The organism is Nostoc sp. NMS2 (assembly GCF_017115105.1).
Lineage (GTDB): Bacteria > Cyanobacteriota > Cyanobacteriia > Cyanobacteriales > Nostocaceae > Nostoc.
In genome coordinates this window covers 57,672-115,342 of the sequence record NZ_JABXKH010000046.1, presented here as the reverse complement: position 1 = coordinate 115,342, position 57,671 = coordinate 57,672, and the positions used below count along the sequence as shown (strand labels likewise).

Sequence of the window (57,671 nt, the reverse complement as noted above, 5' to 3'; positions counted from 1 at the left end):
GGCAACATTATTGAACCAGAACAATTAGTCATACCTGTAGTACCCAATGCCACAACAATGTTTGGGCCTCGTGGTGCTTGTTTGTTATCAGAAACTGGCCCATTATGGGTATCAGATACCGGACATCATCGATTATTAGGATGGCAGAATTTACCCACAAGAGATAGTCAATCGGCTGATTGGGTAATTGGACAACTTGACTTTTATCATGAAGGACAAAATGCTAAAACTACACCAGGAAAGACAACCTTAAGTGTACCAACAGGGATTTGTGCTTGCGGTGAAGGATTAGCTGTCGCAGATGCTTGGAATCATCGGGTTTTAATTTGGAAAAACTTACCAGAAGATAACAATGTTCCAGCAGATTTGGTATTAGGGCAAGTTAATTTTATCGATAATGAACCAAATCGAGGCAATCAACAGGCATCTGCTAGTACAATGCACTGGCCTTATGGTGTTTTCTATCATCAAGGACGGCTATTTATTGCTGACACTGGTAATCGAAGACTATTAATTTGGCATCAGTTACCAACAGAAAATGGTCAACCTGCTGATTTAGTTTTGGGACAACCGGATATGATATCTCGCAATGAGAACGGAGGTGGTTCTCCAACCGCAGCTAGTATGCGTTGGTGTCACGACATCGCTTTTTGGGGAGAAAATTTGGTTGTCAGCGATGCAGGTAATCACCGAGTAATGATTTGGCAGGGAATGCCAACAGAAAATAATACCCCTTGTGCAGTGGTTTTAGGACAAAAAAGCTTTGATTTCGTGGAAATGAATCAAGGAGTTTATTATCCTAGTGCTAGTAGTTTAAGTATGCCTTACGGTGTGGCGGTGGCTGGTGATTGGTTAGTAGTTGCAGATACAGCTAATTCTCGTTTGTTAGGATGGAGAAAGCCAGAATCAATTTTATCACTGCAAGGTGTAATGGCAGATGGGTTGGCAGGACAAATAAATTTTCAAAGTAAAGGTGAAAATCGGAATTTTGGATTACCTAAACGAGATAGTTTGAATTGGTGTTATGGGATAAAAATTTGTGGTAATACGGCGGTAATAGCTGATTCTGGAAATAACCGAATATTGCTCTGGCAGTTTAGTAATTCGTAATTCGTAATTCGTAATTCGTAATTTTTGAAAGTTAGATTTGTATGGCGACTGAAGAAATTAGAGTTCGCGGTACTGTTCAGGGAGTAGGATTTCGCCCTACTGTATATCGTTTGGCTAAAGCTTGCGGTTTACGTGGAGATGTTTGTAATGATAGGCAAGGTGTATTGATTCGGGTATCTGGTAGTGAGGAAGCATTAATAGAATTTGTTGCCAGATTGCAAACAGAATGTCCACCATTAGCAAAAATTAATCAACTAACTAGAACTCCTTATAAAGGTAAATTTAACTTTAATAATTTTGTGATTTCTAGGAGTGTCAGTAATGCCATTAAAACAGAAATTACACCTGATGCAGCCACTTGTCCGCAATGTAAACAAGAAATATTTGACCCCTTTAGCCGCTTTTATCGCTACCCCTTTACTAACTGCACTCATTGCGGCCCTCGCCTGAGTATTATTCGTGCCATTCCTTACGACAGATGCAATACCAGTATGTCTGCGTTTGTTATATGCCCCGAATGTGCAAAGGAATACCACGATGTTGAAAATCGCCGTTTTCACGCCCAACCTGTAGCTTGCCATGTTTGCGGCCCCACAGCTTGGTTAGAACGCGCTGATGGTAAATCGGTTACTGCTTCCATGTTTTCCATGCTAGATGATGTCGATGCCGTTTGTACCTTGTTGCAAAAGGGTGAGATTGTCGCAATTAAAGGGTTAAGTGGTATTCATTTAGCTTGCGATGCAACTCAGGAAACCGTTGTACAAAAACTGCGTCAGCGAAAAAAGCGCTATCACAAACCATTTGCTTTAATGGCGCGAGATATTGAGATAATTGAACAATATTGCCCTATCAACGTCAAAGAAAAAGAATTATTGACAAGTTCTGCTGCACCAATTGTTTTATTACAGGCTTCAGGTAAAAAACTAGTAGCACCATCGGTAGCAGCAGGGCAAAATACCCTTGGTTTCATGCTACCTTATACGCCCTTACATCATTTAATTCTGCGGCGGATGAATCGCCCAATTGTTTTAACAAGTGGTAATTTTGCCGATGAACCACAATGTATTGATAACGACGAAGCAAGAGAAAAATTAGGGACAATCGCTGATTATTTTCTTTTTCACAATCGAGAGATTATTAATCGAGTCGATGATTCAGTAGTTAGAGTTGTCGGTGATAAAGTCCAAACAATTCGTCGTGCCAGAGGATATGCGCCAGCACCGATTAGCTTACCACCGGGATTTCACAATGTACCGCAAATTTTAGCAATGGGTAGTGAGTTAAAAAATACCTTTTGCTTATTGCGTGAAGGAGAAGCAATTCTCTCTCAACATTTGGGAGATTTAGAAAATGCTGCTGCTTTCAATGCTTATCAAGAGACTTTAAATTTATACTTGAATTTATTTGAACATCAGCTAGAAGTAATCGCCGTTGATAAACACCCTGAATATCTTTCAAGTAAACTTGGTAAACAACTAGCAGATACAAATCAAATCAAAATTTATCAAATCCAACATCATCACGCCCATATTGCTGCTTGTATGGCAGAAAATAGGATTCCTTTAAATTCACCTCCAGTATTAGGTATCGCTTTAGATGGTTTAGGCTACGGTGATGATGGTACACTCTGGGGTGGAGAATTTCTTTTAGCAGATTATCAGAAATTTCAGAGACTAGCAACATTTAAACCAGTCGCAATGATTGGTGGTGAACAAGCAATTTATCAGCCTTGGCGTAATACCTACGCCCAATTAATAGCTGCTAACCTTTGGGATAATTGCCAACAGCAATATGCTGATTTAGAAATATTTAAATTTTTGAAAAGCAAGCCACTCAAACTACTCAATCAAATTATTGAGAAAAGAATTAACTCTCCTCCAGCATCTTCAGTGGGGCGGTTGTTCGATGCAGTGGCGGCGGCTATCGGTATTTATAGAGATGAATGTAGCTATGAAGGACAAGCTGCGATCGCAATGGAAGCTATAGTAGATGTTAGCAGCTTAAATAATGATAAAGAAACGCTAATATATCCTTTTAGTTTTAGCTTTTCAGATAGTATTTATTGTATAGACCCGCGTCCAATGTGGCAAGCTTTGCTCAATGACTTACAGCAGCAGATTTCACAACCAGTTATGGCTGCCAAATTTCACAAAGGTTTAGCTAATGCAATTGTAGAAATGGTGAAGCATCTTTCTCAAGAAAATCTGATTAATCAGGTAGCCCTAACAGGAGGAGTATTCCAAAATTGTATATTGTTAGAGCAAGTTACCAAACAATTACAAACATTGGGAATAAAAGTACTGACTCACAGCTTAGTTCCAACTAATGACGGTGGATTATCTTTAGGACAAGCAGTGATTGCAGCCGCACAATTAATACATGATTATTGAGATTTGAAAAACTTGTTCTCATAAATAAATCTCTCTGCGTTCTCCGCGCCTCTGCTGTTAGTTTATCTTAAAAAAAAATGTGCTTAGGAATTCCCGGACAAATTATAGAAATTACCAACGCTAACCATAAATTAGCCCTAGTTAACATTGGTGGTGTTAAGCGCCAAGTAAATATTGCTTGTATCGTAGATGAACAACATCCCCCCGAAGCTTGTATTGGCGATTGGGTGCTAGTGCATGTTGGCTTTGCCATGAATCGAATTAACGAACAAGAAGCAGCAGAAACATTACAACTCTTTCAAGAATTAGCAGCAGCACAAACAGGGATTAGTACTTAAATAATATTTTTTGTCTCACGCAGAGGAAGAGTCTAAAACTCAATTTCTTTCTTTCTTCCTTCGCGCCCTTAGCGTCTTGGCGGTTCGTTAAAAAAACTTTCTACCACAAAAGCAAAATCAACTGATACATTCCCCATGAAATACGTTGACGAATTCCGCGAACCAGAAAAAGCTGAAGCCATCCGCCGCGAAATCGCCAAATTAAGCCACCAGCTAGAAAAACCTATCAAAATCATGGAAGTATGTGGCGGACATACCCACTCCATATTTAAATATGGTATCGAAGAAATCTTACCCCAAACCATCGAACTAATTCATGGGCCTGGTTGTCCAGTATGCGTGATGCCAAAAGGGAGATTAGATGATGCGATCGCAATCTCTCAAAATCATAACGTCATTTTTGCCACCTTTGGCGACGCAATGCGAGTTCCCGGTTCCAAAACCACTTTACTGCAAGCCAGGGCACAAGGTGCAGACATCCGTATGGTGTACTCTCCCTTAGACAGCCTGCAAATTGCCAAAGATAACCCCCACAAACAAGTAGTATTCTTCGCATTAGGCTTTGAAACCACAGCCCCCAGCACCGCCTTCACCATCTTGCAAGCAGCAGCCGAAGAAATTCATAACTTTAGTATGTTTTCCAATCACGTCCTTGTGATTCCCGCCCTCAAAGCACTATTAGATAATCCCGACTTACAACTAGATGGATTTGTTGGCCCTGGCCATGTCAGCATGGTAATTGGCACTGACCCATACCAGTTTATTTCTCAACAATATAATAAGCCAATAGTCGTATCAGGATTTGAACCCTTAGATATTCTCCAATCAATTTGGATGCTATTGCAACAGCTAATAGAAAATCGTTGTGAAGTTGAAAACCAATATAACCGAATTGTCCAAAAAAGCGGAAACACAGTAGCCCTACAAGCCATAAACAAAGTTTTCGCAGTGCGAGATAGTTTTGATTGGCGCGGCTTAGGTGACATCCCCTATTCAGGATTAAAAATTAAACCTGAATATGCCCAATTTGATGCTGAACTTAAATTTACCATTCCTAACCTCAAAGTAGCCGACCATAAAGCTTGTAAATGTGGAGAAATTCTCAAAGGAGTCTTAAAACCTTGGGAGTGCAAAGTATTCGGTACAGCCTGCACACCAGAAACACCAATTGGTACTTGCATGGTATCTTCCGAAGGTGCTTGTGCAGCCTACTACAAATATGGACGACTCTCCACAATTGCCAAAAGAACAATCGCTAAAAAACCAAAAATAACTCAAGAACCTCTCCCCGCCTGCGGCTTCTCCTCAGACTAATCCTCAGCGTACCTTTGCGCTTCCCTCAGCGTTCCTTTGCGTTTAAAAAAAATTTAATATGAATATCCTCCCCCAAAATCTCCTATTCCAAAAAATAGAACAAGTTCGCCGCCGCCAAACTAAAATACAAGACACTCATATAACTCTTGCACATGGTAGCGGTGGTAAAGCCATGCGCGATTTAATAGACGATATCTTTGTCAGCAATTTTGATAACCCAATTCTCTCCCAATTAGAAGACCAAGCCAGCTTCAACTTAGCCCCTCTCCTCCAACAAGGAGACAGACTCGCATTTACTACAGATTCTTATGTTGTAGACCCCTTATTTTTTCCCGGTAGTGATATAGGAGAATTAGCCATCAACGGTACAGTTAATGATTTAGCTGTCAGTGGTGCTAAACCTTTATATTTAACTTGCAGCGTAATTTTAGAAGAAGGATTACCTGTAGAAACCTTACGCCGTGTCGCAGCCAGTATGAACGCAGCCGCAAAAAATGCTGGTGTTCAAATTGTCACTGGTGACACAAAAGTTGTACATCGTGATGCCGCCGATAAACTCTTTATTAATACTGCTGGTATTGGTATCATCCCGCGAGGAGTTAACATTTCTGCCCACAATATTAAACCTGGAGATGCAATAATAATTAATGGTGAAATAGGCAATCATGGGACAGCAATTTTAATTGCCCGTGGCGAATTAGCCTTAGAGACAAATATTGAAAGCGACTCTCAACCATTGCATAGTTTAGTAGAAACTATTCTCCATGTATGTCCCCAAGTTCATGCTATGCGAGATGCTACACGCGGTGGTTTAGCCACAGTACTAAATGAATTTGCCCTCAGTTCTAATGTGGGAATTCGTCTCTTTGAAGAATCTATCCCTGTGCGTGAAGAAGTCAATGGAGTTTGCGAAATTCTCGGTTTAGACCCATTGTATTTAGCTAATGAAGGTAAGTTAGTTGTAGTCGTAGCGGGGAAATATGCAGAAACTGTTTTATCTGCGATGAAATTACACCCAGCAGGCAAAGATGCTTGTATTATTGGCGAAGTTATTACCTCACCTCCAGGGATTGTATTGTTAAAAACAGTTTTTGGTGCTGAAAGGATTGTTGATATGTTGGTAGGCGACCAATTGCCACGAATTTGTTAATATTTGAGATTTCCAAAAAAATTATCTAATAAACGAACCACAGAGGCGCAGAGGACGCGGAGAGATAATAAATAGAGAAGGTTGTTGCATTGTTTTTCAGTAATTTTAATAGATTTCATAGTATGCACGAACTTGGAATTACCCAAAATATTGTGGCAATTGTGACTGAACACGCCAAAGGTGCAAAAGTGCAGCGAGTTTTATTAGAAATTGGCAAACTTTCAGCCATTATGCCCGAAGCTATCCGATTTTGTTTTGATATTTGCACTCAAGGCACTGTTTTAGAAGGGGCGACATTAGAAATTTTGGAAATCCCAGGTTTAGCAAAATGTCGCCGATGTGGTGCAGAAATTGCTCTAGATAAACCGTTTGGTATTTGTAACTGCGGTAGTGGGCAATTAGATTTAATTTCTGGTGAAGAACTTAAAATTAAAGAAATAGAAATAGAGGAATTATGTGTGTAACCTGCGGTTGTTCTGATGATGGCGAAATAAAAATTACAAATTTAGAAACAGATGAAGCCGAACATAATCATACTCACACTTTACCAGATGGAACCGTCATCACTCACTCCCACAGTCATAACACTCATATAGAAGCACCTCAAATTCATGCCAAAATACACAACACAACGATATCCTTAGAACAAGATATATTAGCAAAAAATAACCTGCTAGCTGCCCAAAACCGGGGATGGTTTAAAGGTCGAAATATTTTCGCCTTAAATTTAATGAGTTCTCCCGGTGCAGGTAAAACAACTCTTTTAACGCGAACCATCAATGATTTAAAACATCAATTATCTATTAGTGTCATTGAAGGCGACCAAGAAACTGCGAATGATGCCAAAAAAATTAAAGAAACTGGTTCTAAAGTCATCCAAATAAACACGGGAACAGGCTGTCATTTAGATGCATCAATGATAGACACAGGTTTACAACAACTAAATCCGCCTCTGAACTCAGTTGTGATGATTGAAAATGTCGGAAATTTAGTTTGTCCAGCCTTATTTGATTTGGGAGAAAATGCAAAAGTTGTGATTCTCTCCGTCACAGAAGGAGAAGATAAGCCGCTAAAATATCCGCATATATTCCGTGCTAGTGACATCATGATTCTCACGAAAATTGATTTGCTGCCTTATGTAGATTTTGATGTGCAAAAGTGCATAGAATATGCTAAAGAAGTAAATCCCCAAATTAAGATTTTTCAGGTTTCTGCAACTACTGGTGTAGGTTTAGATAATTTGTATGCGTGGCTAACTGTATCGTCATAACAAAAACTCTGCGCCCCTCTGTGCTTTCCTTTGCGTACCTCTGCGTTTAAACTAAAACCTATCATCACAAAATTAAGCCACTAACTTATAAAATACCTCTGTGGGTGAATGAAAACTGGAAGTATTTTTGCAATATAAAAGATGCATACTGCCATTTTCCTATCTGTGCGTAAATCCTCATGGCTAAAGTTGAAGAATTGACACCCCAGCAACTCTCCGAAACAGACCTGAAACCACGAGGGAGAGTTTATCCGAGTCCTATCAGTTGGCGCGACCAATTTTTGTACCAATTGATATTAGATAGATTCAGTGACGATAATGAAAATCAAAGGGAGCTTTTTAACCACATCAATCCTGCAAAATTCCAGGTTAAGGATAAAGCCGACTGGATGGCGGCAGGGACAAAATTTGTTGGTGGTACTCTTAAAGGAATTAAGAGTAAATTAGACTACTTGCAACGATTGGGAATAACAACGCTGTGGATTAATCCACCTTGGCGACAACGTTCTGAGTTAGAAGCTTACCATAGCGATCGCACTCAAGAATTTTTAGATGTTGACCCCCACTTTGGCACCCGTCAAGATTTAAGAGATTTAATTGATGCTGCCCACGATCGCCGGATGTATGTCATCCTAGATGTAACATACAACCAGAGCGATGATAACTGGTTCAACAGAAATGATGTAATTGCAGCTTTAGCCAGAGTTTATCAATATTGGATTGCTCTTTCTGACTGCGATGGCTTACGGATAGATAGCCTCAAGCACGTTTCTCCAGAAGATTCTCGCAAATTCTGCACAGCTATTCGTGAATACGCCGAATCTATCGGTAAAGAAAACTTTTTACTGACTGGGGAAATAACCTCCGGTAGTATGGCTGGTGCTTACATAGACATTATTGCTCGTAACCTTAGTGCTGTATTAGATAACGCACAGACTCCTAATGAATTGGCTGCATTGGCAAAAGGGTTAGTACACCCCAAGCAATTTTTCGATTTGTATAGCGAAAATAATCTTGCTGGAGAATACCGCCAAACTGGGATATATCATGTCTCCATCTTGGATGACTATGAGATGTCATCCCGGACTAATAAGCAAAGATTTGCCGCAAACAGCAATGTGCCTCATCTCTATGAGCAAGTTGCTCATGCTGTCGGTGTGCAATTAACCATGCCAGGAATCCCTGCTATTTATTATGGAACAGAACAGGCTTTTGATGGAAATGAAGGTTATCACGATTACAGCATAGAAGGCGGAAGATTTGCAGAAGATAGATATATCAAAGAAGCAATGTTTGGCGGTGCTTTTGGCGCGTTTCAAACAGCAGACTGTCATTTCTTCGATATCGACCATCCTACCTATTTGCGGATAGCTGCGATCGCGCGAATCCGCAACAGTCACGATAAAATTGGTAAAGCATTGCGCCGTGGACATCACTACCTACGCGAAACATCCTTTTTTAACTCCCCCTTCTCAATTCCTGGACAAGGCGAATTAGTTGCTTGGTCACAAGTGCTATTTGACACAGAAGTGTTGATGGTGCTGAATACCAACGGCTTAGAAAATCGAGGTGCAGAAGTGACAGTAGATACTTACATGCATCCTCCAGAATCAACCATGACTTTTTTATACAAAAGCGATTGGAACGATGCCGATTTACGCAATCTACGGCAGATACAAACCGTAGCTGTGCAACATCATAACGACCGTCGCGCCACTGTGCGAATTGATTTGCCTCCTTCTGGAATGGCGATTTTGGCGTAAGTAAACACCAGTATTTGGGCAAAGCTTTGAGATAAATTTTTAGCAAAATGCTTTGCCCCTACAATTACTAGTTATCTACGTTCTAATTATTATTAACTGCTTTTAATCCAATACATTTTAGTTAGAGCCAAAACCTTAAACTGCTTATATTACAATAAAGTTAAGTTAAGGCTTAACTCTTTGTCAAAGCTAATTTTTTTAACGAACCGCCAAGGACGCAAAGAATGCGAAGCAAGAGAAGGAACAAATGCTTAACTGAACTGTATTGGCTTAGATTAGGGAAGTCGTAAAACTGTTTTGCAGTAAAAATTCACTATTCGGACTAGATGATACACAAAGTAAAAGTGAAAAATTTAGCAAGGAAGTTTCGGAGTATGTAACCTCAAAAGAGGTCATATAGGAATCCGATTTGATTAATGAACATACTTGTGTAGGGAGGGAATAGGGAATAGGGAACAGGGAACAGAAAAGAAGGGAGTTAGAGGTGTACTGAGTTTTTTCAGAAATCAAATATGAGTCCTATATCTTCTTTAATAAGTATCATATTGTAACTCTTTTAAAATTGCAACACCCTGCACTTTAGAAGTACAGGGTGAAAGACAGCAATAAAAGTAAATAAGCTATATTGTGATTCCCAGTGTCTATTTACCTCAAAGCCAATCTCGGTAAGCTGATATTTCATTTACGCTGATTTCAAACGGCGTTCCTTTGCCAAATGGCGGATAAACGCGAATTTTGCCATTGGCAGCAAACCGCTCTAACCTATTACCCAACTGGGGAATATTGCTGACGATATGCCAGTAAGATACTAAGTCAGGGCAATCAATAATTAATGTTAGGATGCTAGCATTTGTTGTGAGATACCACTGACAATTAGACAACAAGACTCGCGTAATGCGATCGCAAGCTAGATAAAAGCATCTACCAGTAGACTGTTCTAGCTCCATCTGCAACATTCCATCCTGTTTCGTTACCTCAGCAGGAGGTAAATCGTCAGGAGGAAGCAGGTATAGTTTAGAAGACATAATTTCGCACCTCTTGGTTGTAGCGCGTCAAACTCTCCAGGTTTTTTTGCATATCCGAAGACGAGGGTTTGAGTGCTAGCGTACCTAAATTTAATTCGTCTTGAAATTTCTTGATTTTGTCTCGACAAGTCTCCACATCACCGATAATTGAGTTCTCAATCAAATAATCTTCGTCGAAACAAATGTTTGTGCGATCGAATGGTTTTTCGTTGGAATTTGCACTATTCTGTAATAATTGAGCCGTATTAGCTTTCATTTTCTGGCTAAATTGGCGGATGAAAGGCAATGCCTCACTCACTGCTTCATCAAATGTTTTGCCAACATAAAAAAAGCGTGCCAGCACGAAGTTTTCTGCACCACTAGAATTTAAGGCTCGATATTTAGCAACAGTATCTTTCAATCTGTGTAGGGAGAATGGCGGCCCACCCATCAAGCTGAAGGAATGTTGAGCGGCAAGTTCGATACCATCATCGCCGCCAGTGGCAACATACACTGGTACTTGACTCTGCAATGGTTTTGGGTAAATTGTCAGACGATCGCACTGATAATACTTGCCATTAAATGATACATCAGTTTCATACAAAAGCTTTTGAACTAATGCGATCGCTTCTAGCATCTTGGGACGAGCTTCACTGGGGAGTGTCGCAAAATGCTTATTTTGTTGGGGAAAGGGGCCGCCTTTGGCAACTCCAAATAATAATCGTCCATTGCACAGGTTATCCAGAGTGGCGATATCCTCCGCTACCCGAATCGGGTTATGGAATGGCAGTAACACCGCCGCAGTGCCCAATTGGATAGTTGAAGTCAATCCCGCCAAGTGTGCCATTAACAGCAACATGGAAGGGCTGAGATTGGATTCACTAAAATGATGTTCACTCACCCAGGCTGACTCAAAACCTAAACTTTCCGCCTGTTTTATCAGCGCGACTTGCTCAGAAATGGCCCGACGAGCATCTTGGTGATGATTATCGTAATTGCAGAAAATTCCAGTTTTCATTACTTGCTTTGATACTTTGTGCTGGCTATTCTAGTAGTCAATAGGTTTGTAGTAAGCACTTTAATGCTTCAATATTTAAGGACTAAAGTCCTCACTACAAACACATTTACTCCCAATACTTCGTAGGTTTTGGTGCATAGTCATTGGAGATCCCCCTTAGTCCACGCCACTTGCTTCACTACAGCGCTTCTCTGCGAGACGCTTTGCGAACGCGCATCCTGCGGCGGGGGAGACCCCAAGACCGCAGTGGCTCCCCTTAAAAAGGGGGAAAATAAGGCATTCTTAGCCCCCCTTAAAAAGGGGGGTTGGGGGGATCAAATCAAAACCTACGCACTATTGCATTTTCCCCTCTCCATTAATGCGATAAATGACTAATTTGCAACCCACTGCAACTCCAACCATAGGCGTGGATTGTTGTGTTTGACCTTCGACATCGGATCGCGCAATAATCGTTTGGCATTCATGCAGACTACCTGTACTAGACCCATATTGTCTGCTACTTCTCTGAGAATTTCTTTGTGGGCTTGCACATAGGAAATCATTTCGTCAGAGCAATAAATTCCTATATATTGCAACCGTCTAGCAGGTCGTCCCCAAAAACAGGTGATGACTTTCACATAACACCCATCTAGTAATTCCCCAACTTTTGGGTAGTAGTGGTTGAGGACTCTTGTGAATTCTTTGGCTAAGATATCTTCAGCAATCATTGGAACTGATATTTCTGTAGCGTCCATCACGCTATTTAATATAACATAATTTTATCAATTAAAGATGACAAAATGCCTGACTAGGCTTAAATAAAATATTAAATATTACATAAAAAAAGAGGTGTACCTTATTTGGTATCACCTCCGATTTGCGTAAAGCATCTTTATATTAAAAATTCGTAATTCGTAATTCGTAATTCGTAATTATTAATGACGCTCTCTACGAGACGCTGCATGTAGCTTGCTTCCTCTTAGAGGTACGCAAACGTCATTACGAATTATTGTTGAATTCTAAATTTTGAATTTTAATTATTATTATCGAGCATTGCGTTCACAAACTAAGACTTCTGCGATAATATCTGGTACATTTACAAAATCTGTAAATCCTTCAGAACCACGGATTGGTGATATAAATGTATAGTTTGGATCGCACACTCCATTGTCATATACTTGAATAAACCATCTATCGGGAAATCCTTCTACACCTAATTCCACAGTGTACCAACTCTCGCCAATCAGACGAGAGTTAAAGATTGTGAACCACTCCCGATTCTCTTCTGAAATATTCCAATCTGCCATGAGCAGTTCTAAAGCGATTTGTCCCGCATCCGTTGAAGTCAACAGCATTTTTACTCCTTATTTGCAACTTCAGGATTTTCAACTTCGGTATTGGGAACTTCTGGGTATAAACCCAATTCTTTAGCTAGCTCACGTGCCACAAAAAATAAAAATTTGGCACCATCTTGATTGCCTTCGTGGGCAAACATCGTTGCTACTTGTAACATTGTTTCTACGAAACCAGAGTCAATTAATTCTGGTCTAGATTCTAAAATTTCTGGTTCTTGACCATTAGGACATTTGAGCAATTCATCAATCAGATTAAAATACAGTTGCTGGCGTTGTTCTGACATGGTATTTTGGTTGATTTTAGTGAGTAAATTGGGAATTGGTCACTGTTCTATACTTTGCTGCCACAGTCTTTCCAACATTTCAACTTGTTCTTTTAAAACAGCTGCACGATGCACAAGATATCTGTCGTAAAAGAGAATTCCTAACCCAACACAAATAGGGGTTAACAAGAAGAACCATTGCAAGATAGTGGCAAATTTATATTGTTCAGCAACAGTCAGCATTTGATGAATCACATTACGGTCAGAGGATTGGATGCTAGTCTGAGGGGAATGTGTAACCTCTGTCTGGGGAGCCAAGTCGGGAGCATTTTTAGTAGTCTTGTTAACTTCGTCAGCTAAATTCTGGGATTTTACTAAATCCAGATGTCGCTCCCAAACTATGCCAAATACTACTAGTTCTGGAGAAAGCACTGCTAAAATAACTACGCAAACTGTAAGAACATTTAAAAGTTTGGCTTTCATCTTGGCTCTCACTTGCTAGGTAGTATGCACCCAGTAAGAAAATATCTTTTGCTGTTTGTCTGAAACAGTTTTGATATTAAAATATGTGTAAACGGTAATTTTCACAATCATTTAGTTGTCAGTTATTTTTATAATTACCACTGACTACTGACCACTGAAAAGTTACCAACATTTTCGCAAAACGTAGGATTATTCAATCAGAAAGAACGCACTTAGATTCTGGAATGTGGTTTCATCTTACTCTCAAAAGGGAGATTAAGAAGTCCCCCCTAGTTCACTCAGCTTTCGCTCAGGAATGTTGGGGGGTAGAGGGGAATCTCTGCGTAAATCCTATATGATTTATATCAGTCGCTCTCCACAAAACAGTTTACCCCAGCCCTGTTAAGATTATTAAATTCATTAGAATAGTACTCAACGGCTGTAATCGCCACCTGATAAGTCTTACAAAAATTTATTGGGGTATGGGTGCTAGTGTTTTTGAGACGGGGTGCTAGTGTTTTTGAAGTGGGGTTCTGGTATTTTTGTACTCAACCTAAAAGCAATGTAGGCAATGCTTTAGAACTGTTTTTGATGCAAGTTTTAGTAGATAGAATCTGTACTCAAAAGTAAATAGCAATGTCTCTTGACTAAGATAAACTAATAAATTCAGAAAATCCATTAAATGTTTTGAAAGTAAATTATATTTCCATCACAAATAGAAAATGATGATGAAAATTATTCATATATACAGAATTATAGAAATTGATCTTAGCCTAAGAGACAATAGTCAGCAATTCCAAATGGTAAAATAAAAGGATGGCAAGCTAGACATCTGCTGAAGTAAGAATCAATGAGAGCCTCTGATAAAAGTTCTTCCTAAACTTTCATATTTTGTGGTTTAGTTAAAATACATAGTATATGCACTCATTGAGACTCAACTGCAAATTAAATACACAAAAGCTTATTGTTATAAGTAAATATTCTGTACTAAGATTTAGGATTTTAGGAGTTAAATAAATGCGGATTGCTCAAGATATAACAGAACTGATCGGGCGAACTCCTTTAGTTCAACTGAACAAGATTCCTCAAGCTGAGGGAGTAGTAGCAAGGATAGTTGTCAAATTAGAAGGGATGAACCCAGCAGCTTCGGTAAAAGACCGCATTGGGTTAAGTATGGTACTCTCAGCAGAAGCGGCTGGCTCAATTTCCCCCGGAAAGACTATTTTAGTTGAGCCTACTTCAGGTAATACAGGAATTGCTCTAGCGATGGTAGCAGCAGCACGTGGCTACCGTTTAATTTTGACAATGCCAGAGACGATGAGCCAAGAACGACGCGCTATGCTGAGAGCTTATGGTGCAGCTTTAGAGTTAACACCAGGCGCGGAAGGGATGCGGGGAGCAATTCGCAAAGCTGAAGAAATTGTGGCTAATACTCCCAATGCTTTTATGCTGCAACAGTTCCGCAACCCTGCTAATCCTAAAGTTCACCAGGAAACCACCGCCGAAGAAATTTGGACAGATACAGACGGGGAAGTGGATATCGTCATTGCTGGGGTAGGTACTGGTGGGACGATTACTGGGATTGCAGAAGTACTTAAACAGCGCAAAGCGACTTTTAAGGCGATCGCAGTTGAACCCAGCAACAGCCCAGTTCTCTCCGGTGGTGAAGCCGGGCCACACAAAATTCAAGGTATTGGTGCGGGATTTATCCCAGACGTTCTGCGGCTGGAATTGGTTGATGAAGTAATTAGAGTCAGCGATGAACAAGCGATCGCTTACGGGCGACGTTTGGCAAAAGAAGAAGGCTTATTATCTGGGATATCCTCTGGTGCAGCTTTGTGTGCTGCTATTCAAGTAGGTAAACGCCCAGAAAATGCTGGACGTTTAATCGTGATGATTCAGCCTTCCTTCGGTGAACGTTACCTCAGCACCCCCATGTTTCAAGATTTGTCTTTAGAAACTGCTGGCGTGCGTTAAGGATAGAGACGTAGCAGTGCTACGTCTCTACATTCTTTTTCGGAGATGTCTAATGCTTACAGCCACCTTCCTTGTGCTGTTTATGACCATGATCGTGGCCGTGGGAACAGTTTTGCAAATCTTGCTTCAAAAGCTTGTCGCTGATTTCTTGCAAGGATTCATCCACAGCTTGTAAGCCAATCCAAGTATCAATTTTTTGGACATCAAATCCTACCTCACGGCGATCGCCTACTTCTAACAAAGGACGGCGAATTAACAGTGGTTCTTTTAGCATCAGCGCCAAAGCGGTTTGTTCATCTACTTTTTCAGGAACCACCTCACCAGATTTTATCTTGGGGGCGGAAGTATTAAACCATTCGGCTACGGGGCGATCGCCAAAAAATGAACGCAACCGTTCAACTGTCCAAGGTTCTGTTAGCAGATTCTGTGGTATCACTTCATGACCGGCAGCTGTTAGCAAAACTTTTTGCTTAGTACCACCTTTACAGCCTGGTTTGCTATAGAAAATTACTTTTGCCATTCAACTATCTCCTAATTACTCTTTAGCGCTAAAGCGCCAACTACGAACCGATGAAATTAAAAATTCCTCGCTTTATGGCTAACTGAGTCAAACTCAAACCTCTCATTTGGATCAGTTTCGCCATAAATATTAAAAGTCACAGTTGGTTCATCACCCACTGCTTCTACACTGTGAATTGCATCGGGAGTAAAGCTAATAATGTCTCCTGGGAAGAGAGTTAACTCTCCCGTTGCTGCAATTTTGTCCTGAGATTCTGGGCTATTGGTGCGTTGCCAAAAAGTATTTTTTTCCTGCCCTTTTAGCACCGCCACGATTCCCCACGTTCCATGATTATGAATGTTTGATCGGGTTCCTGGTGCAAATATTACTGTTTGCACAGTCAACGGAAAACCCAATTCATCATATAGGAGTAAAACAGAGCTTCCCGTTTTGGGTGAAGGCTCTAAATGTTGACTTTGCACCCAGTAAGAATTTACGATCAAGCACCTTACAAGCATCCGAATTTCTGGTAGACAATTGGTTTCATTGTCACTGCCATTGAGAACATCTTCCACCTCAGTTAAAAACCGATAAAGGCGGTAATTTTCTCTCAATAAATCCCAGGATCTTACAGATTTACAGACTTGATGCTGACCGTCCCCTGTTAGCAGCCAATCGCTACCTTTCATAACTTTTAAATTGATAGCGGAGAAGATTGGATCACAATGATCGGTGAGACATTAGGAACATTACCTACAGGAGCTTTAGTAGGTATGTTAATAACAGGGAAGATAGAGTTACTATCAGTAGCTGCTCCTAATAGAGAATAGGATTTAGTAGATAACCAATTGTTCATCATTTTCACCTTGACTTTTCATTGCTGACTAATTAATCGTCTTCTTCTGCTGGACGTGTCAAAATATCCAGCAGAATCCCAGAACCAAAATCATTCTTGTCGTCTATCTGTTTGACTCTGGTGCTGATTTCTTTTGCTTGCTCAATTTCTCCTAACTTTGCTAGTACTAATCCAGAAGCAGCATAAGCATTTAAGTACAATCGAATTTGTGGGTCTTCTTTGCGATTGACTAATATGGGCTGAAGTTGCTCCCATTCATCAGGGAATTTTTCTAGTTCTTTAATTTTATCTAATAATTTGATTGTTGTTTGTAGTGCAAGAGAATAATTATTTTTATAATAGAAAAATCTATATGCTGCTACTAAGACATCTGTATTTTCACCAGTCTGTGCTAAAGCTTGTTGAATATATTTTTCGGATTCTGATGTATTTTCCCAGTTTTGTGCAGCGAGAATTAATAAATGTTTGATGTCCTCTGGAACCTCAAACCAGGAGAATTTGTTTGGATCGACTTGCATAATTAACTCCTGAATGGAGATAAGGAGGATCAGGGATATGAGGCAATACGGTTCGGTTAAGGCAAGAGACGCAATAAATCGCCATATTGATTATTGTAGAGACGGCGATTTATCGCGTCTTTGCTTTGCCCAATACCCAATTTAAAACAAAGTCAGAACGTACACCAAGGTGAAGAGAACAATCCAAATAATGTCCACGAAGTGCCAGTAAATCTCTGCCATTTCGATGAAAGTATGATTGGTTGCAGAATATTCACCGGGAAGACGCGATCGCCACAATACACGTAAGATCAATAACAGTCCCACAAAAACGTGCAAACCGTGGAACCCAGTCATGATATAAAAGCAGTTGGCGAAGACGTTGGTAGTCAGTCCGTATCCTAATGTTGAGTACTCATAAACTTGACCACCTAAGAAAATTGCCCCCATGAGTGCAGTAATTGCGTACCACAGTTGCATTCCCTTGACGTTATTCTTTTTAATCGCCGTATCACCGAAGTGAATGACGAAACTACTAGACACCAGAATAATGGTGTTAATCGTTGGTACAAGTAGTTCTACCTCACTCCCTTCTGGAGGCCAAACTGCTGTAGTACCCCGAAAAAATAGATAAGTGGCAAAAAATCCTCCAAACATCAGGGATTCAGAAGCGAGGAATGTCAACAGTCCCCAAACTCTTAAATCTGGATGTTCTTCGTGTCCTGCACTGTGATCTTCGCTTGTCGTTGTAGCTATAGTCATAGATTTTTCGACAATATTATTCGCTGCGTCTGTTGTGGAGAATGAATGAAGTCTTTTTTAAACGCAAAGGAACGCAAAGTAAACGCTAAGGTACGCAGAGTTTTACCTCTGTTCGTAGCGAATGGACTCAAACAAACTTTGCGTACCTCTGCGCTAAACTTTGTGCCCCTTTGCGTTTAAATCCTCAATTGGCTACGAATTTACGAGACTATCTAAGCACTAGCTTCCGGCGTTGCAGATGGCTGTACTTCATTACTATGACCATGACCGTAGTCATAAGGGCCATGAGTCACAACCGGCAACACTTCCCAGTTTTCAATTGCAGGTGGTGAGCTAGTTGTCCATTCTAAAGTCAAAGCTTGCCAAGGATTATCACCAGCCAAGGGCCCTTTCAGCCAACTGTAAATCATGTTAATGGCGAAAGGAATTACCGATATCCCCAAAATAATTGAACCAAAGGTACAAATTTGATTGAGGTCGATAAATTGCGGGTCATACATTGCCACCCGTCTAGGCATTCCTTTCAAACCCAATTCGTGCATGGGTAAAAATGTAAGATTTGTGCCGATGAAGGTGAGGGCGAAATGAATCCGTCCCAAGCTTTCATTCAACATTCGTCCGGTCATTTTGGGGAACCAGTGATAAATACCGGCGTAAATGCCAAACACGGAACCGCCAAACAGAACGTAGTGGAAATGTCCGACAACATAATATGTGTCATGGACGTGAACATCAAAAGGCGCTGTTCCCATCGTCACACCACTTAAGCCGCCCATGACAAACATAGACAACAAACCAATGGCGAAAAGCATCGCACCGGTGAAGCGGATTTTACCACCCCACAGGGTAGCAACCCAGGCAAAAATCTTCACGCCAGTGGGAACTGCAACTATGAGAGTGGAGATGGTGAAGAACATCCGCATCCAACCGGGTGTGCCACTGGTAAACATGTGGTGTACCCAGACGAACAAACCCACAACGCAGATGGCTACGCTAGAATAAGCGATCGCTTTATAACCAAAAATCGGCTTGCGGGAGTGAACTGGAATTACCTCCGACATGATGCCGAAGATGGGCAGAATCATTAAATATACTGCCGGGTGAGAATAAAACCAGAATAAGTGTTGATAAATTACAACGTTACCGCCTGCATCTGGTTTAAAGAAGGAGGTGCCAAAGTTGAGGTCAAATAACAGCAGAATTAAACCGGCTGCTAATACAGGTGTGGAAAGCAGCGCCAGCAGTGAAGTTGCCAAGATTGCCCAGCAAAACAAGGGTACTTGATCCCATTTCATGCTAGGAACCTTCATCATCAAAATGGTGATCACAAAGTTTAGCGAACCCAAAATTGAAGAAGTTCCCACTAGGACAATCGCTAATATCCACATAGTTTGAGCGATTGGCGCTGTCACCAAACTCAAGGGTGGGTAAGCTGTCCAACCCGATTGCGAACCGCCAAAAAAGAAACTACCTAATATGAGCGCACCGGCTGGTGGGTTTAACCAAAATGCGATCGCATTCAGCTTCGGGAAAGCCATATCCCTAGCACCGACCATCAACGGCACTAAATAGTTACCAAATCCCCCAATGGCGCTAGGAACAATCCACAGGAAGATCATAATCGTCCCGTGATTGGTCATGAAAGCGTTATACAGATTAGGGTCGAGTACGTCTGCTTCTGGTGTTGCTAATTCCACCCGCAGAGCGATCGCCATCAGTCCGCCGATGAGATAGAAAACAAACGCCGTCACCAGGTATTGAATACCAATAACCTTGTGGTCAACATTAAATGTAAAATAGTCTTGCCATTTCCACGCCTTCGGATGGGAAGCGTGGCCAGCCACCATTTCCGGTTTTTTTCCTTCTGGTGGAGTATTCCGTGGAAATTCTACCTGCGTCATATTTATTTACCACTATGCAAAGTCCAGGGTCAAATGTCCAAAGTAATTAAATGTGACTCTTGACCAGCAATTTTAGATTTTGGATTTTGGATTTTGGATTTTGGATTAAAAGAATTTTTTGGTTTATGCCCCGTCCCTTGTGGTAACAGAGCCTGTAAAAGTGCGGGCGGAACCAATCTAAAATCGCAAATCTAAAATCCAAAATCGTTTGACTAATGACTAATGAGCAATGACTCTAGAGTTGCTGCACTGATTCCCATATCATGGGTGTGAGGCGCGAGAAACTCTGATGTTGATAAGTCGGCTGGATTAACCCTTTGGGTTCGCGAGTTCCCCATCGCCGGAAACCGCCAAGACGGGGACTCGCTTACTGCAACGACTTGATTGAGGTTTTGCTGTTGAGCAATCTGATTTTCTGTCCGCCAGCTATCATACTCTTCCGGTGTGTGGACAATTACCTGTGTCCGCATTGAACCGTGATAACCACCGCACAATTCAGCACAAACTACCGGATATGTACCTGGCTTAGTGGCAACAAATCGTAGTTCGGTAGGGATACCGGGAAGTGCATCTTGCTTCAAACGGAAGTTTGGAACCCAAAATGAGTGAATTACATCTTGTGCTGAAAGGTTGAGTTGGACATCAGCACCTACGGGTATGTGCAATTCCCCAGAAGTAATGCCACTATCAGGGTAATTAAATAACCAGGCGTACTGTATGCCTTTGACATCAACAACTAAGTCAGCTGGTTTGTTTAAAGTTTGAGGAGACGCGCCAATACCGATTGTCGGGGCAATTGTTGGGGCAGTTGTTGCTTCGGAAGAATCGCTTAATGTAGCTGCCAAAGCACTCCCCGGCATACTAGCAACATGGGCTGCTGAATGAGGATGACCCGCAGGCTCAAAACCGCCCATCTGGTTAAAAACATCTACACTGTAGATGCCCAAACCAAGGACAATCACTGTTGGAATTGCTGTCCAAAAGATTTCTAAGGGAACGTTACCTTCTATTGGTAAACCATCGGTATCATCACCGCGACGGCGACGAAACTTCACCAAAAAAATCAGAATAGTTCCTTCTACCACCAAGAAGAATGCGATCGCAATGGTAAACATGACGTTGAAAAAACCGTCTACCAAAGGCGCTTGTAGCGATGCCTGCATCGGCATGAGACTGTGATTTTGACCGATCCAAATGCTGATTGCTGTAACTACTATCCCAGCAACCAGAGTCCATAGTGAAACAGGAACTTGTTGCATACATGCTACCTGCTTTGTAAACAGTCTTTAAAGGTGTGATTTTCCGAGAATTGGGCATTGAGAACTGGGCAATTCAATTTTAGATTTTAGATTGACGATAGCGCAGCGGATCGTAAAGAGCCTTTTTTGGATTAAATTTCAATCTAAAATCCAAAATCTAAAATCTAAAATTCTTACTCCCCATTTCCTTTTCACATATTAACTTTCTAACGTGCAGCCATAAAAAAAGGGGGAAACTTCCAGATTTTTTCCATATCTTTCCCCCAAAAAAATACAAATTATATTTCAACTCCTACGAAAAAGTTAGCCCCCTGCTTTCAAAAAAGCTCGTTGTTCCAAGAGGGCACTGTTAGACCTAATATTGATTAGGCTATATTAGCAGCAAGTTTAAATTTGTTAATAGCTGACATTTTGCGATTTACAGATTTGTTTACTGTGAACTATTTATTAGTTGCAGTAAATACTTAGTATTCCCCTCAAGTTACCTTGCCTAGCGCATTTGTGCTTTTTACAAACAGTGCCTCCTTGAATTAAGAGTAAGTCGGCGGAAATAAATTCACCTATATTACGAAACGTAAATAGGTTTTAAACTTTTACCAATGACTAATGACGAATGACCAATGACTAATGACAAAGGACAGCCTCCACTAGTTAGCTTTAATTGCACCGACCTACTTAACAACAATTTGGACTAACTCTAAAAACTCTAATTATTTACTGAAACATGGGTGTAGCAATTTTTCGGACAAATCCGTGAACACGCTTCACAACCAATACAGTTTTCTGGAGAAGTAACTGCCATTACTTTGCGTTCAATTTCTTCATCGTCTTCGTCTTCTACAAATTCGCCTTCTTCATTGAGTGCCTTCAAACCTAGCACATTGTACCCGCATACTTTAACGCATCTGCCACAGCCGATACATTTATCCTTGTCAATTTCCTGAGCAAATTTTGGTGTCCAAGCCTTACCGCCAAATGTCAAACCTGTTAGTTGTGCCATGAATAAATCCTCGGCAATTTTGCCTATCAATCTGTTTGTGCATTAATCATCATATTATCCTAATCTTTTATTCTTTTATATTCAAAAGTTACTTTTAGCTCATTAAAATTCGATGACTCTGAACACAATTACAAATTGCTTTTTATTTCAAATAATAGATGCAAATTATTGCCAATAATAATTATGAATGCTTAAGTTGCCCTCGTTCTTATGCGGAGCATCTGAACGCATTGATTGAGTCAAATACTCAATATCTGGCTAGAGACAGCAGCCCCTAGCCCTTCCCATGCAGAAGAAATTGAGGAATTTAAACCTACACCTGTGGGTAAAGCCTCGCGTAGATATAGTTTTTTTTATTATTTCCAGCAAATGCAAATATATCGATAAAAGTGATGATATTATTTTTCAAATACTTTTAGCTTTAGACAAATAAATCTAGATAAAAAGTATACAGGTATACAAAATAAAATGTTCGTTAATTACATTTTGATATATGCAATGTGTATTTTACAAAGCAACAATTTGCAATTTGATTTGATTCAAAGATTTATATAAATGATGACAAAATAAATACTGTTTTTCCGTTTAAATCAATATAATGAATTTATGAAGGAAACATAATCAATTTATAAAGCAACTGTGATTTTTATGGCAGAATCCGATCGTGCCTTAAATATTAAAATTATTAATAAATCAGACTAAATCCAATAACATCAGGCTTAAATATGTTCTCAAAACACTTTATGGTTAAAGCTAAAATGTTCATTCAATACCTAATTAAATGAACATTAAGATATCTTTCTAAGCTCGGTACGAACAAATTAATCATTTTTTTCATGAAATGTATAGTTAATAAATAAGTTTTGTCCATCTCGGTTTAAAAGCCTTAAATAGCTTCCGATTGGATGCAAAGTCAAAATATGGATGTGGGGAGTGAATATGGTGAGAATAATTTTTCTCGCCAGAAAGATTATGTGGTAGCGAGTCATGAATAGACAGGACTCATCCAGGGGAGACCTGAGACAGACATCTCAACGATTAGAGTGGGAAAAGAGCCAAATGCCTTATACAATTCCTAACAACAGTTGCGTTGGATGTGACAACTGCCGCCCCCAATGTCCTACGGGTGCAATCAAAATAGAGGACAATGAATATTGGGTTGATCCTGGTCTTTGTAATAATTGTGAGGGCTATTATTCAGAACCGCAATGTGTGATAGCTTGTCCAACTAATTCTCCTATTCCTTGGCAGGCGAAAAAGGGGAGATGCAAAGTTGAACCGAGAGACTCTACCAGTTTAGACTTGTTTTCTAACGGCAAGAATAATCCATTTGCTTCTGCGATCGCAATTTGGGAAGCGTGTAATGTATTGGCACAGCGCACATCCCTACATTGGGAAACCGATGAAGACGGGTATCTATGTTATGGCCGACAAGTCAATCAAGGCCGAGGTGCGATCGCTTTTCACATCCAAGATCCATTCCAAGTTAATGACAAAGCCACAGATATAGCAGCAATTGAAGGACTTGACATCAGAGCCGCTTGCATACATCTGATTTTTGCAGGTTATGCCACAGCCTTAGAGCAACCTTGGGAGCAAGAATTTGTCATTGATGAGCGACAAATTGAGAAATATTTGGGGATGGAGAAACGCAAAGACTTGAGCAAAGCTGCCAAGCTAGCTTTAATGAAAAATCTTGTCCAGCAAGCTTGCTCCCTGATTATCTCCATTGACTGGCCGCAACAAGGTCGAATTAACGGATTCTCTGTTACAAACAGCCGCTTGTGGCACTTAATAGATATTCAGCACCACTTTCAAGAAGACAATCTGGGATGCAAATATCTGATTGGGCTAACTTTTAAAGTCAAAGCAGGCTTATGGGCACAATATTTCTTAAATAAACAAGCATGTAAAGAACGAACCGCATTCTATCAATACGGTAGTCTCCCCAAAACGCTGCTAACCACAGTCATGAGCATTTGGCAGCAACATGAAGGCGCAGTCCGATTAATGCTGTGGTTGCTGTTTAAAACCAAAATGGGCAAAGAACAACGCATCACCATTCCTACCTTGCTGCGGATTGCTTACGGTGAAGAAAAAGTCGCCCTTGCATCCAGACAACGGGAAGAACGCAAACGTCTATTGCGAACCTTTGAAAGCGATTTAGAAATTCTCAATCACTATGGAATGAAACCACTTTTCGATCCAGTTACTTACCCACCAGAAATTCAACCTTTGTGGGCAAAATTAATCGATCTTCCCGAAGACCCAGATGAAGCATTAGAATTTTGGACTAATGACGGTGGTTCTGAAACTCGCCTCACAGACACAGGCCCCCGTGGTAAGTGGAATCTGCTAATGAATGCGCGGATTTTAGCTTTTGAACTCCCACCAGAATGGGAACAGCAAATATCAGAATCAGAAAAAAAGAAAACAAGAACTGCAAAAGCCAAAAGGAAGCCCAAAGCTACAAACGATTTACTGGGTGAACAGATTTTGCAGGCGCGAAAAAATTTGAATCTTTCCCAAAGAGAATTGGCAAAACTCACAGGTAAAAGCCAAAGCTGGATTCGAGATATCGAGAATGGTCGTTTAAAAGCCAAATTAGAAGACCAAGTTCTGTTAAGGAAAGTGCTAAATATGGGTCAATCTTGATTTAGAATTGAAACGCAGAGGAGCGCAAAGGAACGCAGAGTTTTGCTAAATTTAGTTCGCTACGAATTAATTAAATATTGTATTTAGTATAACGCTGCACAAATTCGTAATAAAATCTCCGCGTCTCTCTGCGCTTACCTTTGCGTGCCTTTGCGTTTAAAAACTCTCTACTTCTATGTACTATAGCTGATTACCTTATTAGAGGTAATCCAAAGACTACCGACAGCATATTTAGTAACTACCATCTCTCGTGTAGCATTGCATGAACTCTTCAATTGTTGAGTCTTGGTTTCATCTTTTACAAGTTTAGCTTGGTAAGTGGAGAGAGAACCAGAAGGTTGTTCAAAACTTAGCTCACCCAGAATAGTATTGTTGTCTAAACTTTGCTCCAAAATTTTGCCTGCAACTTTGTAGTTAAACCAATCCCATCCGTTACAAAGGATTAGTTCTCTTTCCAAAACCTGAAGTGGAGCAGGCAGAATTCCCCAGCCTCGATAGACTTGATGTAAGCATTGAATATCACCAGTCCGAGTCAAAATTGATCTAAATGAATCTTGATCGAGACGACCATAGTATCTTCCTTCTGGCAAATCTATGACTGTTGGTGCAAACCGATGTCCACCAAAGTGCGATGATTTCCAAATTCGCACATTATCCAAGCACAAATCAGCATTACTCGCTGTAACGTGGAAGTAAAAAGGAGCGCCATATCTAGCACAGCACTTATCATGGCTACCGTGGGTACAAATTAAAATATCTCTAGTTGTACTAGTTTCTACCTCAGAATTAGAACTGATACCCCATATCCATTTTTGGACAACTGCTGCTACTTGCTCAATATTTCCTAGCTTAAACTCTTGCTTGTGGTATCCATTACTTAGCCCGTCTTCTTTTTGATAAATTAAAAGCGTAGTGTGATTTACTTTATGAGAGACATCATTAGCAATTAAAAGAAATCTAATCGGTAGTTTAGCACGCTTCACTTCCTCTACCAAAATCCTTAAATTCTGAGGTACCCATTTAGAATTAAGGGCTTCTGATGTCCAAGGTAAAGGACACTCAACTAAAATATAAGTTTGATAATTGGTGGCGCTACCAATAACATCTTCTCCTACTTGCCGTGAATCATCAGAACAAAAAAAAGTATTCATCTCGCTGTACTCATTAGCGTATTTTATGGACGAAAGGTATTACAAAATACATTTGTGTTCTTCACTACAATATCCTTGGCTAAAGGAGATAAAAAAGAACAATATTCATTTCCCTATTAAAACTAGGTAGCCACTTTATAACATCATTATTGATCGAGGTCTTTCCGGTTAATAAATTCTCCACAATAAAGATAAACAGTGTCAAGATAGATTTTTCCGTATGAGCGACGTTAATTTTGTATCTAGTTTTATTGTTATTTGGTATTTTATAAATTTTCACTTGCTGAAACTCGGTTTTTTTGAACTTGCTTTCTTTCGTAAAATCAAATAAATTCAATCTTGTACATAGACGCAAACCTACTTTGAGAGTTACCAAGGATTAACTTGCTGACAATATCAATGTAGCTGATACTACAATCAAAAACATTGCTGACAATAAGATACTTATTTAAAGTTTTGCTGAAGTTATTTATATAGCTAGTTACAAATCCTGTTTTTACATATAGAAATATAGTTTTTTGTTTTTCTTTTGAAGAATATATTTCTAAAGAGCGATGCGGAATCAGCCAATACGAGTTTAAAAACCTTTCTCCCCTATCTGCTTTTAATATATCTATAAGTCTATACATATTGCGAATAATTCTCAATTAAATTGGAAAAATAAAAACTACCAAATTAGGGGTAAATGCTTTAGTGCCCCGTACTTCATGCGCGATAAGTTAATGTTGAAAACTAGTGACCAATTATTAACAGCGTCACTGACATCAACATTAACAGACTTGTTATTTACCTTCTTACCTAATCTAACTTCCTGAAGCTCATGTCAGGGTTTGATGATAGGCATCTGACTTGACTGTAACTGAACTCAATAATAAATGCAAGTATTTGAGAATCTTTATAATTTCGATTAAGGTAAATTGGCATTTTATAGTACAAATACCTCACTTTAACAAGTATTCATTTTTTCAATACAATAGATAAAGTTTTGCAATTGTGACAAATTGTTGCCAGTAGGGTAATCCAAATATCTGTGTCTATGGCGATCGCATATTTCTACTTCCATGCGGAATTGAATCATTTTTTACTACGGCATCATCAGCAGGTGAAAATCTCTCATTTTTTTGAGGAGAAAGCCTCAATTAAGGACATGATTGAGTCGTTAGGTGTACCTCATCCCGAAGTTGATTTTATAAATGTCAATGGTGAATATGTAAATTTTTCTTACATAGTTGCGGATGGAGAGACTATTAATGTTTATCCAATTTCAGCTAGGAGTGTCATTATACCAAGCATTTCTGTTTTGCCAAAACCGCTCAGTATTATCCGCTTTGTTTTAGATATTCATTTGGGGAAGCTGGCAGCATCGTTACGACTTTTAGGTTTTGATACTTTATACCGCAATGACTACGAGGATGAGAAATTAGCCCAAATATCCTCCAGCCAAGGGCGAATTATCTTGACTCGTGATAAGGGTCTATTGATGCGTAGTTTGGTAACGTATGGGTATTACGTGAGAAACACTAACCCACAAGAACAAATTATAGAAGTACTACAACGCTTCGACTTATTTAAATTAATTGCACCATTTAAACGGTGTTTGCGTTGCAATGGATTATTAGAATGTGTAGATAAGGAATCCATTATTGACCAAGTGCCAGAAAATGTGCGCTCGCAGATCGATCAATTCCAGCGTTGTCAAGAGTGCGATCGCATTTATTGGAAAGGTTCACATTATGAACGATTGCAACAGTTTATTGACAAAGTGCTGGACTCACAAAAAGGTGAGTGAATGACATTAATTTTAGCTCTCGATTTTGGCGGAACTAAGCTAGCAGCAGCATTGGTAAATATCGGTTCTAGAAAGTGGTTGCGTTATGAACGTCGTCTCTCGCCAGCAAATGCAAATGCTAGCACTGATTTGGAAATTATGCGATCGCTAATTTACTCGCTGCTGCAAGACGCAAAACCTGCTGCGATCGGTGTCAGCTTTGGCGGCCCGGTTGATGCTTCCACGGGGACGGTGCGACTATCTCATCATGTGGCTGGATGGGAAAATATTCCTCTCAAAGGGTTGTTGGAGGAGGAGTTTGGCGTGAGTGTTGGTGTAGATAATGATGCTAATGTTGCTGCTTTGGGTGAACACCGTTTTGGTGCGGGACAGGGATACGATAGCCTGTTTTATATTACTGTCAGCACTGGCGTGGGTGGTGGTTGGATACTGAATGGACAGCCTTGGCGAGGTGCTGGTGGGATGGCTGGCGAAATTGGACATATCGTTGTCGATCCTGCGGGGCCAGTTTGTTTGTGTGGGAAGCGGGGATGTGTGGAACGTTTGGCTTCGGGGCCTTATATGGCGCAAAATGTTAGGGAAATTTTGGAAAACGAACCGCCAAGTCGCCAAGTACGCCAAGGAGGAGAGGTGTTGAGGGGTTTGGTGGGGGGTGATTTAACATTGCTGACGGGGCAGTTGGTAAGTGAAGCGGCGGCGGCTGGGGATGATTTGGCGAAGGAAGTTTTGCACAAGGCTGCTTGGGCGCTGGGTGTGGGTATTGGTAATGTGGCGAATTTGATGAATCCGCAGCGCTTTGTGTTGGGAGGTGGGGTGACGAAGGCGGGTGAGGATTTTTGGCGGGTGGTGCGTCAAGTGGCGCGGGAGACGGCTTTACCGGAGGTTGATTTTGAAATTGTGCCGGCGGTGCTGGGTGATGATGCGCCTTTGTGGGGCGGGGTGGCGATCGCTTTGACACAAATCTTGAATTTGTAAATGAGTGACGGGTGGAGTGTACAAAAGTCTTGTGGTTTTTACATTCTGTCACATTATATAGGTTTATTTGTACCGACTTACTTAATATTATTTTTGAATACCCTGACGAAATTCTCTAACTGCTTCCAAGGGAGAAGATAACAAAAGACAACGATTGAGCAGGGATAAATCTAATTCTGGAAATAACTCACTGTGAACAACTTTCTCATATTCTTGTTCTCGTAAGCAGTAAACTTCAATTGTGCCATCTTCCCAAAACCAAACTTCTGGGACTCCCATTAATTTGTACTTCTGTAACTTTATGGGACTACCGCTAGTAATCACTACTTCAATACATAGGTCTGATACAGGTTTGTCGGTTCCAAAGCAATAAGATAAATCTGCTTGATATTCTAGTATATTGGGAATAATTTGGCTAAAACTCCCACTGGGGAAAAATTCAATGCCCTGTTCAACGAAATATTGCCCCAGGAGCAAACCAATTAAACACTTAATCACCTCGTGAGGCTTACCAATAGTCACAATTTCTAAAATTCCCTCACAATAAAACAACCGCACCCCTGGTACATTTTCAAAGCTAGCTTGAATCGCTTTAAACTGTTCCCAACTTAACCCATGTCGAAAGAAGCGTTGTTCTTCTGGTAAGTTAACAGCATTTTCTAACGTTTGAGTCATAATATTTTTTACTCTCTCAGTTAGTAGTCACAAAATTTATCTAATTTCCATTTTAAGTCAAAACCAAATTATCTCGATGAATCACGGTTTCTGCACCGGCATATCCTAAAATTGTGGAAATTTCCCGCGAATGACAACCACGAATTTTTTGCAGTTCATTGCTGTTGTAATTTACAAGTCCTCTGGCAATTTCGTTACCGTTGCTGTCACACAATTGCACGGCATCCTGGGTGTCAAACTCTCCTTCTACTAGCTTAATTCCAGCAGCTAATAACGATTTTCCCCCTAGAGAAATTGCCGCGATCGCACCTTCATCTAAATACAATTTACCCGCAGGTACAAGTCCGTAAGCTATCCAACGTTTACGCGCCGAAGTTGGTTCGGGTTGCGGTTCAAAATGCGTCCCAATAAGTTCACCTTGGATAATTTTTTCGATATTCCGGGGAAATCGCCCTTGGGTAATTACGGTACGTACTCCGGCAGCGATCGCAATCCTCGCAGCCGAAATTTTTGTCAGCATACCGCCAGTCCCCCACTTAGAACCTTGGGAACTTGTTTGTATTTGTAATTCTGTTAATTCTTTAATACTACTAACTAGAGCGATCGGTCGCGCATCTGGCACTGAACGGGGATCGGCTGAGTAGAGGCGATCGACATCGGTAAGCAAAAATAACCAATCTGCTTCTACTAAGCTAGCAACCAATGCCGAAAGAGTATCATTATCACCAAATTTTAGTTCGTCTATTGCTACGGTATCATTTTCATTGACTATGGGGATCACTCCCAGTCCCAGTAATTCCTGGAAGGTGTTGTAGGCGTTGAGATAGCGGCTGCGCTGCACCAAGTCACTGCGAGTCAATAATACTTGAGCGATCGCCTGTTGCAGCGTAGTAAACAAATCATCATATATCCGAATTAACCTACCTTGCCCAACTGCTGCTACAGCTTGTTTAAGTGCGATCGCTTTCGGACGTTCAGTTAAACCCAACCGCGCACAACCTACACCCACAGCACCAGAGGAAACTAAAATTACCCGGTGTCCCTGGCTTCTCAAATTACAAAGTGTTTCCGCTAAGGTAGCGATGGTAGAAAGTGCTAATTGTCCCGTTTCTGGTTGAGTTAGGCTAGAAGTGCCGATTTTGACAACAATTGTTAGTGACATCTTTACAATTTTAGATTTTAGATACTTCGACTTCGCTCAGTACAAGTTTTAGATTTTAGATTAGACATGACATCTTGCATAAGTTTTTTTAGTCACTGCTTAAAGTCACACGCTACGCGAACAAAGTAAAGGCTATGGCGAAAGCCTTTTAATCTTTAAATCCACGCATTGAAAAATCTATCTATTTTAAATTCAATCCAAAATCCAAAATCTAAAATCCAAAACTTGTACTGAGCGAAGTCGAAGTATCTAAAATCCAAAATCTAAAATCCAAAATCTAAAATCCAAAATTGTAAAGCGCCAATCCCTCTATAGTGAAGGCTGACGCTTTACGGGTGTATATTTACTTAGTATGAGTTAGGGTCTTTTTTGGCTGACCCCATGTTATTAATACTTATGATCCCCGATTTTTGGCTTCCAGTAAGATTCCTTAACCATTTCTTTAGATTTACTTTCCTGACGATTTTTCAAGTTTTGTGAATCTTGCTTTTCTTGGGGGTAATAGAGGCTCCTAAGATTTCAGATACCCATACTTCAAAGTTGCGAATGGGATGAGAACGAAGGGCTGCGTCTGCATGGACAATCGGTTCAACTAGAATAGTAAACATCCCTAGACGATTACCTGCTATGACATCGGTAAATAAGCGATCGCCTACCATCCCCACTTGATGTACTGGTAGATCCATTGTCCTGACTGCTGCCCTAATTTTGCGTCGAGAGGGCTTGGCTGCACCTAAATAGTAAGGTAGGTTGAGCGATCGCGCAATTCCCCCAATTCGCGCTTCACTCAGGTTGTTACTCACCAAACACAATGCAGTACAGGTGCGAATTTGTTCCACCCACTCTCGTAGTTCTGGGGAAGCCATTCCTACTGTAAAGGGTACTAAGGTTTCGTCTACATCCAACACCAGCCCCTTAAGACCGTATTTTTGGATAATATCTGGTGTTAGATTCAACACTGAACCTTCTAAAATCAAGTCAGGTTGTAAAAGATTGTTCCACGCCATAGTCAACAGTCAAATTTCAAGAGCTTCAGACAAATGAGCATAACCCAATATAGTTTAGTTAGTCGAACTCCATCCTGGAATATCTCCCTGAACATTTTGAGATAAAATTCCTAATATCTTATCTATCTCTTTGATGTAATAATTACTCAAATCAATAAATATATCGTTTTCTTCTAACTTTAAAAACTTCCAAATATCCCCCGTTGTTACTGCGCCATAAATTTTTTTAATTTCATTTCCCTCCTGTTGATTAAATAATTGTGCTGCCAACATTGCTGCCGCACATTGACCTAATCCACCTTTAATATTTTCATTTTTGGCTTCAATAATAACCACCACAGGCACATTAATTGTTAGTTGCTCTTTAGAACGACTGATGATAAAGTCACAATAGCCATTCAAGCCCTTTTCTGCATCTACATTAAAATCTGTGCCCGAAAATAAACTAATTGGATAATTAGCCCTACGTCTTACCTCCAATAAGATCGGAGTGATAATCATTTCTGAACGAGCTTTTTCAGTATTAATTGCTAAAGCCAGTTCTGTAGTTTCTTCTAAAGAATTTAAGAGTTTCTCGCTAGGCTTTAAAGGTTCTATATCGGCACATAAATCAGTTTCTTCATCAATGCGGATGCTGAATGACTTTTTAAATTTACTTAATGTAAAGTCGCTGTAAGCCATTTTCAGCACCTCATGGTAATTTTGGATTTTAGATTCAAAATCCTAGCCAAAATGCTTTTTTCAGAATCTTAAATAACACAAACTCTCCCAATCTTGTGTCAATGTTTCATTGCTTCCACAGTTAATGGGATATGGTAAAAGGTTTAAGGAGATTTTGATTAAAATGAAAATTCAAAATGTTAAATTTTCATTTTGAATTTTTATTTTTATTCTACTTCGTTAAAAAGATGTTCCTCTAACAGAGGTTGTACTTGGCGAAACTCCTCTGGAGAGAGTAATTCCGGTTCACCTGTTTTTGCAATCCGTGCAAAAAACAACAGGGGATCGAGGGGTGTATAAATTGCATACTCCTGATCTTCATCATAGAAGCTAGCGAGTAACTGTAATTGCTCTGGATCTAAATCTGCCTCTTCGTCTTCAATTTCTAAGGTGAACAGTTCTGATTCTTCGACTGGCGGTAAATCACCTGCAACCGTCAAAGCATAAGCTGTGTTCTTCAGTATCAGATTCTGCTCAGATAGTACAGCTTGGGCAGTGGCAAAAATTTGCTCAATGATGTTGTCGTCTTCTACCAGAACCGCTTCTTCTTCCTCATCGTCGCCTTCCCAAGAAAAAATTTCTACAGGTGAGTCTACAGGAAGAAGTAAAACGTATTCTTGTCCATCTACCTCAAGGGAATGCTCTACATAACATTCGAGCGATCGCCCTTTGTCATCGGTTAAAGTGATGGAACTGGTATGAGCGTTATCATTTTCTTCAGGAAATGGAGGGGAAAACATAGCCGAAATGTAAAAATTTAATAAATACCAGCAAGTTGAGAAATCGCTTAACTATTTAATGACATACTATGTCAATAAAATAGCTTTACACGTAGATACAACTGCTAGCTAATCGTTTTCAGAATATCATGTTAAAAGGTATCAATATTCAATAGCCGCCACCGAACTGCGGGAATTAGCACGCTTAACATCCAGCCATTGTTGCAAAATCAAAGCGGCTGCCTTGCGGTCAATCAAACCTTTATGGCGTGACGGGGAGCGGTTCTCAGCTATCAGCAGTTGCTCTGCTTGAAATGAAGTTAATCGCTCATCCACATATTCCACAGGCAGTTTCAAGGCTTTAGTAAGTCTTGTAGTAAATTTTTGAACTTGACGCGCCTGAAATCCTATTGAGCCATCCATTGAATAAGGTAAGCCCATAACTAAGATTTGCACCTCGCGTTCATTAACTATTTGGCGAATTTGCTCGACATCCCGCTCAAAAGATGTCCGCTCAATCGTGGTGATCCCAGTGGCAATTAAACCGGTGCGATCGCACCCAGCTACACCAATCCGCTTGCGACCAAAATCTAGTCCCAAGGCTGAAATAAACGGTTTTGGCTGCTCCTGGGATATCACTAATTCTCCTGCTCTGCATCTGCTGATTCAGGAATCGGCGATGCTTCTATAATAGGGTTTTTTACCGGAAAGTTAATCGGTTCTGACTTAATTGGCAATGGTTTATCTGACGATGGCAGTTTTGGTGGTTGTATCCATGACATTCCACCTGGTATAGGTTTACGTGCTGGTTGTAAACCTTGCAGCATATCAGTCCACTGAATTCCTTCTAAGGAGACGAATTTAGACTCCCGTAGCTTGTGCCACACAGAACGGGACATAACTAATGTGTGTTCTATGCGTTTTGCCCCAATTCGCTCCAGATACTCTTCCCGCTCTGCCTGATAGTCAGAGGAGGCTAGTTGTAACCCTTGCTGAGGAAAATCTTGGGCAATTCGAGCCAGTTGAGATAACAATTCTGGATACAGCCAGGTGTAAGCAGGATGAACCGTCAACGTTGCTACGTGGGGAACTTCCCCCTTCCGGTCAAGTTGCACCTGAAAATACCCGATCGCAGCTTTGCGTTGAGGTTCAAATACGTAACCACTAACTACTTCTGTTTTAGTCAGCCATTGCTTCACTGCATCAGTCAGAGCGCCAAACAAACTGGTTTTAAAGTCGCGGGTATTGCGGTCAAAAACCTGACGTACCAAAGGTGGCATAGATGCCGTATCTAGTTGATATAGCAACTGGGCATCAGCATTACTCACTGGCAACAGGTTAGGCAAATCTGGTTCCGCTTGTGCCAATTCAGCCAGTAATTCTGGCCCAATTTCCCAATACGTCATTTCTGCCAGACGCTGGAATCCATTTTGGCGATATAGTGCCAGCGCCTCTATGTCATTGATGTTAACTTCCAGTAGCCAAGTGCGAGCTTCCAAAATCGATTCAAAGCAATGACGCAAAAGTTGCGAACCAATTCCTTGTTTATCGACACCACGCTCTAACAGCACTTGATCGATGCGCCAAGTGCTGCGTGTCCGGTTAAAGGGTGACACTTGAATCATTCCTAGAAGCATCCGCCCTTGCTCTGCCACATAAGCACAGAGGCGATACTGGAGTGGGTTAGGAAACCAACTCAAAAACTTGAGTAATCCATACCAGCGACGCAGCATGAGCATCTGGCTGATGGCAAAACCTGCTCCTTGCGGAGTAAGGGCTGCGAATGACTCTTGAGTTATGCGCTCAATCCCGTCCAGATCCCGGTATTGGACTGGTCGGATAACAACGCTGAGGTTTCTGGGAAGTAATGAAGTCATTTTTATTCGAGCCGCTATTTAGCCTTAACTAACTGCTCTTCAAAGGAACTGCTGCAATAATATTAACTGCTTTCTGCCCTTTACTAGCGCGTCAAAAGTGTGATTTGAGTAATTTAATACTTAAAAAAGCAGAAAAAGCAGACCTTGTGAGAACACCATTGGCGTTAACCTAACAACATCTGCCTTTATTTTATTTGAATTTTGATTAAAATTTGTATATATTTACAGCCCTTGTCGAGAAACTAGCTTTTCAAAGTGGGCTTGGGTTTGATGGAGTAATTGTTGGCGACTATCTACCAGTGTTTGTTTCAGGGATGGAACAAGATTGCGAGCTTGCAGAGTCATGTGAAGTTGTAAGTTGGCGACATATTCACTGAAATCTTGATTCACTTCATCTGCGCCCGCATCTGTTAATAAATTTGATTCCATTGCCACTGTGTTCTCCTGTGTTAATCCTGTGCTATTTCTCTTCATGACAAAAAATTATCATGTTGTTTGGACTAACTTCTTAATTTGCAATGAAGTTTAACGCTTCTTAGGGATAGCCTCTACCCATTAAAATCTCAAACCAACACCACCTTGTACAGAAATAGCTGTACCACCGCTATCACGGTAGGCATCAAAAGCAATGATGGCGTTACCAAAAAGGACAGTATTGCTATTTGGGATCATATAATCAATGCCCGGTTGTAAAGCAAAACTGATTTTGTCACCCACTGGAGAAGATCCACCACCACCAGCCAAGACTAACCCAGCACCCAGGTAAGCATCAGCTTGCCAGTTAAGGGGAAAATCGTAAGAAACCGTTGGCACAACTGCCGTATTATTACCAATTAACACTTGGGCACGGAGTGAAAGCGGTGCTTCCAAAAGCTTGTAGCGCCCAGCTATAACTCCCCCAAATTGGATACCATCAGTAAAACCAACAGTGGGGCCTATACCTATATAACTGCCATAAGCTACTTGAGCTTGCGCTGGTTTAGTAGTCGCCAGACTCAAGACCAAGCTAGCCCCCAAAACTGAAACCAAATATGGAATATACTTCATAATCGACTCCTCACACCAATTTGTCATTAGTCATTAGTCATTAGTCATTAGTCATTGGGCATTGGGCATTGGGCATTGATTATTCGCCTCATCTCCCTCATCTCCCCTGCTCCCTCTGCCCCCTGCTCCCCTGCCCCCTGCCCCCTCCATTCTACGGGCAACGAGGATGAATGCCCCCTTGAGTACAAATGTATGCTAATTGCTTGGGATCTAAATTTTTGGCTTGAGAAAAATCAACCCCTTGAACTACGGCAGATACTGAGCCTAAATCTGGGGTTTTGACAAATTGATCTGCTGGATCTTCTTTGCTAGGGGCGAGAATTGCTCCCTTAAAATCTGCTCCTGCCACATTTGCCCCCCGTAAATCTGCAAGACTCAGGTCAGCATTTTGTAAGTTAACGTTTTCCATCTGGGCAGAACGCAAAACAGCACCAGCTAAACGAGTGGCGCTCAGGTTAGCATTGCTGAGATTAGCACGATCCAAATAGGCTCCTGATAAATCTGCTCCTTGCCAATCAGTATTAGTTAAGTTGGCAAAGGATAATTGCGTTCCTATCGCAGTGACACGACCTAAACGGGCAGCGTAAAGATTGGCTTCGTTCAATTTAGCGTCACCTAAATCAGCCCCAGTTAAGCTGGCTCTTTCCAAAACTGCGTTTCGCAGATCGGCTCCTACTAGTTGGGTGCTGTTGAGTTTAGCGTCATATAAACGCGCGTTGGATAAGTTGGCTCTGTTGAGAGTGGCGCGGCTCAAATCGATCCGGTTCATCAAGACGCGACTGAGGTTAGCATCGGTAAGATTGGCTTGCTGCAACTGAGCTTGGCTTAAATCAGCCATTACATCGTCGTAGGTATCCCAGCGCCCATCTTCACCCGCACCCCGAAAGCGACTACCCTTAAAGCTAGCTTGGTTAAGATTTGCAGATTTAAACTTAATTCCAGATAAATCAAGGTTGTCTAGTACCAAGTTAAAGAAGGAACTTTTTGGAGTACCGCTTTGACCTAATTGAGTGCTACTAAGGTCAACACTCTCCATTTTCCCACTGTAAACAGAGAGAATTTTGTTGATTGTTTTCTGGTTTCTTTGTAGCCGCCCTTGTCGCAATTCCCGCTCTTTTGTTGCGGTGCTGCCCACAGACTCCAGTTCGCTAACTAAAAACTGATTCTTATTTTTTAATTCGGGGATAGCTTGGGGCCCAACAGTTGTCAAAGATTGTTGAATCGTATCCAGGAGGCTGGGGTTAGTTTCGCTAACCAATAAATCCGCCAGAAATTTAATAGACTGTGGATCATTAAGACCACCCATAGCCAGAATTGCACTTTGGCGTTGCTCATTAGTCGCCCCAGAGTTGGGAGTTAATTGTTTGACAAGTTCGAGGAACTGTTGGCTATTAATTTGCTTAGTTGCTCGCTGGGATTGTTGAATTTGGATATAAACTTGAGTGCCGATTAAAGTTGCCAACACAGCCGTCATACTCGTTAGCCCTACTCCAAATAAAGTCAGGTTAGGATTTTGCTGTATCCGCCGCCACAGGTTGGGCGACTGGGTGGTTTCGGCTGCCGCTAATTCTTCTTGCCCTTCTGCTTCATCATTACCGTCAGCAGATTGAGCTTGTCTATTGTTAGCTAAGAGTGAGGATGGTAAGGGGCGGGTCGCATCTATTGTATAAGTGCCTGCAAGTTGATCGTGCAGGGCGCGACGACTCCGGCGCGACGGTAAGCCAATCCCTTCACCCACAATCATTAATAAAGACAAAAATGTGAATAATCCTAAATTCGGAAAAGCAAAGCTGTAGCGCCACAGCAGATAGGCGATGGAAATAGGTACAGTCCAACGTCCAACTCCTTCTCTAATGACAACTGCCCCCAATCCGGGCGGCTTCCCTTGCTCGTTGACAACCCGCACTTTGAACCAGCGTTTAGGAATTGTGCTACCAGTTTTAGCCAGTAAATACAATTCCCACCACGAGAGAGTTACAGGCGCTAACAGGGCGATTGTCCATAAAATATTAGTTGGCCATGCGACGTTACGGATGCCATAGCTTACAGGTAAAGCTAGGGGTCTAGCGATCGCTCTTTCCGTAACTACCAGCACGGGGTTAAGGGGCACTCGGTTCAGATCGCTTCTAGAATTGGCATAAACACCAATACCGAAGGGAATCAACCCACTAGCAACCACTAGTGTGATTTCAGCCGCCCAAGCAGCAAAACGCCTACTTGCTAGCAACAGCGAGCTGGCTCTTTCCGGTTCTTTTGACTGACCAGATTGATTACTACTTCTCCTAACAATTGGTGATGTCATCGGATAATTCCCTTTGATATTATTTCTACGCCGCGATCGCACAATTAAATATAGACTAAGCAAATCGGCAAAAAGAAAAGCATATTGAAATAGAATTGAGGAGTTATGAGAGTCAGGAGCCTTTTGTATTATGGCTCCCGACTCTCATAACTCCGGGCAAATTGCCAAGTAATTGCATATCAACTTATTGCTTACGTTGAAAGCTACTAGACACAAAAAATTTGTATCCAACATACACTAACCCTGCCAAAAGTGCCAGAGTTATTACAGATGCAACTAGTTTAAACACTGTTTGCAGCATCGCCAAGCCTACTAGCACTGTCACACCCGAAACTATCAGCTTTTTTGTCCCAGATAAGCCGTTGAACCAAATCTTAAATCGCTCCAGTTGCAAGCTCAAGTTGGCAAAAACAGACTGAGGTATCTGTTTTTGTCTTTGTGGTTGAGGAACCACCCCAGGTGGGGAATTAATCTCTGCCTCTAGCTGATCGAGGCGACGCTGTAAGTCTTCTTCTGGTTGAGGATTCATAAATCTTTATCTACTTCAGTTAGCACACTTTTTGGACAACAGGCCAACTAAATTTTGGTGGTTGTCTTAGTGATTTTAGCTAATGTCTGTGTGTGCAATACCTTTCTGACAGGTAAAAATTATGTTTTTTTGTTATTGTCTGGTATTTTATCTAATTTTTCAGTAATTTTACGGTTTTAAAATGTAAGAAATAATGCTTTTTGAGTGAGTACTTATTCTACTGATAGTTAAATATTTTAGTAGAGATGCGATCGCCACGAATCATCATAGATGAGTTAATTTGCATGAAAAATATGGGGATATTGCTTTGCAACGTCTCTACATCTCATCTTCAAAAACAATTTTTAACTCAATGGTATTAGGTTATACGGTAGCTTTTGGAACCAAGATGGATTGATATCGTCAATTAAATTAGACTGTATAACAATATTGCTCTAAAAAAAATCTGGAGCATTAATTAAAATGAAAACGCTTCGGCTACTTGCAATTGTTTCCACAGCTTTAGCGATGAGTTTGGTTTTCACTGAGGCTAATTTGGCACAAACACCAAAAGTCCAAATTAATCGCAATTTCCAACCAGATCCACTAGTTTTGAACGGAAAGTCTGGGGGAACTGTCAAAAGTAATTGTGGCAATATCACCACTGAACCTAGTCAAGTTATCCAGGTTACAGAGTCACTACCTTATTTGCGGTTAACAGCAGAGAGTCAAGGGAAGCCAACGCTGTTGATCGACGGGCCAGGGGGACGCTTTTGTGTAATGGCAGATAGCTACTCTGGAGGCAAGACAGAACTTTCTGGTTACTGGCAAGCAGGAAGATACTCGCTGTATGTAGGCGAACTATCCCAGCAGCAGCATAACTACACCCTCTCAATCTCGCAACAAAATAAATAGTCATTAGTCATTAGTCATTTGTCCGTTGTCATTGGTCAGTTACTAATGACTAATCTTCCAGCGATTTAGCTGGAACTTCAACAGCAGTGACATCAATTGTGCCTTCTGGTGTGAAGCGCTGAAAATGACTATTTTGTACTAACAGCGACTCCCCACAGTTAGGACACTGTAACTGACTGTTATTTAAACCTGTAAATTCATATCTACAGACGGGACACTGGTCAGCAACCAAGTTGCGTTGCAACCACCAACGAAAGCCAAAAAAAGCCACAATGGGTGCTAAAAACAGCAACCCGACAATAATTAGCAACGAATTAACCAACCAACCCAAGCCCAGTGATGCCAGCAACCAAACAACTGCCAGCAGGGTGAGCCAAGGCCGGAGATTTAAAAGATTCAATTGAAATGACTTAAAGCTCATTTTTTAAACGTCGTCCTGCTCTCCTTCTAGGATAGCGATTTTAGTCATTTGTTATTGGTCATTTGTCATTTTGACTTGATGACTGAGGATAGAAGCATTTTTTGCAAGTGCTGCTGGAAGGCATCTATACCAAACAAAGCGATCGCTTGTTCTCGCAGCCACTTTCCATCACATCGTTGGTCATCCCCTTGAAGCATTTCTATACAAGCTGCTGCTACAGCATCAGGATTGCGGTGTGGTACTCGCCATCCCAGTTTACCATCCTGCAAGGGGTCAGCCGAGCCGTCGTCATCACCGGATAAGACAGGTACTCCACAAGCCATTGCTTCTAGATAAACAATGCCAAAGCCTTCTTGCGAAGGCATGATATAGGCATCAGCAAGGCGGTAATGTTCCATTAATTCTTCTGTGGCCACAAAACCAGCAAATATGACGCGATCGCTCACACCTAAATATGCAGCAAGCTGCGCCAATCGCGGTTGGTCATCACCGCGACCGATTACCACATATTTCACTTCTGGGAAAACCTGAGTGATTTTTGGTAGTGCCCGAATTGTCACATCTACACCTTTGTAAATATCTCCTGACCATAACCGTGCTACTGTCATTAACACCTTAGAACCAGTTAAGCCATATTTCTGAACTAATTCTGGCTGCTTGAAACCTGGAGTAAATTTATCCCCATCAATTGCACAAGGCATCATCTCTACCATTTTGGGGTTTAGACCATTCGCAAGACAAGCGCGATCGCGGCTGTAGCGGCTAATTGTCCAAATTCTATCTGCTGATGTCAGGGCGCGACGTTCTTGATTTTTCAGAGGTTCCCAGACTTCTTTGCCGTAAGTTAGCACGGTGTAAGGAATCCCCAAGGGCTGGCAAAGAGTTTGGATTAATACTGCTAAGTTAATGTGACCACAGAAAACTTGCTGCGGACGGTTTTGCAACAGACACTTAAGTAAAGCTGCTGCCATTTGCAGTCTCCCGAAATGAGGGGACTGATTTTTAAAGTAATGAAATTTTAAGTTCTCGTCTTCAAACAGATTTAACCTATCAGGGCTATCTCGCAGCAAAAATACTTCCGCCTTGTAAGCTTGGCTCAATCCCAGATAGGTGCGGAAAATATCTTTTATATATGATTGAATACCACCTTCGTGGGCAAAAATTTCTAAAAACACGAAGACATGGTTAGTTTTTTGGTTAACTTTATCACCTACCTTTAGGTTTTCTGTCACTTTAGTGATATACATATTAGGTTATTTACACTTGGGTTAAGGGCGCGATCGCACCGCTTTGTAACCGCTCTAAATCTGTTTTTACCATTTTTTCTAAAAGTTCTTCAAAGCTCACTTGGGTTTCCCATCCAAGGTTTATTTTAGCTTTACTGGGGTTAGCTACTAGTTGAAAATGCTCATCTTGTCTCAATAAACTGGTATTTAAAACTATATGGCGCGTCCAATCCAATCCGACAGACTCAAAAGCTGTGGCAACTAAATCTCTAACACTGTGCAGTTTACCAGTGCCAATCACATATTCTTCTGGTTCATCGACTTGCAACATGAGCCACATCGCTTCTACGTAATCTCCTGCAAATCCCCAATCGCGTTTGGCATCTAAATTACCCATTTCTAAGGTGTCAGTTAAACCCAATTTAATCGAAGCGGCTGCCAAAGAAACTTTTCGGGTGACAAACTGAGGTGCGCGTAGAGGAGACTCGTGATTATATAAAATTCCACTACAGGCAAATAGTCCATAGCGCTGTCTGTGATGCACCATCGTCCAGTGGGCGTGCATTTTCGCCGCAGCATAAGGATTTTTGGGACGAAAAGGCGTTTCTTCATCTTGAGGCGAACTAAATACATCGCCAAACATTTCCGAACTGCTGGCTTGATAAAATCTGGTAGACAAACCAACCTGTCGTACTGCTTCCAAAAGTCTGGTAGCTGTACCAGTGATTAAATCTAGGGTTCCTAATGGGTCGTTCCAAGAGTCGGGTACAAAACTAGGAGCCGCCAAATTGTAAATTTCTTGAGGACGTAGTTGCTCAACTGCGGTCAACAGCGCCCCACTATCCCTCAAGTCAACCGTAAAAATTTCTACCTGATTCGCCAGTGTTCCCAGTTTTGTCAAATTAGGTTGTCGATGGGGAGGTACTAATCCTACAACTCGATAACCACGGTTGAGCAGCAAATGGCTGAGATAGTAGCCATCTTGACCAGTTATTCCTGTAATTAGGGCTGTTTTAGTCATAATCTGTCCCCTATTATCTCTATCTCTTTAAGTAGGTTGGCGCAATTAAAGTTAACTGGCAAGGGCTGTCCTTTGTCACTTGTCATTAGTAAGGAATTTAAGCCTGGTTAAGTTTCGTAACATAATTTGGTTTATTTATGCCAACTTACTTAAGGACTAAATGCCACTTATTGGTGAACAAACATTCAGGCTCTCAACACTGCTGACAAATATTAACAAGGGAGCTAGTATAACTCGAATGTTATCTTTACTGTATTCACTAATTCTTTTTATACAAAAATATTCTTTGAGATTTTACAAAAAAATCATAATAACTAAGCAATTTTACGCAAAAAATACATTACTCCAATTCAAATAATATTGAAAAAGGACTATACTTTTATCAATCAAATAACTACATCTTGTAATAGGCATTTCCGCTCATACTTCTGTTTTGAAGTGAGTGGTTTAACTCCACTTTTATTTTTGTGCTTCTACAGAGTATTTGACGATGAGAAGGCAATTTCTACCATCTGCACCACGTTCGTATACAACCCGGTCTGCCAACCGCCGGAGGAGAAACCATCCATACCCGCCTACTTGTAGAGTACCTGGGGCTGGCTCTGCGATCGCATCAGGATTGAAAGGTTTTCCATAATCCCAAATTCTAATTTCTAGTCGATCGATCCACAAATCAACGTTAATTTCAATGGTTGTTTCTGGGGGTAAAGCATGATGAGCGTGACGAACAGCGTTGGTAAAGCCTTCTGCTAATGCTAAATTGAGGCGGTCAAGTTGGGTTTTTGACCAGCCAAGTTGAGACAAATGTTGCAGACAAAATTGCTCGAACCATTCTTGCACATGGTTTAGGAGGCTGAGTTCGCTCTTAACCTTCAGATGGTCTTGCTGCACTATAGTAAACATTAACTGTAATTTAGAATATAAATAAACCCACGTTGCTAGTACCGCTTCGCGTAATTCGTAATTCGTAATTCGTAATTCGTAATTCGTAATTCGTAATTCGTAATTACCGTTGCGTAAGGGTTTTAGACATTTGAAATGGTCTGTTTATTTCCGCCGAACTGTACTAGTTATTAAATTTTGCATTATTCGCCAAATTGCTCTGATGTAGAAAAATCTAAATTGAGATATTTTGTGTACCAAAATACAAAAAATGAACGATTTTGGCATTTCGAGGTTTATAACTAGTACAACACGGCGGAAATAAACATATCATTTCAAATGTCTAAAACCCTTACGCAACGGTAATTACGAATTACGCGAAGCGGTACTAGCAGCTTACGTTAATTAAGTGAAAAATGTTTATATTTGATGACTTTTGGCGATTTTAGATTTTGGGATAGCTTTTAAATCCAAAACTCCAGATATCGAATACAATCTGAACTATTAAAATTGACGCCTGTATATTTCTTCCAAAAACATATCTGTAATATGCTCTTGAAACTCACAGGCGTCAAAGCACTTTCTGGTGACTAATTTAGAATAGTCCCAAGGTCAAAGATTTATCCAATGGCAGAGCAGCACCAATACCCAGCCACACGGTGACAAGAGTACCAAAAAGGAAGACTGTGGTTGCAACTGGACGACGGAAGGGGTTTTGGAACTTGTTGACGTTCTCAATAAAAGGAATGAGAATTAGCCCAACTGGTACAGAACCCATTGCTAACACTCCTAAAAGTTTGTTAGGAAGCGATCGCAAAATTTGAAAGACTGGATATAAATACCACTCTGGCAAAATTTCCAATGGTGTGGCGAAAGGATTTGCTGGTTCACCGGTCATTGCAGGATCTAGTACAGCTAGAGCCACAATAGCAGCAAAGGAACCCATGATCACGATTGGAAAGACATAAAGTAAGTCATTAGGCCAAGCGGGTTCACCATAGTAATTGTGACCCATGCCTTTAGCGAGTTTGGCTCTTAACTGAGGATCGCTCAGGTCAGGTTTTTTTTGTGTTGACATTTTGAAATTTGCTCTCCTGCTTAAGTTAAATTAAAGCATTTGTGAAGACTATCAGCTACTAGGCAAACCGAGCAGGCGGGAAGCAGCGTTTTGTTTATCTACAGTCAGCCGCCTGGAGGGAATTTACAGCTTTAGGCTTCAGATACAAGTGTTTGTTGGAACTTATGGGCAATTAAATTTATTGTGTTTCATAAGTTTAAAACAAACAACTTCATCTGAAAACTGACAAATCTTGCCTTTCGCTAATAACTGAGATTACAAAGGCCCGGAAATGCCTTGCTTGCGGATCATCAAGAAGTGAAACAGCATGAAGACTGCAATCAACCAAGGCAGTACAAAGGTGTGTGCGCTGTAGTAACGAGTTAGTGTTGCTTGACCAACACTTGAACCGCCGCGCAGCAGGTCGGAGATCAGAACGCCAACTACGGGAATTGCTTCTGGTACGCCGCTAACGATTTTTACAGCCCAGTAGCCAACTTGATCCCAAGGTAGGGAATAACCGGTGACTCCAAAGGAAACTGTAATTACAGCCAGGATGACACCACTTATCCAGGTTAGTTCGCGGGGCTTTTTGAAACCACCAGTCAGATAAACCCGGAAGGTGTGCAAAATCATCATCAGTACCATCATGCTGGCAGACCAGCGATGGATGGAGCGAATTAGCCAACCGAAGTTGACTTCATTCATGATGTACTCCACTGAAGAGAAAGCTTCAGTGACTGTTGGCCTGTAGTAGAACGTCATGGCAAATCCAGTGGCAAACTGGATGAGAAAGCAAACCAGGGTAATTCCACCCAGACAGTAGAAGATATTGACGTGGGGAGGGACGTACTTACTAGTAACGTCTTCAGCAAGTGCCTGAATCTCCAGGCGTTCCTCAAACCAGTCGGAAACATTGGCCATACAATCTCAAGTTCCTAAGAATCGGTTGCGGTTGATAAATCCCAAAGTTATAAATCGGCGACTAAAATTCTGATGGTTCCAAGCCTCGGCATCCTGCGGGTTCGCCCAAGGGGTTGCAGCAGGCTAGGGTAACAACAGAATTGTCTATGGACTTCTCATAAGCCGCCTCTTATGACTTCTCTCCCAATTAGCAATTTTGGGATTTTAGTAAAGACGAGTTTATTTCGTTTGCTTGTCAGCTTTCAGCGTGCTAAGAGCCTTCAGAAACTTTACACTCTGTAAAGAAGGAATATATTGCGATCTCTTTACGCCCCTGCACAGAAAATGGTGGACACAAAGTAGATTTTATCCTTTCGTGAGTGGATACAAACCATCAGTTGACTGAACAACTTGATGAGAGAAATGCACCACTTCTATAAAAAAAGTAACATAATCGAGAGATAGATTTCATCAACAACAGGTTAACTGGGCATTTATAGGCAATTTGGGTTGACGTGGAATTGATAATGGGGTTCATGAACAAACAAGTTTTTCGGGTTGGATTTTCATTGTTAATGGCGTTTTGGTTGGCGTTTGGTACGCTTACTCAGCCTGCGTTGGCTTTGACGGGGGAACAAAAGCTGGTTTCTGAAGTTTGGCGAATTGTTAATCGCGCTTATCTAGATGAGACTTTTAATCATCAGAACTGGGCGGCTGTGCGGCAAAAGGTTCTAGAGAAGCCTTTGGCAGACTCAAATGCCAGTTATGCGGCAATTGGGAAGATGCTCAAGAGCCTTGATGACCCTTTTACCCGCTTTTTAGACCCGGAACAGTACCGCAGCTTAAAGGTAAATACCTCTGGGGAACTGACTGGGGTAGGATTGCAAATTGTCCTGAATCCTGAGACTGGGAAGTTGGAAGTAGTGGCTCCTATAGCAGGTTCACCAGCAGATAAAGCGGGGATTAGACCACGCGATCGCATTCTTAAAATTGAAGGCGTGCCCACAAAAAATCTTACTCTAGATGAAGCTGCGACTAAAATGCGCGGGCCAAGTGGTAGTCTTGTTACTCTCCTCATCGAACGGGATGGAGAGCCAGAAACGGAAATTAGACTAACGCGCGATCGCATTGCTCTTAACCCTGTGGTTTCAGAATTGCGTGTTTCCCCTGAGGGTACGTCCATTGGCTACTTACGTCTCACTCAATTCAATGCCAACGCCTCAATGGAATTGGCACACGCTATTTCTAGTCTAGAAAAAAAAGGCGCTGCTGCCTACATTCTAGATTTACGAAATAATCCTGGGGGATTACTGCAATCAGGAATTGAAATTGCCCGTCAGTGGTTAGATTCTGGTACTATCGTCTACACTGTGAATCGACAAGGCATTCAGGGGAGTTTTGAAGCCTTTGGTCCAGCCCTGACGACCGATCCTCTGGTGATTTTGGTGAATCAAGGAACTGCCAGTGCTAGCGAAATTCTCGCTGGCGCACTCCAAGATAATGGTCGTGCCCAGTTGGTAGGCGAAACTACTTTTGGTAAGGGTCTAATTCAATCTTTATTTGAATTATCAGATGGTTCGGGGTTGGCAGTCACAATTGCTAAGTATGAAACTCCTCAACACCGGGATATTAACAAACTAGGTATTAAGCCAGATCAAGTGATTTCCCAAGACCCAATTAACCGCGAACAGATTGGTAGTGAAGCGGATCTACAATATCAAGCAGCAGTGGAACTTTTGAAGAAAGACTTGGTTGTGGCAGGAAAAGTGTAAAAGGTTAGGAGTTAGAGGAGGTTTCTTGATTACAGCCATTTTTAGGTAATTAGACCACGCGGTAGGGGCAATTCATGAATTACCCCTACGACAGATGTAATTCAAATACATGAAAATAGTCAAACTCGCAAATGTTAAGCAATATTCGGTTAATCAATAGCCTTTTAAGCAGGGTTAGTGAGGATCTTAAAGTGCCTAAAGTCAGAGAAAACACTTTTCTAACAACCTCTTCTGACTCCTGAATTCAGAATATCTGAATTCTTCTTCAATTGACAGCCCCTAACTGAATAAGCGCATCTTCTGTGACACGACAAATTCGCCAATCATCTAATATAGATGCTCCCATACTACGGTAGAATGCTTTAGCTGGTTCATTCCAATCCAACACACTCCACTCTAAGCGTCTACAGTTACGTTCTATAGCTATTTGGGCTACTTTAGAAATGAGAGCCTTACCAATACCTCGCCTACGATACTCTGGTAAAACAAATAAGTCTTCTAGATAAATTCCGGGCTTGGTCAAAAATGTTGAATAATTATGAAAAAATAGGGCAAAACCAACAGCTTGACCAGAGGTTTCTGCTAACATCACTTCTATATATCTGTGCGAACCAAATAAATGCTCCTTAAGTGCCAGAGCATCGCCAGTGACAGCATGAGATAATTTTTCATACTCAGCAAGTCCCTGAATTAATTGAAAAAGTACGCTGTAATCAGTTGGTTCAGCAAAACGCAAAATCAAATTGCTACACGAAGTCATTAGTCTATAGTCTATAGTTCATAGTCCATAGTCTATAGGCAACTGTGCAATTTTTTGAATAATGACTAAACAAAAGCCGAAAAAAGTACAGAATGCCCGTTTTTTGAAAGTTACGGTAGTCGAAGCTCAAGAAATGTAAATATACCAGCCCCTAAATTAATTATTGCAGCTAATTAAGTCAAACCATCCGGGTAATTCAAAATTCAATATCTATTTTTGAATTTTGAATGGTAACGAAGTGACGATCAGGTATTGCGTCTCTATCTTCGTAAATGTAACTAAATCAACCAACCTTTTAAGCGTTTGGCTATGTGGGGACGGCGCAATTTCCGCATCGCTTTGCTTTGAATTTGGCGCACTCGCTCACGGGAAAGATTGAACATATTGCCAACTTCCTCTAAGGTACAGGGTTCGCTGGTTGTCAAACCATAACGCAGAGAAATCACATCTTTTTCCCGTGGAGTCAACACGTCACCCAATACTTCCCAAATCTCCTGACGCATCATGTTTTCATTCATTTTTGCTTCTGGAGACAGGTTATCTTCATCTTCTAGCAAATCCATCAATTCCGTGTCTTCTTCTTTACCGACACGGTGGTTGAGAGAAAGTGCTTGACGGCGTAACTGTTGTAGTTGGCGTAGTTGTTGTACACTAATTTCCAAAGCTTCTGCCATTTCACCTTCGGTAGGATTCCGACAAAGTTTTTGCTTTAGTTCCCGTTGAGCTTTTTTCAGTTTGTTAAGCTTTTCAACAATATGAATAGGTAGCCGGATTGTCCGCGCATCGTTAGCTATAGCCCTGGTAATCGCTTGTCTAATCCACCAATAGGCATAAGTAGAAAACTTATATCCCTTATCTGGATCAAACTTTTCTGTAGCGCGATTTAAACCCATTGCTCCTTCCTGAATTAAATCCAGAAAAGGCACTCCCCGATTTAGATATCGTTTGGCAATAGAAACTACTAACCTCAAGTTGGAGCGAATCATTTTGCGTTTCGCTACTCTACCTTGATACAAGCGACTTTCTAGTTGCTTTTCGGTCATTTCTAGCTCGGAAGCTACCTCTAGTTTGGTAGGTTCCTGTCCTAGTTTTAAGTTTAAAGCAGCTTGTAATTCCCTAATTTCCTCTAGAAATCTAACTCGCCGCGCTAACTCTACTTCTTCATCAGCTTTTAGAAGCGGATAACGCGCCATCTCTTTAAAAAACGCGCCGACGGCATCATCATGTTCGGTTTTATTGTATCCCGAAGGGCGGGCCGCCGCCATGCCATCTCCATCGCGTTCATCTGATTCCAGATTCTCTACTACAATTGGAGGCTCTTCATCTGCCACTGCATTTAAACTATCGAGTGATGGTTCTTCAATATCAGCAGCATTCTCCAGTATTTCCATTTTTCCCAATTCAACAATATTCATAGTTTCCTTTAGGGATTGTTGTTTTGTTTGGTACATAATTTAGTTACAGCTACTCGTTTGAGGCTTGGTAGTTTTCCCTAATGGACGAATGCACCCCTTTATCTGGTGAAATAAAGCTTCTGCTAATTTCTATTCAAGAATAAAAATCTATATCTACCTACAACCTACGGGTTACAGTTAGATACAACCCATAACGTAACTGACCTTAGCACCCAACAAAACTTTCTTTTCAGGCTTCTAACAGATTATATTCTTCATTTTTTTCTTAATTACCAAATATGTCAAACCCCCCTCAAACTTTCTCAACCTGAACAAACATAAAAATCTCAGCTAACCATCCAAATTTCTTAAACTTTCATATATTTTTCTAAATATATATTTTTCTGTTTAGGTATTGGAAGTCACTAGATAAATTTAAAACCTGGTGATGGGGTTATGCATTCCCAATTTCAAGTTACCCAAATAATACAAATTACAATAATGGCAGCTTAATTTTGGGATGATCTTATTTGTATAAAAGCATCTCATATACAGAAAGAGTTGAATATCTATCGATAGGCGGAAAAAGGCTACTCCCTATTTAGTAGATAGAGCAACTGTTGCAGCAAGTGCCGACATGCTTTTATTGATATAGTGGGTACCAAATATTTATTGCACGTATAGTTGATACGAATTTGTCTAGTAGATTACATAAGAGGAAACTTATCAAGTATTATGAAGGATAACAGTATTGAGAAATACTATTTAAATTTAAGAAAGCAAAAAATTAGAGTTTAGTTAGCTAGGTTAATTTTGACCAGCTATGTGAGGAAAACATCTAACTTTAAAGTCAGGAACTATGTATATTAATGACATAAGTTTATCTCCTTTAGTGGTGGCTGAACCGAGTGAATCGTACCATTCAGGTACAACTCTTAATAGGTGGGTTGAAGTACTGGTAGACTGTCCAGGAAGTACAGGATTATTTACTTATCGATTGCCAGCCCAGTTAGAAATAAAACCAGGGGATATTTTAAGCGTGCCATTTGGGGCACAACAATTAGGAGCGATCGCAATTCGGTTACTGGCACAACCAAATGTCGATTTAGCACCAGAAAAAATCCGGGAAGTAGAAGATATAGTCAGCGTAGGATTTTTCCCAAGTGCTTATTGGGAATTACTCAATCGAGTTGCTGCATATTACTATACGCCTCTAATTCAAGTAATCCGGGTTGCTCTGCCACCAGGGTTGCTGGGGCGATCGCAGCGTCGTATCCGCCTTGTGAGAGGAGGGGGGGCAGGGGGCGGGGGGCAGGGGGCAGGGGGCAGTAGTTATTTACTGGCATCTCCTAATCCTTCAGCTTTTTTGACTCCAACGGCGCGGCAAGTTTGGGAACTTTTGCAAGGGCAGCCGGCAGGGGATTATAGTTTCGTCTACCTTCAACAAAAAGTCAAATCTGCCTATCGGGGAATTCGGGAGTTGTTGCGATTCGGGTTAGTAGAAAGCTATTTAGAACCGCCACGGTTGACTCGACCAAAGCTGCAAAAAGCAGTCACGCTCACAGGTACAATCGATAGCGATTTAACTACCCGCCAGCGAGAGATTTTGGAAGTGCTGCGGCGGCGTGGTGGGGAGTTGTGGTTAAATGAATTCCTACAGATTTGTAAAACAACTACCCCTACCCTGAAAGGGCTGGAGGAAAAAGGTTACATCGTTATTGAAGAACGGGAAGTATTGCGAACCGAACAGGGGCCAGCATTAGCAGGCGATGGGGCTAAATCTTTAACTGCTGCCCAAGCTAGCGCCTTAGCGACAATCCAAACACTAGATGGATTTGCTGAAGTTTTATTGCATGGGGTGACAGGTTCAGGAAAAACCGAAGTATATTTGCAAGCGATCGCACCTCTCCTCAACCAAGGCAAATCCGCCCTCGTCTTAGTCCCAGAAATTGGACTTACACCCCAGCTAACCGATCGTTTTCGCGCCCGTTTTGGTAATAAAGTCAGCGTGTATCACAGCGCCCTCTCCGACGGAGAACGTTATGACACTTGGCGGCAAATGCTCACAGGAGAACCCCAAGTTGTGATTGGTACGCGCAGCGCCGTTTTCGCCCCTTTGCCCAACTTGGGTTTAATTATTTTAGATGAAGAACACGACAGCAGCTTTAAGCAAGACTCACCCATACCCACCTACCACGCCCGTACTGTCGCCCAGTGGCGATCCGAATTAGAAAATTGCCCCTTATTGTTAGGTTCCGCTACCCCTTCCTTGGAGAGTTGGATAAGCGTCAGGAGGCAGGAGGCAGGAGGCAGGAGGCAGGAGGCAGGAGATAGGGGTTATTACTTAAGTTTGCCCGAACGCATCAACTCCCGCCCTTTACCGCCCGTGGAAATAGTCGATATGCGGCAAGAGTTGCAGCAGGGAAATCGTTCTATATTTAGTAGATCGTTGCAAGAAGCTTTGCAACAGTTGCAAGAGAGAAAACAACAGGGAATTTTATTTATCCATCGCCGGGGACACAGTACTTTTGTCTCTTGTCGCAGTTGTGGATATGTGTTGGACTGTCCGCACTGTGACGTATCGCTGGCGTATCACCACACCGAAGAAAAAGCGCCAGAATTATTGCGGTGTCATTATTGTAATTATGCGCGATCGCACCCCAAATTTTGCCCCGATTGTAGTTCCCCTTACCTGAAATTTTTCGGTAGCGGTACTCAGCGAGTCACGCAAGAATTAGCGCGACAATTCCCAGAGTTACGCTTGATTCGTTTTGATAGCGATACCACCCGTAACAAAGGCTCACATCGTACCCTACTCACCCAGTTTGCCAACGGCGAAGCGGATTTATTAGTGGGTACGCAAATGCTTACCAAAGGTTTAGATTTACCACAGGTGACACTTGTGGGCGTTGTCGCCGCCGATGGATTGCTAAATTTATCAGATTATCGCGCCAGTGAACGGGCATTTCAAACCTTGACTCAAGTCGCTGGACGTGCTGGTAGAGGAGACGATCCGGGGAGGGTGATTGTACAAACTTACACTACAGAACATCAGGTAATTGCAGCAGTGCGATCGCACGATTATCACTCTTTCTCCCAAGCTGAACTAGAACAACGCCAAGCCCTCAATTATCCCCCTTATGGGCGGTTAATTTTGTTGCGTTTAAGTAGTCTCGATCCCATTCAAGTGCAAAATACAGCGCAAATTATTGCCACAACCTTGAGTACAGAAGAAGAATTCGAGATATTAGGGCCAGCACCAGCAAGTATTTTACGGGTAGCTAATCGTTATCGCTGGCAGATATTGATTAAATTTGCTCCCGATGCCTTGCCACAATTGCCAGATTGGGAAGATGTGCGATCGCTTTGTCCTTTGTCTGTTAGCCTAACTATTGATGTAGACCCATTAAATATTATGTGAATTACCCGACATTCCGGTCATCATTGATGATAGTACCGATTGCCTGGTTATTACCGAACCTAGCATTTGCTGCTCCATAGAGATTGACAAAAAATGTTTCGTTGCTTTCGACTTTATTATCACCTGTAACACCGATACTAATAGTTTTGCTGATTTCGCCAGGATTGAAAACGATCGTTCCTAAAGCAGAATTGTAATCAGAGTCGGAAGTTTTAGCAGTGCCATCACTCGTACTGTAACTTACGGCTATCGGTTGATAGAATTCATTGGAGAGAGTAACGATAAATTTAGCAAAAGTTATCATTCCTATAGTGCCTTCATTGAGTGATACATCTGCAATGCTAATGGCAGGGGGTTCGTCATCATTTATGATAGTAGCCACTCCCAAACTATCAGTAATTGTGGCATTTGTAGCACCCAAGAGATTGACAGAAAATGTCTCATTGGCTTCAACTTTATTATCACCAATGACACCAACACCAAGAGTTTTGGTGGTTTCGCCAGGATTGAAAATAATCGTCCCGGAAGTAGAGTTGTAATCAGAATCAGCAACTTGAGCAGTGCCATCACTCGTGTTGTAATTTACAGTAACTTGCTGCAAACTAGGTGCGGAGAGAGTGACGGTAAAGTTAGCATTAGTTGTTGTGCCTGCGTTACCTTCAAAAAGAGCGGCATTCGAGATGCTGATAGTTGATTGGTTGTCATCGTTGATGATAGTACCAACTCCTAAACTATCTGCGATCGTGGCATTTATAGCACCTGAAAGATTGACAGCAAATGTCTCGTCACTTTCAGTTTGATTATCGCCGATGACACCAATACTAAGGGTTTTGCTAGTTTCCCCAGGATTGAAAATAATCGTTCCTAAAGCAGAGTTGTAATCAGAGCCAGAAGTTTGAGCAGTGCCATCACTCGTGTTGTAATTTACAGTAACCTGCTGATAACTAGGATTGGAGAGGCTAATAGTAAAGTTAGCATTAGTTGTTGTCCCTGTATTGCCTTCGGTAACAGAGACATCCGAAATTATGATAGTTGGTTGGTTGTCATCGTTGATGATTGTACCAACTCCTAAATTATCTGCGATCGTGGCATTTGTAGCAGCCGAGAGGTTGACAGAAAATGCCTCATTAGTTTCAAATTTGTTATCGCCGATGACACCAATACTAAGAGTTTTGCTAGTTTCGCCAGGATTGAAAGTAATCGTTCCTGAAGCAGAGTTGTAATCAGAATCGGCAACTTGAGCAGTACCATCACTCGTGTTGTAATTTACAGTAATCTGCTGATAACTGGGATTGGAGAGACTAATAGTAAAGTTAGCATTATTTGTTGTCCCTGTATTTCCTTCAGTAACAGAGACATCCGAAATGCTGATACTTGGTTGGTTGTCATCGTTAATGATTGTACCAACTCCTAAATTATCTGCGATCGTTGCATTTGTAGCACCTGAAAGATTGACAGCAAATGTCTCATCAGTTTCAGTTGTATTATCGCCGATGACACCAATACTAATAGTTTTACTGGTTTCCCCAGGAGCGAAAATAATCGTCCCTAAAGCAGAGTTGTAATCAGAGTCAGCAACTTGAGCAGTACCATTGCTCGTATTGTAATTTACAGTAATCTGCTGATAACTGGGATTAGAGAGGCTAATCGTAAAGTTAGCATTAGTTGTTGTCCCTGTATTACCTTCAGAAACTGAGACATCCGAGATGCTGATAGTTGGTTGGTTGTCATCATCAATGATGGTAGCAACTCCTAAACTATCGGTAATTGTGGCATTTGTAGCACCCAAAAGATTGACAGCAAATGCCTCGTTGATTTCAGCCTTGTTATCGCCGATAACACCAATACTAAGAGTTTTACTGGTTTCCCCAGGATTGAAAATAATGGTTCCTAAAGCAGAGTTGTAATCAGAGTCAGCAACTTGAGCAGTACCATCACTCGTGTTGTAATTTACAGTAATCTGCTGATAACTGGCATTAGAGAGACTAATAGTAAAGTTCGCATTATTTGTGCCTGTATTGCCTTCAATAACTGAAACATCTGAGATGCTGATAGTTGGTTGGTTATCATCGTTGATGATTGTACCAACTCCTAAATTATCTGCGATCGTGGCATTTGTCGCAGCCGAAAGGTTGACAGAAAATGCCTCGTTAGTTTCAAATTTGTTATCGCCAATGACACCAATACTAAGAGTTTTACTAGTTTCTCCAGGATTGAAAGTAATCGTTCCTAAAGCAGAGTTGTAATCAGAATCAGCAGCTTGAGCAGTGCCATCACTCGTGTTGTAATTTACAGTAATCTGCTGATAACTGGCATTAGAGAGACTGATAGTAAAGTTCGCATTAGTTGTTGTCCCTGTACCTTCAGTAACTGAGACATCCGAGATGCTGATAGTTGGTTGGTTGTCATCGTTAATAATGTTGACTGTAGCTGAACTGTTGGTAATTGTAGAATTTGCCGGTGCAGCTGTGAGGTTGGGGTTACTCAGGTTAACAGTAATGTCTTCATTGAGTTCAAATGTGTTCTCACCTAAGACATCGGCTGTAATTGTTTTTGTGGTTTCCCCAACAGCGAAGCTTAAAGTCCCAGATGCAGCATTTCCTCCACCCGTAACTTGAATATTGTTATAGTCACTGCCAAAAATTGCCGCACCGCTAAAAGCGTAATCTACGGTACTAGCCACGCCAATACCACCACTACGAGTAACCGTAAAGCTAACAGCTTGAGTACCACTATTACCTTCAGTCAAATTTGAGGTGGCGCTGGAAACTGCATATTGAATCGAATCATTAGCAGCAATATTCAGAGTAGTTTCAGTTATTGTTCCTAAATCAGCCCCTATTAGCGTGCCAAAGTTGAGTACAACCGTTTCTGTATTCTCAGGTAAATCGTCTGGGTTAATAGTAAAAGTAAGTAGCTTTGTTAAATCTGAGCCTGTAGCCCCAGCAGCAAAGGAGATAGTACTTGGAGAAAAAGTGTAATCGTTGCCACTAATCGCCGTACTATTATTTTTGACGACAATAGGAACTGTGACAGCCGTTTCTGGAGAGGCATTTAAGGAAACAGAAATAGTTACTACAGTAGCGGTACTATCTTCTGTTGTATTGTAAGTAGCAGCACCAAAGCTGACTTTTGGAAGCACATATTCAAATGCTCCAATGTCAATTCTGCCACTTTCAATCCGGTTAAAATCCGTGCCGCGCTGATCGGTAGTTAAGCCACCACTATAAGCCGGATCGCCAGCATTCTTGGCAGGACTGGAAAAGCTTAGGGCGTGAGTTTGTGTAGAACCACCGTAATCTCCCAGAGGTTTTAGTCCAGGATTGGGGTTAATAATATCTGTACCCGTGCCCAGAGTCCCGGATAATTTACCAGCAATTTTGCCAATCAGGTTGTAACCATTACTATTGAAGTTATTACCATAGACATCGACTCCTTGATTACCTGGGTCAATATTGCCAGCAATGATGCTATTGCTGATGCTTGCCGTGCCACCAGATTTATAAATGCCGCCACCATCACCTTGGGTATTGTTATCACTATCAGCGGTGTTGCCAAAAATAGTGCTATTGCTGACTGTGGTACTGCTGCTGCTATAGATGCCGCCACCATGAGTTTTTGCTGTATTGGTAGAGATAGTGCTATTGCTGATGGTGACACTACTGTTACTACCGTTACTGAAGATACCGCCGCCATTGCTGTTCGCGGTGTTGCCAGAAAGAGTACTATTGCTAACTGTGGCATTGGTGCCGTAGATGCCTCCTCCAAGGTTAGCTATGTTGCCAAAAATACTGCTATCGCTGACTGTGGCACTATTACTGTAAATGCCGCCGCCATTAGTGTTCGCGGTGTTGCCAAAAATACTGCTATCGCTGACTGTGGCACTATTACTGTAAATGCCGCCGCCATTAGTGTTCGCGGTGTTGCCAAAAATACTGCTATCGCTGACTGTGGCACTATTACTGTAAATGCCGCCGCCGCTAGTGCTGGCAGTATTGCCAGAAAAAATACTATTGCTGACTGTGACACTACTGGTGCTATATATTCCGCCACCATTTGCTGCATTTCCTCCAGTTATGTTCAACCCATCAATTGAGAGGGAGGCACTGGCATTAAAAACACGGGAAGTATTGTTACCACTGATGGTAAGTTTATCAGCCCCAGTTCCTTGAATGATGACTCCTTGAGTAACATTCAATTCCCCAGAAGTGAGGGTAATGATGTCGGGTGTGGCATCACCGAATATTCCAGTCGTATCAAAGACAATTGTCTCAATCCCTGGATCGTTATTGGCATTGATAATAGCTTGCCTTAACGAGCCAGCACCACTGTCATTGGTGTTAGTTACTACATAAATAGTGCCATCTACTTTGACAGATACATCGTCAATGGCTAAACCATGATCGTTACCTGTATCATCTATGTCTTCCCAACGCAATATAATTTCTTCACCGTTAGCTATTGGGGTAACTAGATTAAATATTACAGGCGTGATGACAGTTCGATTAGCAATTTGATTACCATTCAGGGAACCTGCGGTTGCAGTTGCAATTGGCCCGGTGAAATCTAGTGATGTTACAGGTGTCCATGTTCCTGTTGTTAAACTTGTGAGAGTTGACCCAGTTTGATAACTGAATTTCAGCTGTTGTTGCGATGTATTATTACCATTACGCCATTGCTCACCCGTGTAATTTACTTGCAACTTAGTAATTGCTGAACCTGTATTATTTTGGAGGCGCAACCCATAATAAATAGTTCCTGTAGCACCGGAAGCTACAGAACCGAGTGCCCGATCTGTGGTCGTACCAAAACTATACAATGCACCTGCATTACTAGTGCCAGAACCAGCGTTGTAATTTGTTCTTGTGGAATACCACCCTGAAATAGTTGAATCATTAGTCCAAGTAATAGATGTTCCAGAACGAGCTAATGTGTTGAAGTTTTGAGAGTATGCACCAGTAAAACTAGCTGGCAAAATAGATTGGTAAGCCTGCATTACTTCTGGTTTAAATGCCAGGGAAGCCTCAATTTTCCCTGTCTTCAACTCTAAGTCCCAGTCACCACCTAAAGCTGCACTTCCTGTTTTGTCAGTGGAAGCAGCAACATCTGCTCCAGTAATTCGGCTAATCTGCTGCACAAATTTTG

At 41.3% G+C, this 57,671-nt stretch carries 49 protein-coding genes (2 of these 49 cut by a window edge); 15 read left to right on the top strand and 34 right to left on the bottom strand.

Annotation, left to right across the window (positions count from 1 at the left end):
- The 8 genes from HWQ36_RS07830 to HWQ36_RS07795 form a co-directional block, all read left to right on the top strand.
- Nucleotides 1–1,110, top strand: partial view of a hypothetical protein gene (locus HWQ36_RS07830; RefSeq protein WP_292700201.1) — the 3' portion only. Its footprint begins 105 nt before the window's first position; only the last 1,110 of its 1,215 coding nucleotides appear in the window; its start codon lies off the left edge, out of view; its stop codon occupies nt 1,108–1,110.
- Nucleotides 1,111–1,151: 41 nt separating this feature from the next.
- Nucleotides 1,152–3,500, top strand: coding sequence for a carbamoyltransferase HypF (gene hypF / locus HWQ36_RS07825; protein ID WP_292700199.1), 2,349 nt, complete (start codon nt 1,152–1,154; stop codon nt 3,498–3,500).
- Between the two features lie 77 nt (nt 3,501–3,577).
- Nucleotides 3,578–3,838, top strand: a complete 261-nt coding sequence (locus HWQ36_RS07820) for a HypC/HybG/HupF family hydrogenase formation chaperone (protein WP_292700197.1) — start codon at nt 3,578–3,580, stop codon at nt 3,836–3,838.
- A gap of 135 nt (nt 3,839–3,973) precedes the next feature.
- Nucleotides 3,974–5,152 (top strand): hydrogenase formation protein HypD, encoded by a 1,179-nt coding sequence (gene hypD / locus HWQ36_RS07815; protein ID WP_292700195.1) that lies wholly within the window; start codon nt 3,974–3,976, stop codon nt 5,150–5,152.
- 58 nt (nt 5,153–5,210) lie between these two features.
- Entirely contained in the window at nt 5,211–6,302 is a 1,092-nt protein-coding gene (gene hypE / locus HWQ36_RS07810; RefSeq protein ID WP_292700193.1) for a hydrogenase expression/formation protein HypE, read from the top strand.
- A 122-nt stretch (nt 6,303–6,424) separates the two neighbouring features.
- Nucleotides 6,425–6,766: a hydrogenase maturation nickel metallochaperone HypA gene (gene hypA / locus HWQ36_RS07805; protein ID WP_292700191.1), complete on the top strand. Its 342-nt coding sequence runs from the start codon at nt 6,425–6,427 to the stop codon at nt 6,764–6,766.
- Nucleotides 6,757–7,572, top strand: a complete 816-nt coding sequence (hypB, locus tag HWQ36_RS07800; RefSeq protein WP_292700189.1) for a hydrogenase nickel incorporation protein HypB — start codon at nt 6,757–6,759, stop codon at nt 7,570–7,572. The genes hypA and hypB overlap by 10 nt, the downstream gene beginning before the upstream one ends.
- 179 nt (nt 7,573–7,751) lie before the next feature.
- Nucleotides 7,752–9,335 (top strand): alpha-amylase family glycosyl hydrolase, encoded by a 1,584-nt coding sequence (locus HWQ36_RS07795; protein WP_292700187.1) that lies wholly within the window; start codon nt 7,752–7,754, stop codon nt 9,333–9,335.
- Nucleotides 9,336–9,985: 650 nt separating this feature from the next.
- On the opposite strand, the gene HWQ36_RS07790 is transcribed toward HWQ36_RS07795, so the two are convergent.
- From HWQ36_RS07790 to HWQ36_RS07765, 6 genes are all read right to left on the bottom strand, one after another.
- Nucleotides 9,986–10,360 carry a hypothetical protein gene (locus tag HWQ36_RS07790; RefSeq protein WP_292700184.1) on the bottom strand — a complete coding sequence of 125 codons (375 nt, stop codon included), beginning with the start codon at nt 10,358–10,360 and terminating at the stop codon, nt 9,986–9,988.
- Nucleotides 10,350–11,357 carry an LLM class flavin-dependent oxidoreductase gene (locus HWQ36_RS07785; protein WP_292700181.1) on the bottom strand — a complete coding sequence of 336 codons (1,008 nt, stop codon included), beginning with the start codon at nt 11,355–11,357 and terminating at the stop codon, nt 10,350–10,352. Before HWQ36_RS07785 ends, HWQ36_RS07790 begins: the two co-directional genes overlap by 11 nt.
- A 371-nt stretch (nt 11,358–11,728) precedes the next feature.
- The gene (locus tag HWQ36_RS07780; protein ID WP_012407156.1) at nt 11,729–12,091 is read right to left on the bottom strand and encodes a hypothetical protein; all 363 of its coding nucleotides are present in this window, start codon (nt 12,089–12,091) and stop codon (nt 11,729–11,731) included.
- A gap of 288 nt (nt 12,092–12,379) precedes the next feature.
- Nucleotides 12,380–12,691, bottom strand: a complete 312-nt coding sequence (locus HWQ36_RS07775) for a hypothetical protein (protein ID WP_229561032.1) — start codon at nt 12,689–12,691, stop codon at nt 12,380–12,382.
- A 2-nt stretch (nt 12,692–12,693) separates the two neighbouring features.
- Entirely contained in the window at nt 12,694–12,975 is a 282-nt protein-coding gene (locus HWQ36_RS07770) for a hypothetical protein (protein WP_292700176.1), read from the bottom strand.
- Between the two features lie 39 nt (nt 12,976–13,014).
- Complete coding sequence (locus HWQ36_RS07765; RefSeq protein ID WP_292700173.1) at nt 13,015–13,437, bottom strand: hypothetical protein; 423 nt, start codon at nt 13,435–13,437, stop codon at nt 13,015–13,017.
- Between the two features lie 996 nt (nt 13,438–14,433).
- On the opposite strand from HWQ36_RS07765, the gene cysK reads away from it, so the two are divergent.
- Nucleotides 14,434–15,393: a cysteine synthase A gene (cysK, locus tag HWQ36_RS07760; RefSeq protein WP_292700171.1), complete on the top strand. Its 960-nt coding sequence runs from the start codon at nt 14,434–14,436 to the stop codon at nt 15,391–15,393.
- Between the two features lie 49 nt (nt 15,394–15,442).
- Here cysK and HWQ36_RS07755 read toward each other — a convergent pair whose 3' ends face one another.
- The 7 genes from HWQ36_RS07755 to fdxB form a co-directional block, all read right to left on the bottom strand.
- Nucleotides 15,443–15,913, bottom strand: a complete 471-nt coding sequence (locus HWQ36_RS07755) for an ArsC/Spx/MgsR family protein (RefSeq protein WP_292700168.1) — start codon at nt 15,911–15,913, stop codon at nt 15,443–15,445.
- Between the two features lie 56 nt (nt 15,914–15,969).
- Complete coding sequence (locus HWQ36_RS07750; protein ID WP_292700165.1) at nt 15,970–16,581, bottom strand: cupin; 612 nt, start codon at nt 16,579–16,581, stop codon at nt 15,970–15,972.
- A 199-nt stretch (nt 16,582–16,780) separates the two neighbouring features.
- Complete coding sequence (locus HWQ36_RS07745; RefSeq protein ID WP_292700162.1) at nt 16,781–17,266, bottom strand: hypothetical protein; 486 nt, start codon at nt 17,264–17,266, stop codon at nt 16,781–16,783.
- Between the two features lie 141 nt (nt 17,267–17,407).
- Entirely contained in the window at nt 17,408–18,007 is a 600-nt protein-coding gene (locus HWQ36_RS07740) for a heme-copper oxidase subunit III (protein WP_292700158.1), read from the bottom strand.
- A 212-nt stretch (nt 18,008–18,219) separates the two neighbouring features.
- Nucleotides 18,220–19,908 (bottom strand): cytochrome c oxidase subunit I, encoded by a 1,689-nt coding sequence (gene ctaD, locus HWQ36_RS07735; protein WP_292700155.1) that lies wholly within the window; start codon nt 19,906–19,908, stop codon nt 18,220–18,222.
- A 212-nt stretch (nt 19,909–20,120) separates the two neighbouring features.
- Complete coding sequence (locus tag HWQ36_RS07730; protein WP_292700152.1) at nt 20,121–21,167, bottom strand: cytochrome c oxidase subunit II; 1,047 nt, start codon at nt 21,165–21,167, stop codon at nt 20,121–20,123.
- 706 nt (nt 21,168–21,873) lie between these two features.
- Nucleotides 21,874–22,167, bottom strand: coding sequence for a ferredoxin III, nif-specific (gene fdxB / locus HWQ36_RS07725; RefSeq protein WP_292700149.1), 294 nt, complete (start codon nt 22,165–22,167; stop codon nt 21,874–21,876).
- 1,059 nt (nt 22,168–23,226) lie between these two features.
- On the opposite strand from fdxB, the gene HWQ36_RS07720 reads away from it, so the two are divergent.
- A complete protein-coding gene (locus HWQ36_RS07720) occupies nt 23,227–24,822 on the top strand; it encodes a helix-turn-helix domain-containing protein (protein ID WP_292700147.1) in 1,596 nt (531 codons plus the stop codon).
- A gap of 173 nt (nt 24,823–24,995) precedes the next feature.
- Here HWQ36_RS07720 and HWQ36_RS07715 read toward each other — a convergent pair whose 3' ends face one another.
- Complete coding sequence (locus tag HWQ36_RS07715) at nt 24,996–25,973, bottom strand: sucrase ferredoxin (RefSeq protein ID WP_292700144.1); 978 nt, start codon at nt 25,971–25,973, stop codon at nt 24,996–24,998.
- 1,036 nt (nt 25,974–27,009) lie between these two features.
- Here HWQ36_RS07715 and HWQ36_RS07710 point away from each other — a divergent pair.
- Nucleotides 27,010–27,762 (top strand): Mut7-C RNAse domain-containing protein, encoded by a 753-nt coding sequence (locus HWQ36_RS07710; protein WP_292700249.1) that lies wholly within the window; start codon nt 27,010–27,012, stop codon nt 27,760–27,762.
- On the top strand, nt 27,763–28,737 hold the full coding sequence (locus HWQ36_RS07705) for an ROK family protein (protein WP_292700142.1): 975 nt from the start codon (nt 27,763–27,765) through the stop codon (nt 28,735–28,737).
- Nucleotides 28,738–28,824: 87 nt separating this feature from the next.
- On the opposite strand, the gene HWQ36_RS07700 is transcribed toward HWQ36_RS07705, so the two are convergent.
- From HWQ36_RS07700 to HWQ36_RS07650, 11 genes are all read right to left on the bottom strand, one after another.
- Entirely contained in the window at nt 28,825–29,412 is a 588-nt protein-coding gene (locus tag HWQ36_RS07700; RefSeq protein ID WP_292700139.1) for a Uma2 family endonuclease, read from the bottom strand.
- 52 nt (nt 29,413–29,464) lie between these two features.
- Nucleotides 29,465–30,574, bottom strand: coding sequence for a glutamate 5-kinase (gene proB / locus HWQ36_RS07695; RefSeq protein ID WP_292700136.1), 1,110 nt, complete (start codon nt 30,572–30,574; stop codon nt 29,465–29,467).
- A 467-nt stretch (nt 30,575–31,041) separates the two neighbouring features.
- On the bottom strand, nt 31,042–31,581 hold the full coding sequence (locus HWQ36_RS07690; protein WP_292700133.1) for a YqeG family HAD IIIA-type phosphatase: 540 nt from the start codon (nt 31,579–31,581) through the stop codon (nt 31,042–31,044).
- Nucleotides 31,582–31,635: 54 nt separating this feature from the next.
- The gene (locus HWQ36_RS07685) at nt 31,636–32,262 is read right to left on the bottom strand and encodes a hypothetical protein (protein WP_292700130.1); all 627 of its coding nucleotides are present in this window, start codon (nt 32,260–32,262) and stop codon (nt 31,636–31,638) included.
- 206 nt (nt 32,263–32,468) lie between these two features.
- On the bottom strand, nt 32,469–33,041 hold the full coding sequence (locus HWQ36_RS07680) for a DUF3727 domain-containing protein (protein WP_292700127.1): 573 nt from the start codon (nt 33,039–33,041) through the stop codon (nt 32,469–32,471).
- Between the two features lie 141 nt (nt 33,042–33,182).
- Nucleotides 33,183–33,659 carry a Holliday junction resolvase RuvX gene (gene ruvX, locus HWQ36_RS07675; protein WP_292700124.1) on the bottom strand — a complete coding sequence of 159 codons (477 nt, stop codon included), beginning with the start codon at nt 33,657–33,659 and terminating at the stop codon, nt 33,183–33,185.
- On the bottom strand, nt 33,659–34,897 hold the full coding sequence (locus HWQ36_RS07670) for a GNAT family N-acetyltransferase (RefSeq protein ID WP_292700122.1): 1,239 nt from the start codon (nt 34,895–34,897) through the stop codon (nt 33,659–33,661). The genes ruvX and HWQ36_RS07670 overlap by 1 nt, the downstream gene beginning before the upstream one ends.
- A 222-nt stretch (nt 34,898–35,119) precedes the next feature.
- Nucleotides 35,120–35,326, bottom strand: a complete 207-nt coding sequence (locus HWQ36_RS07665) for a hypothetical protein (protein ID WP_012407131.1) — start codon at nt 35,324–35,326, stop codon at nt 35,120–35,122.
- Nucleotides 35,327–35,452: 126 nt separating this feature from the next.
- The gene (locus tag HWQ36_RS07660; protein WP_292700245.1) at nt 35,453–35,944 is read right to left on the bottom strand and encodes a hypothetical protein; all 492 of its coding nucleotides are present in this window, start codon (nt 35,942–35,944) and stop codon (nt 35,453–35,455) included.
- A 151-nt stretch (nt 35,945–36,095) separates the two neighbouring features.
- Nucleotides 36,096–38,246: a pentapeptide repeat-containing protein gene (locus HWQ36_RS07655; RefSeq protein ID WP_292700117.1), complete on the bottom strand. Its 2,151-nt coding sequence runs from the start codon at nt 38,244–38,246 to the stop codon at nt 36,096–36,098.
- A gap of 184 nt (nt 38,247–38,430) precedes the next feature.
- On the bottom strand, nt 38,431–38,775 hold the full coding sequence (locus HWQ36_RS07650) for a hypothetical protein (RefSeq protein WP_292700114.1): 345 nt from the start codon (nt 38,773–38,775) through the stop codon (nt 38,431–38,433).
- A 462-nt stretch (nt 38,776–39,237) separates the two neighbouring features.
- On the opposite strand from HWQ36_RS07650, the gene HWQ36_RS07645 reads away from it, so the two are divergent.
- Nucleotides 39,238–39,669: a hypothetical protein gene (locus tag HWQ36_RS07645; RefSeq protein ID WP_292700111.1), complete on the top strand. Its 432-nt coding sequence runs from the start codon at nt 39,238–39,240 to the stop codon at nt 39,667–39,669.
- 49 nt (nt 39,670–39,718) lie between these two features.
- Here the strand turns inward: HWQ36_RS07645 and HWQ36_RS07640 are convergent, their stop codons facing one another.
- The 6 genes from HWQ36_RS07640 to petB all read right to left on the bottom strand — a co-directional run bounded on the left by HWQ36_RS07640 (nt 39,719) and on the right by petB (nt 45,200).
- Complete coding sequence (locus tag HWQ36_RS07640) at nt 39,719–40,090, bottom strand: hypothetical protein (protein WP_163931695.1); 372 nt, start codon at nt 40,088–40,090, stop codon at nt 39,719–39,721.
- A gap of 65 nt (nt 40,091–40,155) precedes the next feature.
- Entirely contained in the window at nt 40,156–41,337 is a 1,182-nt protein-coding gene (locus HWQ36_RS07635; protein WP_292700105.1) for a glycosyltransferase family 4 protein, read from the bottom strand.
- Between the two features lie 10 nt (nt 41,338–41,347).
- On the bottom strand, nt 41,348–42,337 hold the full coding sequence (locus tag HWQ36_RS07630) for a GDP-mannose 4,6-dehydratase (RefSeq protein ID WP_292700102.1): 990 nt from the start codon (nt 42,335–42,337) through the stop codon (nt 41,348–41,350).
- A gap of 459 nt (nt 42,338–42,796) precedes the next feature.
- Nucleotides 42,797–43,240 (bottom strand): anti-sigma regulatory factor, encoded by a 444-nt coding sequence (locus HWQ36_RS07625; RefSeq protein ID WP_292700100.1) that lies wholly within the window; start codon nt 43,238–43,240, stop codon nt 42,797–42,799.
- A gap of 574 nt (nt 43,241–43,814) precedes the next feature.
- The gene (petD, locus tag HWQ36_RS07620) at nt 43,815–44,297 is read right to left on the bottom strand and encodes a cytochrome b6-f complex subunit IV (RefSeq protein WP_292700097.1); all 483 of its coding nucleotides are present in this window, start codon (nt 44,295–44,297) and stop codon (nt 43,815–43,817) included.
- 255 nt (nt 44,298–44,552) lie between these two features.
- Nucleotides 44,553–45,200: a cytochrome b6 gene (petB, locus tag HWQ36_RS07615; RefSeq protein WP_094332660.1), complete on the bottom strand. Its 648-nt coding sequence runs from the start codon at nt 45,198–45,200 to the stop codon at nt 44,553–44,555.
- Nucleotides 45,201–45,706: 506 nt separating this feature from the next.
- On the opposite strand from petB, the gene ctpA reads away from it, so the two are divergent.
- On the top strand, nt 45,707–46,951 hold the full coding sequence (gene ctpA / locus HWQ36_RS07610; RefSeq protein WP_292700084.1) for a carboxyl-terminal processing protease CtpA: 1,245 nt from the start codon (nt 45,707–45,709) through the stop codon (nt 46,949–46,951).
- A gap of 265 nt (nt 46,952–47,216) precedes the next feature.
- On the opposite strand, the gene HWQ36_RS07605 is transcribed toward ctpA, so the two are convergent.
- Both HWQ36_RS07605 and HWQ36_RS07600 read right to left on the bottom strand, forming a co-directional pair.
- Nucleotides 47,217–47,711: a GNAT family N-acetyltransferase gene (locus tag HWQ36_RS07605; RefSeq protein ID WP_292700081.1), complete on the bottom strand. Its 495-nt coding sequence runs from the start codon at nt 47,709–47,711 to the stop codon at nt 47,217–47,219.
- Nucleotides 47,712–47,989: 278 nt separating this feature from the next.
- Nucleotides 47,990–49,162: an RpoD/SigA family RNA polymerase sigma factor gene (locus tag HWQ36_RS07600; protein ID WP_292700078.1), complete on the bottom strand. Its 1,173-nt coding sequence runs from the start codon at nt 49,160–49,162 to the stop codon at nt 47,990–47,992.
- 802 nt (nt 49,163–49,964) lie between these two features.
- Here HWQ36_RS07600 and priA point away from each other — a divergent pair.
- Entirely contained in the window at nt 49,965–52,526 is a 2,562-nt protein-coding gene (gene priA, locus HWQ36_RS07595) for a primosomal protein N' (protein ID WP_292700075.1), read from the top strand.
- Between the two features lies 1 nt (nt 52,527).
- Here the strand turns inward: priA and HWQ36_RS07590 are convergent, their stop codons facing one another.
- Nucleotides 52,528–57,671, bottom strand: partial view of a Calx-beta domain-containing protein gene (locus HWQ36_RS07590; protein ID WP_292700072.1) — the 3' portion only. 391 nt of this gene lie beyond the right edge of the window; 5,144 of the gene's 5,535 nt are visible here — the last part of the coding sequence; its start codon lies off the right edge, out of view; its stop codon occupies nt 52,528–52,530.

Coding starts and splice junctions, on each gene's coding strand:
- hypF (WP_292700199.1), top strand. CDS start 1,152: ATGGCGACTGAAGAAATTAGAGTTCGCGGTACTGTTCAGGGAGTAGGA.
- HWQ36_RS07820 (WP_292700197.1), top strand. CDS start 3,578: ATGTGCTTAGGAATTCCCGGACAAATTATAGAAATTACCAACGCTAAC.
- hypD (WP_292700195.1), top strand. CDS start 3,974: ATGAAATACGTTGACGAATTCCGCGAACCAGAAAAAGCTGAAGCCATC.
- hypE (WP_292700193.1), top strand. CDS start 5,211: ATGAATATCCTCCCCCAAAATCTCCTATTCCAAAAAATAGAACAAGTT.
- hypA (WP_292700191.1), top strand. CDS start 6,425: ATGCACGAACTTGGAATTACCCAAAATATTGTGGCAATTGTGACTGAA.
- hypB (WP_292700189.1), top strand. CDS start 6,757: ATGTGTGTAACCTGCGGTTGTTCTGATGATGGCGAAATAAAAATTACA.
- HWQ36_RS07795 (WP_292700187.1), top strand. CDS start 7,752: ATGGCTAAAGTTGAAGAATTGACACCCCAGCAACTCTCCGAAACAGAC.
- HWQ36_RS07790 (WP_292700184.1), bottom strand. CDS start 10,360: ATGTCTTCTAAACTATACCTGCTTCCTCCTGACGATTTACCTCCTGCT.
- HWQ36_RS07785 (WP_292700181.1), bottom strand. CDS start 11,357: ATGAAAACTGGAATTTTCTGCAATTACGATAATCATCACCAAGATGCT.
- HWQ36_RS07780 (WP_012407156.1), bottom strand. CDS start 12,091: ATGGACGCTACAGAAATATCAGTTCCAATGATTGCTGAAGATATCTTA.
- HWQ36_RS07775 (WP_229561032.1), bottom strand. CDS start 12,691: ATGCTGTTGACTTCAACGGATGCGGGACAAATCGCTTTAGAACTGCTC.
- HWQ36_RS07770 (WP_292700176.1), bottom strand. CDS start 12,975: ATGTCAGAACAACGCCAGCAACTGTATTTTAATCTGATTGATGAATTG.
- HWQ36_RS07765 (WP_292700173.1), bottom strand. CDS start 13,437: ATGAAAGCCAAACTTTTAAATGTTCTTACAGTTTGCGTAGTTATTTTA.
- cysK (WP_292700171.1), top strand. CDS start 14,434: ATGCGGATTGCTCAAGATATAACAGAACTGATCGGGCGAACTCCTTTA.
- HWQ36_RS07755 (WP_292700168.1), bottom strand. CDS start 15,913: ATGGCAAAAGTAATTTTCTATAGCAAACCAGGCTGTAAAGGTGGTACT.
- HWQ36_RS07750 (WP_292700165.1), bottom strand. CDS start 16,581: ATGAAAGGTAGCGATTGGCTGCTAACAGGGGACGGTCAGCATCAAGTC.
- HWQ36_RS07745 (WP_292700162.1), bottom strand. CDS start 17,266: ATGCAAGTCGATCCAAACAAATTCTCCTGGTTTGAGGTTCCAGAGGAC.
- HWQ36_RS07740 (WP_292700158.1), bottom strand. CDS start 18,007: ATGACTATAGCTACAACGACAAGCGAAGATCACAGTGCAGGACACGAA.
- ctaD (WP_292700155.1), bottom strand. CDS start 19,908: ATGACGCAGGTAGAATTTCCACGGAATACTCCACCAGAAGGAAAAAAA.
- HWQ36_RS07730 (WP_292700152.1), bottom strand. CDS start 21,167: ATGCAACAAGTTCCTGTTTCACTATGGACTCTGGTTGCTGGGATAGTA.
- fdxB (WP_292700149.1), bottom strand. CDS start 22,167: ATGGCACAACTAACAGGTTTGACATTTGGCGGTAAGGCTTGGACACCA.
- HWQ36_RS07720 (WP_292700147.1), top strand. CDS start 23,227: ATGCCTTATACAATTCCTAACAACAGTTGCGTTGGATGTGACAACTGC.
- HWQ36_RS07715 (WP_292700144.1), bottom strand. CDS start 25,973: ATGAATACTTTTTTTTGTTCTGATGATTCACGGCAAGTAGGAGAAGAT.
- HWQ36_RS07710 (WP_292700249.1), top strand. CDS start 27,010: ATGGCGATCGCATATTTCTACTTCCATGCGGAATTGAATCATTTTTTA.
- HWQ36_RS07705 (WP_292700142.1), top strand. CDS start 27,763: ATGACATTAATTTTAGCTCTCGATTTTGGCGGAACTAAGCTAGCAGCA.
- HWQ36_RS07700 (WP_292700139.1), bottom strand. CDS start 29,412: ATGACTCAAACGTTAGAAAATGCTGTTAACTTACCAGAAGAACAACGC.
- proB (WP_292700136.1), bottom strand. CDS start 30,574: ATGTCACTAACAATTGTTGTCAAAATCGGCACTTCTAGCCTAACTCAA.
- HWQ36_RS07690 (WP_292700133.1), bottom strand. CDS start 31,581: ATGGCGTGGAACAATCTTTTACAACCTGACTTGATTTTAGAAGGTTCA.
- HWQ36_RS07685 (WP_292700130.1), bottom strand. CDS start 32,262: ATGGCTTACAGCGACTTTACATTAAGTAAATTTAAAAAGTCATTCAGC.
- HWQ36_RS07680 (WP_292700127.1), bottom strand. CDS start 33,041: ATGTTTTCCCCTCCATTTCCTGAAGAAAATGATAACGCTCATACCAGT.
- HWQ36_RS07670 (WP_292700122.1), bottom strand. CDS start 34,897: ATGACTTCATTACTTCCCAGAAACCTCAGCGTTGTTATCCGACCAGTC.
- HWQ36_RS07665 (WP_012407131.1), bottom strand. CDS start 35,326: ATGGAATCAAATTTATTAACAGATGCGGGCGCAGATGAAGTGAATCAA.
- HWQ36_RS07660 (WP_292700245.1), bottom strand. CDS start 35,944: ATGAAGTATATTCCATATTTGGTTTCAGTTTTGGGGGCTAGCTTGGTC.
- HWQ36_RS07655 (WP_292700117.1), bottom strand. CDS start 38,246: ATGACATCACCAATTGTTAGGAGAAGTAGTAATCAATCTGGTCAGTCA.
- HWQ36_RS07650 (WP_292700114.1), bottom strand. CDS start 38,775: ATGAATCCTCAACCAGAAGAAGACTTACAGCGTCGCCTCGATCAGCTA.
- HWQ36_RS07645 (WP_292700111.1), top strand. CDS start 39,238: ATGAAAACGCTTCGGCTACTTGCAATTGTTTCCACAGCTTTAGCGATG.
- HWQ36_RS07640 (WP_163931695.1), bottom strand. CDS start 40,090: ATGAGCTTTAAGTCATTTCAATTGAATCTTTTAAATCTCCGGCCTTGG.
- HWQ36_RS07635 (WP_292700105.1), bottom strand. CDS start 41,337: ATGTATATCACTAAAGTGACAGAAAACCTAAAGGTAGGTGATAAAGTT.
- HWQ36_RS07630 (WP_292700102.1), bottom strand. CDS start 42,337: ATGACTAAAACAGCCCTAATTACAGGAATAACTGGTCAAGATGGCTAC.
- HWQ36_RS07625 (WP_292700100.1), bottom strand. CDS start 43,240: ATGTTTACTATAGTGCAGCAAGACCATCTGAAGGTTAAGAGCGAACTC.
- petD (WP_292700097.1), bottom strand. CDS start 44,297: ATGTCAACACAAAAAAAACCTGACCTGAGCGATCCTCAGTTAAGAGCC.
- petB (WP_094332660.1), bottom strand. CDS start 45,200: ATGGCCAATGTTTCCGACTGGTTTGAGGAACGCCTGGAGATTCAGGCA.
- ctpA (WP_292700084.1), top strand. CDS start 45,707: ATGGGGTTCATGAACAAACAAGTTTTTCGGGTTGGATTTTCATTGTTA.
- HWQ36_RS07605 (WP_292700081.1), bottom strand. CDS start 47,711: ATGACTTCGTGTAGCAATTTGATTTTGCGTTTTGCTGAACCAACTGAT.
- HWQ36_RS07600 (WP_292700078.1), bottom strand. CDS start 49,162: ATGTACCAAACAAAACAACAATCCCTAAAGGAAACTATGAATATTGTT.
- priA (WP_292700075.1), top strand. CDS start 49,965: ATGTATATTAATGACATAAGTTTATCTCCTTTAGTGGTGGCTGAACCG.